Source organism: Acinetobacter lwoffii (genome assembly GCF_019048525.1).
Lineage (GTDB): Bacteria > Pseudomonadota > Gammaproteobacteria > Pseudomonadales > Moraxellaceae > Acinetobacter > Acinetobacter lwoffii_K.
On sequence record NZ_CP077369.1, the window covers coordinates 2,477,855 to 2,535,525 of the forward strand.

48 protein-coding genes, 2 pseudogenes, 1 riboswitch and 1 other annotated feature (1 of these 52 cut by a window edge) are annotated in these 57,671 nt (G+C 43.8%); of the genes and pseudogenes, 23 read left to right on the forward strand and 27 right to left on the reverse strand.

The features are described 5' to 3' along the window. The 8 genes from moaCB to nirB form a co-directional block, all read right to left on the reverse strand. Positions 1-225, reverse strand: partial view of a bifunctional molybdenum cofactor biosynthesis protein MoaC/MoaB gene (gene moaCB, locus I6L24_RS11610; RefSeq protein WP_216986047.1) — the 5' end (the start) only. The gene continues 699 nt to the left of window position 1, outside the view; only the first 225 of its 924 coding nucleotides appear in the window; it begins with the start codon at positions 223-225; its stop codon lies beyond the left edge, outside the window. Between the two features lie 70 nt (positions 226-295). Further along, positions 296-838, reverse strand: a complete 543-nt coding sequence (locus I6L24_RS11615; RefSeq protein ID WP_005266362.1) for a molybdenum cofactor biosynthesis protein MoaE — start codon at positions 836-838, stop codon at positions 296-298. Between the two features lies 1 nt (position 839). Further along, positions 840-1,106: a MoaD/ThiS family protein gene (locus I6L24_RS11620; protein WP_005266361.1), complete on the reverse strand. Its 267-nt coding sequence runs from the start codon at positions 1,104-1,106 to the stop codon at positions 840-842. Positions 1,107-1,108: 2 nt separating this feature from the next. Beyond that, entirely contained in the window at positions 1,109-2,134 is a 1,026-nt protein-coding gene (gene moaA, locus I6L24_RS11625; RefSeq protein ID WP_005266360.1) for a GTP 3',8-cyclase MoaA, read from the reverse strand. Positions 2,135-2,364: 230 nt separating this feature from the next. Beyond that, complete coding sequence (mobA, locus tag I6L24_RS11630) at positions 2,365-2,991, reverse strand: molybdenum cofactor guanylyltransferase (protein WP_005266359.1); 627 nt, start codon at positions 2,989-2,991, stop codon at positions 2,365-2,367. Beyond that, complete coding sequence (locus I6L24_RS11635) at positions 2,988-5,765, reverse strand: nitrate reductase (RefSeq protein WP_168730779.1); 2,778 nt, start codon at positions 5,763-5,765, stop codon at positions 2,988-2,990. Before I6L24_RS11635 ends, mobA begins: the two co-directional genes overlap by 4 nt. A gap of 182 nt (positions 5,766-5,947) precedes the next feature. Continuing rightward, on the reverse strand, positions 5,948-7,558 hold the full coding sequence (gene nirD / locus I6L24_RS11640; RefSeq protein ID WP_004647001.1) for a nitrite reductase small subunit NirD: 1,611 nt from the start codon (positions 7,556-7,558) through the stop codon (positions 5,948-5,950). Positions 7,559-7,582: 24 nt separating this feature from the next. After that, on the reverse strand, positions 7,583-10,129 hold the full coding sequence (gene nirB / locus I6L24_RS11645) for a nitrite reductase large subunit NirB (RefSeq protein ID WP_016806747.1): 2,547 nt from the start codon (positions 10,127-10,129) through the stop codon (positions 7,583-7,585). A 503-nt stretch (positions 10,130-10,632) separates the two neighbouring features. Between nirB and I6L24_RS11650 the strand changes: the two genes are divergently transcribed. Then, the gene (locus I6L24_RS11650; protein ID WP_004280362.1) at positions 10,633-11,211 is read left to right on the forward strand and encodes an ANTAR domain-containing response regulator; all 579 of its coding nucleotides are present in this window, start codon (positions 10,633-10,635) and stop codon (positions 11,209-11,211) included. A 10-nt stretch (positions 11,212-11,221) separates the two neighbouring features. Next, a complete protein-coding gene (locus tag I6L24_RS11655; RefSeq protein WP_004647005.1) occupies positions 11,222-12,226 on the forward strand; it encodes a CmpA/NrtA family ABC transporter substrate-binding protein in 1,005 nt (334 codons plus the stop codon). A 65-nt stretch (positions 12,227-12,291) separates the two neighbouring features. On the opposite strand, the gene mtlD is transcribed toward I6L24_RS11655, so the two are convergent. Then, positions 12,292-14,418 (reverse strand): bifunctional mannitol-1-phosphate dehydrogenase/phosphatase, encoded by a 2,127-nt coding sequence (gene mtlD / locus I6L24_RS11660; RefSeq protein WP_191112895.1) that lies wholly within the window; start codon positions 14,416-14,418, stop codon positions 12,292-12,294. A 318-nt stretch (positions 14,419-14,736) separates the two neighbouring features. Between mtlD and I6L24_RS11665 the strand changes: the two genes are divergently transcribed. The 5 genes from I6L24_RS11665 to I6L24_RS11685 all read left to right on the forward strand — a co-directional run bounded on the left by I6L24_RS11665 (position 14,737) and on the right by I6L24_RS11685 (position 18,863). Continuing rightward, positions 14,737-15,681 (forward strand): ABC transporter permease, encoded by a 945-nt coding sequence (locus I6L24_RS11665; protein ID WP_191112896.1) that lies wholly within the window; start codon positions 14,737-14,739, stop codon positions 15,679-15,681. Beyond that, positions 15,681-16,562, forward strand: coding sequence for an ABC transporter ATP-binding protein (locus tag I6L24_RS11670; protein WP_191112897.1), 882 nt, complete (start codon positions 15,681-15,683; stop codon positions 16,560-16,562). Before I6L24_RS11665 ends, I6L24_RS11670 begins: the two co-directional genes overlap by 1 nt. Before the next feature lie 77 nt (positions 16,563-16,639). Beyond that, the gene (locus I6L24_RS11675) at positions 16,640-17,647 is read left to right on the forward strand and encodes an isopenicillin N synthase family dioxygenase (protein WP_191112898.1); all 1,008 of its coding nucleotides are present in this window, start codon (positions 16,640-16,642) and stop codon (positions 17,645-17,647) included. Further along, a complete protein-coding gene (locus I6L24_RS11680) occupies positions 17,644-18,525 on the forward strand; it encodes a hypothetical protein (RefSeq protein WP_191112899.1) in 882 nt (293 codons plus the stop codon). Before I6L24_RS11675 ends, I6L24_RS11680 begins: the two co-directional genes overlap by 4 nt. A gap of 8 nt (positions 18,526-18,533) precedes the next feature. After that, positions 18,534-18,863, forward strand: coding sequence for a DMT family transporter (locus I6L24_RS11685; RefSeq protein WP_004280373.1), 330 nt, complete (start codon positions 18,534-18,536; stop codon positions 18,861-18,863). A 67-nt stretch (positions 18,864-18,930) separates the two neighbouring features. Here the strand turns inward: I6L24_RS11685 and I6L24_RS11690 are convergent, their stop codons facing one another. From I6L24_RS11690 to I6L24_RS16760, 4 genes are read right to left on the reverse strand one after another with little or no spacing between them, the layout of a single operon-like run. Next, complete coding sequence (locus I6L24_RS11690) at positions 18,931-19,953, reverse strand: ABC transporter substrate-binding protein (protein WP_191112900.1); 1,023 nt, start codon at positions 19,951-19,953, stop codon at positions 18,931-18,933. After that, positions 19,950-21,758, reverse strand: coding sequence for an allophanate hydrolase (gene atzF, locus I6L24_RS11695; protein WP_191112901.1), 1,809 nt, complete (start codon positions 21,756-21,758; stop codon positions 19,950-19,952). Before atzF ends, I6L24_RS11690 begins: the two co-directional genes overlap by 4 nt. Positions 21,759-21,769: 11 nt before the next feature. Continuing rightward, complete coding sequence (locus tag I6L24_RS11700) at positions 21,770-22,213, reverse strand: CopG family ribbon-helix-helix protein (RefSeq protein WP_004280384.1); 444 nt, start codon at positions 22,211-22,213, stop codon at positions 21,770-21,772. Continuing rightward, on the reverse strand, positions 22,206-22,337 hold the full coding sequence (locus I6L24_RS16760) for a hypothetical protein (protein ID WP_004647016.1): 132 nt from the start codon (positions 22,335-22,337) through the stop codon (positions 22,206-22,208). Before I6L24_RS16760 ends, I6L24_RS11700 begins: the two co-directional genes overlap by 8 nt. Positions 22,338-22,950: 613 nt before the next feature. On the opposite strand from I6L24_RS16760, the gene I6L24_RS11705 reads away from it, so the two are divergent. Further along, positions 22,951-25,011, forward strand: coding sequence for an AAA family ATPase (locus I6L24_RS11705; RefSeq protein ID WP_216986048.1), 2,061 nt, complete (start codon positions 22,951-22,953; stop codon positions 25,009-25,011). A gap of 23 nt (positions 25,012-25,034) precedes the next feature. On the opposite strand, the gene uca is transcribed toward I6L24_RS11705, so the two are convergent. The 4 genes from uca to I6L24_RS11725 all read right to left on the reverse strand — a co-directional run bounded on the left by uca (position 25,035) and on the right by I6L24_RS11725 (position 31,303). Continuing rightward, positions 25,035-28,655 (reverse strand): urea carboxylase, encoded by a 3,621-nt coding sequence (gene uca, locus I6L24_RS11710; RefSeq protein WP_216986049.1) that lies wholly within the window; start codon positions 28,653-28,655, stop codon positions 25,035-25,037. Between the two features lie 4 nt (positions 28,656-28,659). Next, positions 28,660-29,310, reverse strand: a complete 651-nt coding sequence (locus I6L24_RS11715) for an urea amidolyase associated protein UAAP2 (RefSeq protein WP_004647022.1) — start codon at positions 29,308-29,310, stop codon at positions 28,660-28,662. A gap of 11 nt (positions 29,311-29,321) precedes the next feature. Next, positions 29,322-30,059 carry an urea amidolyase associated protein UAAP1 gene (locus tag I6L24_RS11720; RefSeq protein WP_004647023.1) on the reverse strand — a complete coding sequence of 246 codons (738 nt, stop codon included), beginning with the start codon at positions 30,057-30,059 and terminating at the stop codon, positions 29,322-29,324. A 29-nt stretch (positions 30,060-30,088) separates the two neighbouring features. Further along, a riboswitch (guanidine-I (ykkC/yxkD leader) is annotated at positions 30,089-30,202 on the reverse strand. A 207-nt stretch (positions 30,203-30,409) separates the two neighbouring features. Continuing rightward, complete coding sequence (locus I6L24_RS11725; RefSeq protein WP_004647024.1) at positions 30,410-31,303, reverse strand: LysR family transcriptional regulator; 894 nt, start codon at positions 31,301-31,303, stop codon at positions 30,410-30,412. Between the two features lie 292 nt (positions 31,304-31,595). Here I6L24_RS11725 and I6L24_RS11730 point away from each other — a divergent pair, with 292 nt between their 5' ends. Further along, positions 31,596-32,318, forward strand: coding sequence for an HAD family hydrolase (locus I6L24_RS11730; protein WP_216986050.1), 723 nt, complete (start codon positions 31,596-31,598; stop codon positions 32,316-32,318). Positions 32,319-32,387: 69 nt separating this feature from the next. Here the strand turns inward: I6L24_RS11730 and I6L24_RS11735 are convergent, their stop codons facing one another. The 4 genes from I6L24_RS11735 to I6L24_RS11750 form a co-directional block, all read right to left on the reverse strand. After that, positions 32,388-32,738, reverse strand: coding sequence for a hypothetical protein (locus tag I6L24_RS11735; RefSeq protein WP_004280391.1), 351 nt, complete (start codon positions 32,736-32,738; stop codon positions 32,388-32,390). A 258-nt stretch (positions 32,739-32,996) separates the two neighbouring features. Continuing rightward, on the reverse strand, positions 32,997-34,163 hold the full coding sequence (locus I6L24_RS11740) for a fatty acid desaturase family protein (protein WP_004647028.1): 1,167 nt from the start codon (positions 34,161-34,163) through the stop codon (positions 32,997-32,999). Between the two features lie 42 nt (positions 34,164-34,205). Then, positions 34,206-35,228: a flavin reductase family protein gene (locus I6L24_RS11745; RefSeq protein ID WP_016807072.1), complete on the reverse strand. Its 1,023-nt coding sequence runs from the start codon at positions 35,226-35,228 to the stop codon at positions 34,206-34,208. Positions 35,229-35,526: 298 nt separating this feature from the next. Next, complete coding sequence (locus I6L24_RS11750) at positions 35,527-37,164, reverse strand: long-chain-fatty-acid--CoA ligase (RefSeq protein ID WP_191112270.1); 1,638 nt, start codon at positions 37,162-37,164, stop codon at positions 35,527-35,529. A gap of 378 nt (positions 37,165-37,542) precedes the next feature. Here I6L24_RS11750 and I6L24_RS11755 point away from each other — a divergent pair, with 378 nt between their 5' ends. After that, complete coding sequence (locus I6L24_RS11755) at positions 37,543-38,964, forward strand: aminotransferase-like domain-containing protein (RefSeq protein WP_191112269.1); 1,422 nt, start codon at positions 37,543-37,545, stop codon at positions 38,962-38,964. Between the two features lie 47 nt (positions 38,965-39,011). Here the strand turns inward: I6L24_RS11755 and I6L24_RS11760 are convergent, their stop codons facing one another. The 3 genes from I6L24_RS11760 to I6L24_RS11770 form a co-directional block, all read right to left on the reverse strand. Further along, positions 39,012-40,334 (reverse strand): DcaP family trimeric outer membrane transporter, encoded by a 1,323-nt coding sequence (locus tag I6L24_RS11760; protein ID WP_216986051.1) that lies wholly within the window; start codon positions 40,332-40,334, stop codon positions 39,012-39,014. Positions 40,335-40,442: 108 nt separating this feature from the next. Beyond that, the gene (locus I6L24_RS11765) at positions 40,443-41,816 is read right to left on the reverse strand and encodes an MFS transporter (RefSeq protein ID WP_004731093.1); all 1,374 of its coding nucleotides are present in this window, start codon (positions 41,814-41,816) and stop codon (positions 40,443-40,445) included. 230 nt (positions 41,817-42,046) lie between these two features. Next, the gene (locus tag I6L24_RS11770) at positions 42,047-42,958 is read right to left on the reverse strand and encodes a LysR family transcriptional regulator (RefSeq protein ID WP_216986052.1); all 912 of its coding nucleotides are present in this window, start codon (positions 42,956-42,958) and stop codon (positions 42,047-42,049) included. A 115-nt stretch (positions 42,959-43,073) separates the two neighbouring features. Between I6L24_RS11770 and I6L24_RS11775 the strand changes: the two genes are divergently transcribed. The 12 genes from I6L24_RS11775 (at position 43,074) to pcaD (ending at position 54,308) form a co-directional block, all read left to right on the forward strand. Beyond that, the gene (locus I6L24_RS11775; RefSeq protein ID WP_004647035.1) at positions 43,074-44,183 is read left to right on the forward strand and encodes a muconate/chloromuconate family cycloisomerase; all 1,110 of its coding nucleotides are present in this window, start codon (positions 43,074-43,076) and stop codon (positions 44,181-44,183) included. A 13-nt stretch (positions 44,184-44,196) separates the two neighbouring features. After that, the gene (gene catC, locus I6L24_RS11780; RefSeq protein WP_004647036.1) at positions 44,197-44,487 is read left to right on the forward strand and encodes a muconolactone Delta-isomerase; all 291 of its coding nucleotides are present in this window, start codon (positions 44,197-44,199) and stop codon (positions 44,485-44,487) included. Between the two features lie 154 nt (positions 44,488-44,641). Beyond that, positions 44,642-45,562, forward strand: a complete 921-nt coding sequence (gene catA, locus I6L24_RS11785) for a catechol 1,2-dioxygenase (protein ID WP_153566403.1) — start codon at positions 44,642-44,644, stop codon at positions 45,560-45,562. A 71-nt stretch (positions 45,563-45,633) separates the two neighbouring features. Then, entirely contained in the window at positions 45,634-47,022 is a 1,389-nt protein-coding gene (gene benA / locus I6L24_RS11790; protein ID WP_153566402.1) for a benzoate 1,2-dioxygenase large subunit, read from the forward strand. Next, positions 47,019-47,510 carry a benzoate 1,2-dioxygenase small subunit gene (benB, locus tag I6L24_RS11795; RefSeq protein ID WP_004647040.1) on the forward strand — a complete coding sequence of 164 codons (492 nt, stop codon included), beginning with the start codon at positions 47,019-47,021 and terminating at the stop codon, positions 47,508-47,510. The genes benA and benB overlap by 4 nt, the downstream gene beginning before the upstream one ends. Positions 47,511-47,600: 90 nt before the next feature. Further along, positions 47,601-48,617 (forward strand): benzoate 1,2-dioxygenase electron transfer component BenC, encoded by a 1,017-nt coding sequence (gene benC, locus I6L24_RS11800; protein WP_216986053.1) that lies wholly within the window; start codon positions 47,601-47,603, stop codon positions 48,615-48,617. 17 nt (positions 48,618-48,634) lie between these two features. After that, on the forward strand, positions 48,635-49,420 hold the full coding sequence (gene benD / locus I6L24_RS11805) for a benzoate diol dehydrogenase BenD (protein ID WP_005106868.1): 786 nt from the start codon (positions 48,635-48,637) through the stop codon (positions 49,418-49,420). Positions 49,421-49,478: 58 nt separating this feature from the next. After that, entirely contained in the window at positions 49,479-50,699 is a 1,221-nt protein-coding gene (benE, locus tag I6L24_RS11810) for a benzoate/H(+) symporter BenE (RefSeq protein ID WP_216986054.1), read from the forward strand. Positions 50,700-50,736: 37 nt separating this feature from the next. Further along, the gene (locus tag I6L24_RS11815) at positions 50,737-51,408 is read left to right on the forward strand and encodes a 3-oxoacid CoA-transferase subunit A (RefSeq protein ID WP_216986055.1); all 672 of its coding nucleotides are present in this window, start codon (positions 50,737-50,739) and stop codon (positions 51,406-51,408) included. Between the two features lie 19 nt (positions 51,409-51,427). Beyond that, positions 51,428-52,084 (forward strand): 3-oxoacid CoA-transferase subunit B, encoded by a 657-nt coding sequence (locus tag I6L24_RS11820; RefSeq protein ID WP_216986056.1) that lies wholly within the window; start codon positions 51,428-51,430, stop codon positions 52,082-52,084. 136 nt (positions 52,085-52,220) lie between these two features. After that, a complete protein-coding gene (pcaF, locus tag I6L24_RS11825) occupies positions 52,221-53,426 on the forward strand; it encodes a 3-oxoadipyl-CoA thiolase (protein ID WP_216986057.1) in 1,206 nt (401 codons plus the stop codon). A gap of 102 nt (positions 53,427-53,528) precedes the next feature. Further along, entirely contained in the window at positions 53,529-54,308 is a 780-nt protein-coding gene (gene pcaD / locus I6L24_RS11830) for a 3-oxoadipate enol-lactonase (protein ID WP_216986058.1), read from the forward strand. A gap of 74 nt (positions 54,309-54,382) precedes the next feature. Here pcaD and I6L24_RS11835 read toward each other — a convergent pair. Continuing rightward, positions 54,383-54,745 (reverse strand): annotated as a pseudogene (locus tag I6L24_RS11835) (EamA family transporter); the annotation flags it as partial. Between the two features lie 51 nt (positions 54,746-54,796). Between I6L24_RS11835 and I6L24_RS11840 the strand changes: the two are divergent. Beyond that, positions 54,797-56,016 (forward strand): IS3 family transposase gene (locus I6L24_RS11840; protein ID WP_216986059.1). Its coding sequence is split into 2 segments (ribosomal slippage): positions 54,797-55,073 and positions 55,073-56,016, totalling 1,221 coding nucleotides; the frame shifts between segments, so codons are not numbered across the junction. Beyond that, positions 55,072-55,188: a sequence feature (AL1L pseudoknot), on the forward strand. Its footprint overlaps the gene before it by 117 nt. Before the next feature lie 38 nt (positions 56,017-56,054). Here the strand turns inward: I6L24_RS11840 and I6L24_RS11845 are convergent. Then, positions 56,055-56,582 (reverse strand): annotated as a pseudogene (locus I6L24_RS11845) (EamA family transporter); the annotation flags it as partial. A gap of 100 nt (positions 56,583-56,682) precedes the next feature. After that, positions 56,683-57,600 carry a hypothetical protein gene (locus I6L24_RS16595; RefSeq protein ID WP_228733317.1) on the reverse strand — a complete coding sequence of 306 codons (918 nt, stop codon included), beginning with the start codon at positions 57,598-57,600 and terminating at the stop codon, positions 56,683-56,685. Between the last annotated feature and the right edge of the window lie 71 nt (positions 57,601-57,671).

Below are 57,671 nucleotides of genomic sequence, written 5' to 3' on the forward strand. Positions count from 1 at the left end.
TTCATATTCCACATCGGCACGATAAATCGGTAATGGATGGCACAATGGAATCAGCTCATCGGTCCGTTTGGCACCTAGAATGCCGGCAATGCGTGCTGTTTTCAGGGCATCACCTTTTTCAGTATTGCCATTACGTAGCAGCTCAATGCAATGTGGCGGTGCATGCAGGATTCCAGTGGCAATTGCTGTACGGTAACTTTCTGCTTTCATCCCTACATTTTTCATGATTCATCCCAGGCTAATTTTTAAAATCTGTTTTAAAGTGATTCATCTTATGCATCCTCATTGGACGCATTTAATTAGATGGTGATTGGCAAGCGTGTTCTGCTACATGGTGATGGTGACAATGCGCTTCTTCTGCATGATGAGAGTGATCCGTTTCAGGTCCATGATCTTTTCGGATACAACAGCCTTCGACATATTGACTGCTACCATCCGTATAAAATTCTTCTTTCCAGACCGGAACTTCATGCTTCACCCGTTCCACAGCTTCCTCACAGGCCGCAAAAGCCTCACGACGATGGGCGGCATAAGCCATAGCAATAATGGCTATTTCTCCAACCCCCAGCTCACCTATCCGATGTACCACCCGCACATAAGACACCTGATATTTGGTCTGGATCTGCTGTTCAATTTCACGAATCATTTTTTCAGCCACAGGCGCATAGGCAGTATATTTCAGGGCACGCACAGCTTTTCCCTGATGATGGTTACGTACTGTTCCGACAAAGATGCCGATTCCACCACATTCCGGAAAATGCTGGATACCATCAAAATCCTCCAGACTAAAAGCAGTCTGCTGGATTCGGGCAAATTGTTTTAGTGACTTGAGTTGCATCTCAGCCTCCTGCTACCGGCGATAACAGCACCAGCGTACTGTCACGATTTAAAACATTCTGTCTGGAAATAATGTCTTCACCGATTGCACAGGCACAACGTTCCAGCATGGGCTGTATATCGGGATAGAGGGATAGCAACTGGTTCAGGACTTCAGAAACCTGAATTTCAGACTCGCATTGCAAATTTAAATCTGTGGGAATTTGTCGTTCAATCGCACCGAAGGCTTCTATTTTGATATGAATTAATTTTTGCTGAGTGAGTGACATATTTACCCTCCAATGCTGTGCATGCTGATTTTTCGGATCGGCTTTTGTATTGGTGATTGCTGGATCGCATGGAAGCCGGCCTCTTTATGCCAGATATAAGCGTGGAGCTTGTGCTGAAATGTCTGTGTGGCGAAATGATCCAGCGCCAGTTGTTCGATATCTGCCTTAAGGTTCAGGCCTTGTCTGGCAAATAAACAGTTATAAAATTCACCTTGGGCATTGAGGCGCAGACGGTCACAATCACTGCAAAATGAATGGGTAATGGTGGAAATAATCCCCAAAGGCTGCCCATTGACCAAATAGCCACGGGCTGGATTGGCGCCTTGTCCTTGAGATACCTGGACATCAAATTCAGTTTTCAGTTGATCCAGGATATCCTGCTCACTGATGACATCAGACGGATTCCATTTCTGATCGCCATCGAGGGGCATAAACTCAATAAAACGCAGTTCTATAGCCTGATGCTGTGCCCATTTCACCAAAGGAATAATCTGATTGTCATTGATGCCTTTGATGAGCACACTATTGATCTTGACGGTCAAACCTGCCTGCTGTGCGGCAGAAATACCTTGAAGTACAGGCTGTAACTGTTTTTGGGTCAGTTGCTGAAACTGCTTTGGATCAAGACTGTCTAGACTGATATTCAGATCGTCCAGTCCTGCCTGTTTAAGCGCTTGAGCATAATCTTTTAAATAATGGCCATTACTGGTCATGGAAATACGTTTCAGGCCAAAGGCTTTCAATGTCTGCAAGCGAGCAATAAAATGAACAATACCTTGACGCATCAACGGTTCGCCACCCGTCACCCGGATCTGCTCAATCCCGTGTCGCACCATAAACTCGCAAAAAGCATACAGGGCTTCAAAACTGAGCAAATCTTTTTTATTTATCCATTGCGGATGTTCAGGCATGCAATAGCTGCATTTGAAATTACAACGGTCAGTCACCGAGATCCGCAACTTACGTTTCTGGCGTCCAAACTGATCCTGAAAGATACTGCGAGGTGCTAAAGCTGTCATGCTGTTCATTGCTGCGGTCCATGATGAGATCTGCACGGTTATTTAACAGTCTTGATTTACTACCCTATTTCTTCACAATGAATGAGCAATAAGTGTTCCAACTTTGCACAAATTTATGTTTAATGAATATTAATGGGTAATATTTGTTCTTTTTTAGTCCAAAAGTTCGCTCGAAAAATAAAAAAAGCAATATTTTGGTGAACCAGAATATGATAATTCGACTTTTAGCATTTTAAACGCTAGAGAAAGTTAAGCTGTTGATGCTGCTGTAGCTCGTCAAATGAATTAATACTGTGAAAAAACAGGGCACGATTTTTAAAGCTTGCCCGCTGCATGTGCATGTCAGCAAAACAGAGTTTTAAACTGTGCTGATCATTTTCAAGATGTTGTATAAGAGTGGGTAAGCTGCTGCGTTTCATCAGACAGAATGGAAACAATGCCTTTTCATTGATTTCAACTACCGCCACTTCAGATAAAGGATGTCGTTGCAGGGCCTGATGTAAACGTGAAATGACTTTTTTGGGAATATAGGTCACATCACAGGGTACGAACAGCACATAATCAGATTGTACATGTGACCAAGCACTCTTCATGCCCATCAATGGTCCCTGAAAACCGGGTTCATCGTCCTGATAAAAGTCGATCGAAGGAATCATCCGTTTATAAATGGAGTGATCCCGATGACTATTGACCCAAACTTTGCTTGCCCGGGACTTCAACTGCTGATGGATTTTAATGAGCTGGATTTCATCATCAAATTTGTGCAGCAATTTATTGATGCCATTCATGCGCCGCGCTAAACCTCCGGCCAGGATCACCACATCAGTTTCCGGATAAGACACCGTCTTCATCACTCTTCTTTTCATTCTATGTACTCCGTCTGGCAGGCTTTAATCAGGCCTCTAATTTCTGGCAAACATGAACCACAATTTCCTCCGGCTTTTAGACATGCAGTTACCTGTTTTTCATGCGTGATATTTTTATCTTTAATGGTTTGAATAATTCGGTTCTTACCGACCTTAAAACAGCTACAGACTAATGGCCCTTCACTATTTCCCATCGACATGGCCTGACCTGCCAGCAATGCTTTACGATGTAATGCACTCAGACGTTCACGTCTAAACAGGCCTGCCACCCAGTCACGATCTGGCAATAGTGCCGCCGGTGCGATATAAAAACTGGCAATTAACTGGCCATCCTGAAGCACCACACTATGACTGATATGCGCCGTTTGATCTTCGAGATTCAGCCATTCAAAGCTTTCATCATCAAAGGCTAACAGGCTCTTGATCTGCCCGGTGATATCAGAAAAACGGCGCCGGTCTGCCAGTTCATACCGGATGGCCTGAGTGGTTTGAGTTTTGCTCCACCACACCGTATTTTTAATCATGGTCTGGATTTTCTGCTCAAAGCCTTCCCGTACATACAGCACGCCCTGCCACTGGGTATAAAATGGCTGGATCATCACCGGAGTATGCTTAAATTCTGGCTCGCCGGAAATCGGGTCAACCACCGGATTCACCACTTTGCCAATCCGCGCATCGGATGCAAACTGGTCGTTCCAGTGAATCGGTGCAAAAATCTGGCCACGTCGTATATTTTGTGAAAATTGCACACGGAGTACACAACTTCCCCAAGCGGATTTCACCTCGACCAGCTCGGCATCTTTCAGGCCATACTTCAGTGCATCTTGCGGATGCAGCTCGCAATAAGGCTCGGCACGATGCTGGGACAAACTGGCAGATAATCCGGTACGGCTCATGGTGTGCCATTGATCGCGAATGCGTCCAGTATTCAGGATCAGAGGATATTCAGCAGAAATAGCATGTACCGGATCGGCTGCAACTGTTGGCACCAATCTGGCTTTGCCATCTGCATGGCTAAACTGGCCTTGACTAAATAGTTGATCAACCTGATAAACTTCTTGCTTATCCCAGACTGGCCACCGAATCGGTGTTAGATTCTGATATTCCGCAAAACCGAGATGAGTTAAACCTTGCAGGTTGAAATAGCGAAAATTCGGTGTATCTTCACGTTGCGAAAGCGAACTATTCTGATAGGCAGATAAACGGGCATGTTCCAGAAAAATGTCATGACTGTTGTTAAAGTCAAAACCGCGAAAACCTAAGACCTGAGCCACCCGGGAAATGGCCCACCAGTCTGCTTTAGCTTCACCCGGAGCCGGCAAAAAAGCCTTTTGCCGGGAAATACAGCGCTCCGAATTGGTGACTGTGCCATCTTTTTCGCCCCAACCCAGTGCCGGTAACAGTACATCGGCATATTGCGTGGTATCGGTGTTGAGACAAATATCGGAGACCACCACAAATTCACACTTCTCCAGAGCGCGTTTAACCTGATCTGCATCGGGCAAACTCACGATCGGATTGGTGGCCATAATCCAGATGGCTTTGATTTTCCCGCTTTCCACCGCTTGAAATAAATCGACTGCTTTTAATCCGGGCTGCCGCGCGATGACCGGGCTTTGCCAGAAATCCTGCACCAGTTGCTGATGTTGCGGATTATCCAAATCCAGATGACTGGCCAGCATATTGGCCAGCCCACCGACCTCCCGTCCGCCCATCGCATTCGGCTGTCCGGTCATGGAAAAAGGTGCCGAACCGGGTTTGCCTATTTTTCCTGTCAATAAATGACAGTTGATAATGCTATTGGCTTTGTCTACTCCTTGAGAGGATTGGTTTACGCCCATGGAAAACAGGCTCATGATTTTTTCGTTCTGGGCAAATTTCTGAAAAAATAAGGTTAATTTTTCAATAGCAATACCGGTACGTTTTGCCACGCTTTCAAGTGATGACTCTGTCGAGCTACTGGCAAGCGCCTGCTCCAGACCTTGAGTATGGTGTGTAACAAAATCCAGATCGGCATGACCATTTTGCTGAAGATATTGCAACAAGCCATTAAACAGCGCGACATCCTGACCTGGTAAAATCGGCAAGTGTAAGTCTGCCGCTTCACAGGTTGCGGTAAAGCGTGGATCAATCACTACCACGAATAAATCCCGCTCTTCTTTGGCTTTCATAATGCGCTGATAAAGCACCGGATGGCACCAGGCGGTATTGGATCCGACCAGAACCACCATTTCTGTCTGCTCAAAATCTGTATAGCTGGCCGGTACCAGATCTTCGCCAAAAGCCCGTTTATGCGCTGCCACAGCAGATGACATGCACAGTCTTGAATTGGTATCAATATTGGCAGTACCGAGATAGCCCTTTACAAACTTGTTCACCACATAATAGTCTTCAGTCAAAAGCTGGCCGGAGACGTAAAAGGCGATGCTGTCACGTCCATACTGATCAATATATTGCTGAAATTTATTGGCAATACTTGAAATAGCATGATCCCAAGTGCTTATTTGCCGCTGCTCTTTTCGCCCTGTCATCGGATGCAGAAGCCGGGTTTTTAAGCCAAGTGTATCGGCAAGATGACTGCCTTTAATACACAACTTGCCCAAGTTCGCAGGATGCTGAACATCGCCTTCAACCTGAACCTTTTCACCCATAGGGGTTTGGCTTACATGCGCGATGACACCACAGCCTACTCCACAATAAGGACAGGTCGTCTGAGTGGTTTTTATTTGGGATTCAGTAGAGCTATGTAGTTCCATAACCGGAATACTATTCATTGCTGCTGTGCTCCTTAATCATCCAAATTCACGTGTTTCACCAAATCTCTGATATCTAGTTTTTACAGGTTTGATTTAAATATTTTCTATATCTCAAAAGTTTTAATCCTCCCCAACCCTCCTTTAGCAAAGGAGGGAGGTTCCCCTCTTTTTCAAAGAGGGTTTGGAGGAGGTTTATCCGATTACCCTGCCTTTTTTAATGCAAAATCCCGACCAAAAAGCAGTTTGCTGCGGATATTACTAATTGGTGTCTGGTCTGCAATCAGTTCTGCATACCAAGCCCCATCTTCGGTATCGCCAAATAGCACAGCACCAATGACCTTGTCCTGTTGAATGATGATCCGTTTATAAATCTGACGCTTCTCATCATTCAGCACGATATCTTCAAAATCATCCTGAGGTTCAAAATTTCCGGCCGAAAAGACATCACATCCGCTAACCTTGAGTTGGGTCGGAACAGTCGGTGCCTTAAAGGTCAGTCGGCCATGTTCAGCCAGATGCGTCGCACAGATAAAGGCCTGTCCCCATAATGGCTCAACCAGTCCAAAGGTTTGGCCACGATGCTCAATACATTCACCTACCGCATAAATACTCGGGTCATAGGTCTGCATAGTGTCATTCACCAGTACTCCGCGATTGCAGCGTAAGCCAGCCTGTTCAGCCAGGGTTTTATTGGGTCGAATCCCGACAGCAAAGACCACCAAATCGGCATCCAGCATTGTCCCGTCTTTTAGCCGCAGTTGAGTCACGTGACCATCCATACCGAGCAGCTCTTCGGTGTTGGCTTCGGTGATGATCCGGATACCTTTATCTTCAATTGATTTTTTCAGCATTTGACTGGCTTTCATATCCAGCTGACGATCCATAATACGATCCATCAGGTGCAGCACAGTCACATTCATCCCCTGCTGCTTCAGTCCATAAGCTGCTTCTAGACCCAGCAACCCACCTCCAATCACGACGGCGTTTTGCCTGGTTTTGCAGTAATCCAGCATGCGGTTAACATCCTGAATATCCCGGAAGCTAATCACGCCTTCAAGTTCAGCACCCGGAATAGGTGGCATGAAGGGTTTGGAACCAGTGGCGAGAATCAGACGATCATAAGCAACGACTTCGCCTTTTTGGGTGTGGACCTGTTTACGCGAACGGTCGATAGCGATGGCTGCATCCCCAGCAATGAATCGAATGCCTTTTTCAGCATACCAGTCGGCTGAATGCAGCATAATTTCGGCAAAGCTTTTCTCACCAGACAATACCGGTGACAACATGATCCGGTTGTAATTGCCCCATGGCTCTTCCCCAATCACGGTAATGTCATAACGATCTGGCGCCATATCCAGCAAGTCTTCCAGACAACGCATACCCGCCAGTCCATTCCCGATCAGTACCAGTTTTAAGCGCTCTGTGTTTTGACCATTACTGGAAATATAAGTTTTTTGTGGAGTCGGACTCACCAGAACTTTGCCATTTTCAATTCGGGTTGGAAATACCAGTAATTTCTGCTCTTGTTCTTCCAGACAACGACCGGTCACCAGACTGAAATGCTGCTTGTAAATTGGGGATGCGACTACACGCTCACCTTGCAGATCACCCAGAATGCCACGTGCCATGACATTGGCCAGACTAAACGGATCCTGATTGCTGAGTGCATAAACCCGCTGTTCCTGACCCACGCGAAAAATTGCAATCTGCTGATCTTCAATCAGGGCTGCCACACCGGTATTCGGAGTGATCTCATCCAGATTGCAGACTTCGTACCAGTTCAGTTCGTTCATGTCTTTTAAAATTGTCATTTTCATTCTCCCTGACTGTGGTATTTAGGCTTCAACCACTGGAATACGGTTTAAATCACGTTCAGCTTCTGTCTTTGGACGAATCTGGCCACGTACAGGCGCAAACTGAATATGCGGGTCATTCTGCTCGGCTACTTTGGCATTAATAAAAGTCTTAAAGCGTTTGCGCACTTCAGGATCTTCAATCGCAGTGCGCCATTCATCCTGATAAGTGCCAATCACATGCTGCATACGGCTTTCCAGTTCAGCGGCAATGCCGAGCGAATCATGCACAATGACATCTTTCAGATAGTCCAGCCCACCTTCCATATTGTCACGCCACACACTGGTGCGCTGCAGACGGTCTGCTGTCTGGATATAGAACATAAAGAAGCGGTCGATATATTTGATGAGTGTGGGAGTATCCAGATCCGAGGCGAGCAGTTCAGCATGGCGCGGTTTCATGCCGCCATTTCCGCATACATATAGATTCCAGCCTTTTTCCGTGGCAATGACACCGACATCCTTGCTCTGTGCTTCTGCACATTCACGGGTACAGCCGGATACTGCCATTTTGGTTTTATGGGGTGAACGCAGGCCTTTATAACGATTTTCCAGGAAAATCGCCAAGCCGACAGAATCATCGACTCCAAAACGGCACCAGGTACTACCCACACAAGATTTCACCGTACGTAAGGATTTGCCGTAAGCATGTCCGGACTCGAAACCGGCATTGATCAGTTTTTCCCAGATTTCAGGCAGTTGATGTACCTGCGCACCAAACATGTCAATTCGTTGTCCGCCCGTGATTTTGGTATATAGACCATAATCTTTGGCGATCTGACCGATGGTAATCAGACCATCCGGGGTAATCTCGCCGCCTGCCACACGTGGCACAATCGAATAGGAACCATCTTTCTGGATATTGCCGAGGTAGTAGTCGTTACTATCCTGCAAACCGGCATGACTTGGTTTCAGAACAAAATCATTCCAGCAGGATGCCAGAATATTGGCTACAGTCGGTTTACAGATATCACAGCCCATGCCGTGCCCATGTTGCTGAATCAGGTCAGAGAATGTCTTGATCTCATGCACACGAACCAGGTGATACAGTTCCTGACGTGAATAGGCAAAGTGTTCACACAGGTGATTGTTCACCGTGACACCCTGACGCTGTAATTCAGATTTGAGAACCTGCGTTACCAGTGGCGCACAGCCACCGCACGCTGTTGCAGCCTGCGTGCATTTTTTCAATGCACCCAATGAAGTCGCACCGCCATCAATGGCTGAACAGATATCAGCTTTGGAAACGTTATTACAGGAACAGATGGTCGCACTGTCAGGCAATAAATCGATGCCACTGCCACCTGATTTGGAGGTTGACTGATCAAAGCCCGGCATGATCAGGCTTTCCGGTTGCTCCGGTACAGCCAGACCATTTAGCATCATTTGCAGGAGATCACTATATTCTTTGGCACAGCCCACCAGCACCGCGCCCAGCAGCTTGGTCTTGTCTGCTGACACCACGATTTTTTTATAAACCTGCGCCGCTTCATCAGCATAGAAATAGCTCAAGGCCCCTGGGGACATAGCATGTGCATCACCAATAGAGGCAACATCCACCCCCATCAGTTTGAGTTTGGTGCTCATGTCTGCACCAGCGAATGCATGACTTTCTTGGCCTAGGACATGTTTTGCCGCGATCCGCGCCATGTCATAGCCTGGTGCAACCAGACCATAAATTTTATTGTCCCAAAGTGCACATTCACCAATGGCATAAATGTCCGGATGTGAGGTCTGGCAATAATCATTAATGATGATGCCGCCACGCTCACCAATCAGTAAACCACTTTGGCGCGCCAGTTCATCACGCGGACGAATGCCGGCCGAGAACAGGATGATATCGGTTTCAAGCACCGAACCGTCTCCGAACTTCATTACATGCTGAGTGCTGTCACCATCTTCAATACTTGACGTGGCCTTTTGAGTATGTACCTTGACACCAAGGTCTTCAATTTTAGAGCGCAGTACCCGGCCGCCCAGATCATCAATCTGCACCGCCATCAGACGCGGAGCAAATTCTACGACATGAGTTTCCAGATTCAGATCTCGCAGGGCTTTCGCTGCTTCCAGCCCTAGCAAGCCGCCGCCAATCACTACGCCAGTTTTGGCATTCAGACTGGCTGCACGAATGGCATCCAGATCTTCAATGGTACGATAAACAAAGCAATTCTGACGGTCATTGCCCGGGATTGGTGGCACAAAGGCATAAGAACCGGTAGCGAGAATCAACTTGTCAAAACTCAGCACATCACCCTGGCTGGTGGTGACGGTTTTATGGAGCTGATCAATTTCAACCGCTTTAGTATTAAGTCGCAAATCAATGCCATAAGCATCGGCAAAATCACTACGACACAGACTCAGATCCTTGACCGACTTGCCGCTGAAATATTCGGTCAAATGTACCCGGTCATAAGCTAAATGTGGCTCTTCTGCCAAAATGGTCAGCTCAATGTCATCACCGGCCTGTTCCAGTACAGATTCGATGAATTTATGCCCCACCATGCCATGCCCAATCATGAGAATTTTCATATCTGCACTCCAACTATTGTTTTTTTAAAGATGATAAAAAGCCGCATATCACGTCTAGGCATTGATATGTCTGCTGATTGAATATGTTGTAAATACCGCAACCCAGCGCTTTGTAATGCTGGAGGAAGGGTTGAAACGCTTGTGCGTTTTGTATTGCTGAACAACTGACCATGTCATTTATCCTGTGCTGAACGAAATACCAATCACACTCCTTGAAAGTGCAATTACGATCAGAACGGACATCGTTGGCCGTTGTTAGTATTGAAAGTCATCTTTGACGATTTAATAAATGCAGAAATCGTGCCAACTTTTCCAATAAGAAAACGCCTTATTTCAGGCAGATGATGTACCTAAATGCTTCATTTTGATGAGCTATCAGCTGGAATCCCTAAAGCTGTGCACTAAATTGAACAGAAAAATAGAATTTTATGCACCAATTTAATGGCATGTTTTTTGCTTTATTCCTGCTTGAATATTCCTTAGGCCTTACTTGAAAATATTCCATGTCCAAATTACGAATTGCTCTTATTGATGATGATCTGGAGCGCGCCCAATTCATCCAAGAATCCTTACTTTCACATGATTTTCAGGTGGTGGCCTGTTTAATCCTGAATGACCTGAATATGGTACATGTTAAGGGTATTCATGCAGATGTGATCCTGCTGAATATGGATCATCCGCATCGGGATATTATTGAAAGCTGTGTCAGCCAATATGAACTTCCGACCGTGCTGTTTACCCAGAACTCCAACAAAGACACCATCAAAAGTGCGATTGATGCCGGAATCACGGCCTATATTGTCGATGGTATTGATCCCACCAAATTAGAAAGCATTCTGGAAATTTCAATTGAACAGTTTCGCAAGCATAAAAAGCTGCTGAATGATTTAAAAGAAACCCAGGACAAGCTGATTGACCGTAAAGATATCGATAAAGCCAAAGCCCTGCTCATCCAGCTACATGCCTTAACGGAAGAACAAGCTTTTGCTTTATTGCGTAAAAATGCCATGAGTCACCGGATTACCATTGGTGAAATGGCCAGACGCTTACTGGATGCACAGAAGCTGTTACTGGGCCAATAAGGAAAAGCATATGTCCACATTAGAAAAAACTGAACTCAATATTGGCTATATTCCTTTACTTGATTGTGTTGCCATTCTCTGGGCCGAAAAACAGGGTTATTTTGCCGAGCAAGGATTAACCATCAATTTAATCCGTGAAGCCTCCTGGTCAAGTCTGCGTGACCGTCTGGCCTATGGCTTTCTGGATGCTGCACATTGTCTGTCCGCCATGTTGCCCGCTGCTGCCTTGGGCACAGACCAGTTACAGGTGGCTTTGCAAACCCCTCTAGTACTGAGCGTGAATCAGGCTTTTATTAGCCTACGGCAAGATCTGTGTTATGAACTCGGCATCCAGCCAGGGGATGATGAAGAAAGTACCTCAAAAAAACTTGTACAGGCTTTACAACAGAATCATCCCATCAATCTGGCCTATGTGTATAAATATTCGATTCACCATTACTGTTTAAAAGAATGGCTGGCGCTGACTGATCCACAACTGGCCAAGAATATCCAGCTGATGACGTCTCCACCGCCTTCCATGGTAAAAGGAATCGCAGAACAGGTATTTGATGGTTTTTGCGTGGGAGAACCCTGGAATATTCAGGCCAAACTTGAAGGCTATAGCTTTATCGTCGCCGCCAGCCAGAATGTGATTCCAAAAGTTGCCGATAAAGTCTTGGCCATGACCCAGGAATGGGCAGAACAGCATCCATTTACCGTAGAGGCAGTGGTCAAGGCAGTACAAAAAGCGCAGAATGATTTAAAGCAGCGCAATGATTTATCAGACGTGTGGAACATGCTGGTGGATTATCAGATTATTCAGTTTGAATGTTCCGCCCAGCGGCATGTCTATGACTTTTACAAGATCAAGAATATTATCCGGAATTTTGTTGGGGAAATCGCCCAACCGAAAGTCGATGATTTTATCTGGCTCCTGCAGCAGATGCAGAAATGGGAAAATCTTGATCTGTCAGTGGATGATCAGCTACAGATTGCACAATCCTGTATTTATCAACAAGAATCTAGCACTGTTTAATACTTTGTATATTCCCATAAAAAAGACCCGGGGAAATTCCGGGTCTTTTTTATTTAATGTTTTATTTAGCTTAATGCCCGCTGTAAATCCAGTTGCATGAATTTCTGCAAGGACAATTTTCCAGCAATAATCTGATTGATGAATTGTGACATTTCATCATATAGCGCCTCATAGAGCTGTGGCTCCAATGCCATATGTCTCAACTGAATCTGCAAATGCATCAAAAGTTCCTGCTGCCCGCATTCACCCTGCTCGAGAGCATAGACATAACCGAGCACCGCTCCTTTTAATATAACATCATAAGCTAAGCTATATTTAAGCAAGGTGGCCAATGACCCCATAACACGCTCATTATACTCAAGTTTTCTTAGGGGTTCACGACCTACACGCGCGCATGGATCCTGATAAGCATTGGCACAGGATTCACTAAAGCTTTGAGCCAGACGTTCCAGGTCTGAGGCATGTTTTGGAATCTGGTAGCAGAGACCATGCTTCACCTGAGCTAAGGCTTGGTGCATAAATTTTCTGACTGTATGATCAGACATGGCAACACCAATAGTCTGATGTCCACGCAGACTGGCATACCACGCCATCATCGCATGCACGCCATTCCATAAGCGGTTTTTAATCAGCTGGATATTGGCAATATCATCCACCAGAATCATCTGCCGCATTTTCGCCAGTAACGGACTGTTATTTTCTACATAAATCGGCATATCTGTTTCAGCATTAAACAGAATCAGATCCATAGACTGCAGAATATGACTCGGCTGGAAATTACGGCGCAGGTCTTCAATATATAGCCCAGCCTGATGTTCCTGTTCTGCATTCAGTGCCGTAGCATCATCCAGATCAACTACGGACAGATCCTCATCCAGTTGATATTGCTTGAACATGTTGTATTTGATACGCAGCTGACGGTACAGTTTCTGGTCCGACAGCTTGGACACCATACGGTTGACCACGGTGTCACAGAAATAATGTTGATCCATAATTTTCTGGGCTGTCTGTCCATCAGTAATCATTCGCAGACTATTCAGAATCTGCTGCATTACCCGTTGTTTAGCGCCGATTTTATTCAGGATAATTAAAACTGTCAGTGGCTGATCCTGCTGCTCATAAGCCAGATAACGTGCGTATAAGCCCTGTGCAATGACCTCTGCTTCAGAAACCAGCGCTTCCTCAGGTACGCAGACTGCTACAAGACTGGATTCAATATACATGTTCTGCATTTGTTCCAGATCATGCGCATCAATCACGCTCATATTTTCAATACGCTGGTCAAAAGAATTCTGGCCATAGCGAATACAGTAAGTGCCAAAAGCATTGACGCTAGATTGATACAGCGGATTACGTGTCGAAGCAATAATTTTGCGCGGACGAGTGTATCCATCCCAGTGTGATAATACCTGAGCCAGATAACCGCCCCCAATTGCACCAAAACCGTGAATCCCGACAGTCAGCTGATTGAGTGTTTGCGGAAAAGCAGTATTCAGTTCCGGCATGTCCAGAACCGGAACAAACTGGTTCAGTTCCATTAAAAAATCTTCGACCGTTTCATAATAATACTGGGCTTGTGCCAGCATGGACTCGTTCGGTATTTTGATATCCTTGAAAAGTACCGTCATACCACCTGCATCATAGGCAGAACGCAAACCGTTTTCAGAATCTTCAAACATCAGGCACTGGGCCGGGCTTAAATTGATTTTTTCGGCTGCACTGATAAAAATTTCCGGATGAGGTTTCCCCTGTTTAATCTCATCGCCACACACCAGCACATCAAAAAACTTATAGACATTGGCATTGATCAGATATTCTTCTGCGATTGCACGGCGACTTGAAGTCGCCACCCCCATTTTCAGGCCTGCCTTGCGTAAGCGTTCCAATACCTGCAATAAACCCTTTTTAATGGGAACACCGTGATGACGTACATGTTCCAGTTCCAGCACATCGGCACGCTGGCGAATCTCAGCATAGGGCACATCCTGTCCATAACGCTCTTTGGCTAGCTGCTCTGCACTACGGGCACTGAGGCCCAAACACTGCATTAAATAACTTTCAGAAAATTCGACACCAATCAGCTCACGTGAAGCTTGCTGCAAGGTTTGAAAGCGCAAGCGTTCCGTATCGAACATGGTTCCATCCATATCGAAAATTGCGCCATGTACGATTTGATTTTTAAACTCTAACATTGCTCCCCTTTTTATAATTCAATGAGTTAAGAAGTGAGCAATACCTTAAAGAAAAGCTGGGTCGAATTAAACCGATGTAAAGATATGAAATAGTTTGGATCAAAAAATAACCAATAAAGACTAAAATTCCATGTTTTATGTTTCTACATGTAATCAGAATGTTAACTTAAGTAAGTTGCCATCCTTACCTTTCATTTTAAATTTTCTTTTTAAATATAAGATTATTTTAACATTTTGGCTGTTTCCCCTCATCATGGCATCCATTTTGCTTAGTCAGTATTACGTTTTATAAAATTTGTAATATTGAGGGGCAACACTATGAGTTACGTTGCACGTGAACTCAGTCAAAGAAATAAACTACTGTTTGGCTTGGGGTCTTTTTTAATACCAATTCTAATTTGGTGTGCAGTCAGCTACTTGCCATTTATCTGGCATCCACAAGTCCAGATTACTGATTCAGGTAGTGTTGCCTATTTACAGGTAGAGAGTCGTATTGATAAAGACCAGTTTTTTTCTGCTGCGCAGTCTGCGGTAGATCAGGGTCTTACCCCACCGCAAGGTATTCTGGTCAACCCGATTTATCTGCCTGCACCGCATGAAGTTGCGATTGCACTGATCACAGCTTTTACCACGGAGCCGGCTCAGGCCAATGCGCCCTGGTTTCATGAAAGCCTGTGGCACAGTATCAAGCTGGTCTTTACCGCGTTCTTTATTTCTTCCTTGGTTGGTATTCCACTCGGTATTTTATGTGGGTTTTCAAATAAATTTGCCCAGCTGACCGAACCCTTTGTTGAGTTCTTCCGTTACTTGCCTGCTCCGGCCTTTGGTGCACTGGCAGTGGCAATTCTCGGAATTAATGATGCACCCAAAATTGCCATTATTGTGATAGGAACCCTGTTCCAGCAAATCCTGATCATTGCCAATACTACTCGTCTGGTTGATCGCAGCCTGATTGAAGCCGGTTTTACTTTGGGTACAACGAAACTGAAAAGTCTGTTTCATGTGGTGATTCCAGCAGCCATGCCAGAAATTTATCGTAATCTGCGCGTACTGCTAGGTTGGGCATGGACTTATTTAATCGTAGCAGAATTGATCGGCAGTACCTCCGGGATTACCTGGTTCATTACCCAGCAAGCCCGCTATCAGAACTTCGACAATGTCTTTGCCGCGATCCTGATCATTGGGGTGATTGGTCTGCTGTGTGATGTGATTTTAATGAAACTGGGACAACGCTTATTTAAATGGAAACCGGGAGCCAACTGATGCAAAACACTGAATTTAATACCCGCGAATACTTTGACAAGATTTATAGCCGTCCGGTGATTCTGGAAGCGAAGCAACTGACACAAAAATTCAGTCATGGCAAAACTGAACGTACGGTTTTAAATGCACTCAATTTGAAAATTCATAAGCGTGAATTTATCTGTGTGATCGGGCCTTCCGGTTGCGGCAAGTCTACGTTTAGCCGTGTAGTCGCCGGTCTGGATCCTTATAGCAGTGGTGAGATTCTGGTCGACAGCCAACCCATCACCGGCCCTAGTCCGGAGCGTGGCATGGTGTTTCAGGGCTATACCCTGTTTCCATGGAAAACTGTTAAAGAAAATGTCATGTTTGGTCCACGTATGAAAGGTCAAAGCAGTGCAGCGGCTGAAGCCCAAGCCCGTGAATGGATCAATATTATTGGTCTGGAAAAATATGAAAACCAGTATCCGCATGAACTGTCAGGCGGGATGAAGCAGCGGGTCGCGATTGCCCGCGCATTGGTCAATGAACCGAAAATCCTGTTGATGGATGAACCTTTTGGGGCACTCGATCCGCATACACGGCAAAAAATGCAGCGTCACCTGATGGATCTTTGGCAAAACATCGATATCACCATTATTTTTGTCACCCACGATATGGATGAAGCCATTTTACTGGCCGACCGGATTGTTGCACTGAAAGCCAATCCGGGGGAAATCAAGGAAATTATTGAAGTAGACCTCCCTCGTCCACGCCTTCCTGACGTCATGTTAACCCCGGAATTTAAACAGCTACGCCAGCATGTGAATCAGTTGGTGCATGCTGAAGAAGATGAGCTTGATCCAGCACTGGCAGAACTTCCGGTCATTCCGCGCATGACCAAGGTCAGCAGCAATAAATAATCTTATTCAAAATGCCTTTGGGACGACCCGAAGGTTTTAATCGCTGTGTTGGACGACCAACATTAGAGGTGATTGTCATGCAAGCGCAATATGTACTCCCACTGGTTGATATTTCAAAATTGCAAAGTCCGGATTTAGCCGATCGTATTGAAGTTGCTCATGCTCTGGATCATGCCTGTAAAGAAGTCGGATTTCTTTATCTGCAAGGCGACCAGTTTAATTTTGATTACGCCAAAGCCCTGATTGAAATGGCCCAGTCCTATTTTTCTCAGGATCTGGACACCAAAATGCAGCACTATATTGGCAAATCAAAAAACCATAGTGGCTATGTGCCGATTGGCGAAGAACAGTTTGCAGGCAACAGTTATGACTTAAAAGAAGCCTATGATGTCAATTATGACTATCAGGGACCTGAAACTGATTGTCCTTTGCTAGGCCCAACGTTATGGCCAGAAGATCCAAACTTTCAGGCAGTCGTCAGCCAGTATTATGGCCACTTGCGCGGGATCAGCCAGCAGATTTTTGCTGCCTTTGCACTGGTATTGGGCGTTCGTGAGGATTTTTTTGAAAGCAAAATTAATGATGCACCAAGTCAGCTACGCTTGATTCATTATCCCTATAATCCGGAGGTGAAAGATGCCGAAGGTATTGGCGCACATACCGATTACGAATGCTTTACCCTGCTGTTACCAACCGCGCCTGGCTTACAGGTTTTGAATAAAGCCGGCGAATGGATCGACATTCCCCTGATCGAAAATACTCTGGTGATGAATATTGGCGACATGATGGAAATTCTATCCAATAGTAAATATCTTGCGACCAGGCATCGGGTGAAAAAGGTCTCGGAAGAACGTTATTCATTTCCATTATTTTGTGCTTGTAATTATGACACCGTGATCGAACCAGTCATTCAAACTGAAGATCGCAAATATTCTGCCCTGATAGGCGGAGAGCACCTGTTTAACCAGACCGCACAGACCTTTCAATATTTAAAACAGCGCGTTGCTAGCGGAGAACTGATACTTAAAAATGCTGTACCACTTTCCTCTTTTGGACTTGAGGAACAGGCGGAGACAGCATCATGAATCTGTTTGAAGTGATTAAAAGCTTAAAACCTGTAATTTCTCAGCCAGAGATTATTCCAGACTTTTTATACGGTGCTTTCCGGCGTAAAAGTATCAGTTTTTATAATGGCCTGACTGATGAAAACACCATTGTGTACTGGTTTCAGTCGCGCAGTTTTACCATTGATCTTCGTCTAAAAAGCCAGACGGGAACTGCTGTTCAGGAACGCCAAGGCTGGATTGGCAATACACTTTGGGATAGCGCCTGCCAACTCTTGTCCTGGGAAGTGAAAGACTACGCCAATTACCAGAATCATGTGCAGTGGCCGGAACCTGCTAGGTTGCATGCAATTGGCAACTGCATTCTGGAATTTTCTCCAAGCAATGTCTATGTCGAAGACTGGCGCCAGCAGGTACAACACGGTTTATTTTTAGGGCTGCGACTGCAATCTGCGATTGATGTTCAATCTGGTCAGACACTGGAAATGGATGGTGGTCTGATTATTTGTGCTGATCATATTGCTTATGCCCTAACGCGTTTGCCGAAAGTGCAAAGTGCAGTAGCTCAAATGGATTTGAAAGCTGTCGATCCGACCGTGTTTGCCTTGGTGGAAAGTTTTGAGGTTTCTATCGGGACTGATGGTCAAGCTAAAACTTACAGCACCCGCAGCAGTGAGACAGGCAAAACCTTTAATCTGGAAAATTTTGAAGTTCTCAATGAAAGCAGTCTGGTTCAGCATGTAATTTTAGATGGTCGGGACATAGACCTGATATTTGAGCTGGATATGTACCAACCAGATTATGCATTTCAGTACAAAACACCAACGCCTACTGAAGCTGAAAGCTGGCTGAAGTTAGAACAGGATCACCTGATGCAGCATGCAGAACGGATGTTATAGGGAGAAATATGTCTTTTTTATATCTTTCGATTGCCATCATTGCAGAAGTCATCGCGACTTCTGCACTTAAAGCCTCCAATGGTTTTAGCGTGCTCTGGCCTTCGCTTGCCACCATTGCCGGTTATGCCGTTGCCCTATTTTTCCTGTCATTAACCATGAAAACCATCCCGATGGGCATTGCCTATGCAATCTGGTCAGGGGCCGGTATTATCCTGATTTCAACGGTTGGCCTGCTGGTATTTAAACAGCAACTGGATCTTCCCGCGCTGATCGGTCTGGCGTTTATGATCATTGGCATTATTTTTATCAATGTCTTTTCCAAAAGTACGCAGCTTTAATTTTTAAATATTCATCTGATAGTAAAAAATCCCCAGACCGGGGATTTTTTATGCACGAAATCAGGCTTTATTGCAGCTCTTGCACCAGAGTCGGAACAATCACACCATCCACGTTCATTTCAGTCGTATAAATGCCGTTTGCCACATTGAACTTGTTCACATGATAGCTGGAGCCATAGATCGAGTCGAAACCTTCACTTTTGGTAAAGACTTTTTTGTTTGCGGCCAGATCCAGCAAATGCGTGCCATCAATAAACTGCATGTAGGTTTTCGCATCGACACCGACACGTTTCGACATGATCTGTGCAGCATCTTCACGTGTAGCCGGGTCATTGATGTATTTGACGGTTTTATCCCAGACCTGAATCACCTTTTTCCATTGCTCTTTATTGGCTTCCAGATGGGCTGGATTAACGGTCAAGGTATCGTAGATTAATCCCGGCTTGTCTTTAGAGGTGAAAATAATCTTGGAACCGGCCACCGCGGATAAAGCCTGATTTGCCACTGGCTGCCATACCGCAATCGCATCAATATCGGGAGTGGCAAAAACCTGTGGCAATTCATTGGTCATGGTATTAACCAGTTTAACTTCATTCAGTTTAACCTTGGCATCATCCAGTGCAGTGGACAGCAATAAGTGATCGACCAGGCCTTTTTCAGTCGCAACTGTTTTACCGCGCAGATCCTGAATCGAATTAATGCCATTCTTGGCAATAATTACGTCATTTCCAGCTGAATAATCGGTCGCCATGATCATCACGCCCTTGGTCCCGCCAGAGCCAGTGACCAGATTATCACCATTAGTGACCAGTACGGCGTCCAGCTGATTCGCTGCGAATGCAGAGAGTGAAGCAGAATAGTCAAACCATTTAAAATCGGCATTAACTCCGGCATCTTCCAGCCAGCCTTTTTCAATCGCCACCTGCCAGGCCACAAATCCGGGCCAGTCACTATAACCAATACGGATGGGCTGGGTATTCACACTCCCTACTGCCTTGGCATTTGGCTCAGGTACTTTAGCAGTATTATCACAACCACTTAAAAGGATTGCAGACAGTACGGAAACGGACATCAGTGCTTTTTTGATCATTTTGCGACTTCCCCTATGCATTCACATTTAAATTTGGTATTTGAAAGTTGTTTAGATTTCATAAATTCGCGCCAGCCACCGAAATGACTGATATCTGTTGCATCTTCAAGTGCATAGCCTTCACAGATAAAGCCTTTGACCCAAGTACCACCTATCAGCTGGACATTGCCGATCCCCAAAGGTGCCGGCACTTCTGCAACAATGTCCCCGAACAGTGCACGCGGAATGTCCCAGACTTCGACTTCAATTGAACAACCTTTCGCGTTGTATTGCAGGCCAGGTTTTGGCGGTGTGGTATCTTTTAAAGCATAGAGTTTGTAATGCGAAGCAGTCCGGGTCTGTTTGATCAGGGTGCCACCACGTGTGGTCAGCTGGAAATTCAGTGGCATTCCGGTTAGATGTGCTCCGACGACAGCCAGTTTGACGCTGTGACCTGATGAGATTCCAGTTGTTTTTTCATATAGGCGTTCAGATGTGCCTAACTTTAACTGGCTCGCCTGCTGCCATTTTTGCCCGAATTTGGCCAGTGCTTCATCCATCCAGGCTGACGCAATAAAGGTCACGCCCGTTGGCAAACCATCAGCACGAATGCTATTGGGTAGCGCCAAAGCCGCTAGATCGGCAAAATTGACAAAATTGGTATAAGCGCCCATGTGGCTGTTTTTGACCAGAGGATCCGCTTCTACATCTGCAATGCGATAAATGGTGGGTGCAGTAGGCACCATCAAGGCATCATAATCTGCCAGTGTAGTTTGAATAACACGGCTCAGGCGGGCGCGTTCATATTCATCCTGCATGACATCGACCGCACTGAACCGGTCTGCCTGTGCAATAATCTGGCCAATGACCGGATGGGTCTGCTCGCGTTGCACCATTTTTTTCACGGCACTGGTACGTTCAGCTACCCAAGAGCGGTTATACAAGGCCGCTGCCAGTTGTTGAAATGGAGCAAAATCAATCGGCTCAACCGTATAACCCAAGCTTTGTACACGTGCGATCGCCAGCTGGAATGCTTTTTCAGTTTCAGCATCGCCATAAAATTCCAGTGTATCCGGAATGGCAATTTTCCCTTTTGAAAATTGGCTCGGTACATTCTGAGGATGCATTCTGGAATACTCATCGCTGGCATCATAGCCCTGCATGACTTGCGCCACCTGCCAGGCATTATCCACCGTTAATGCAAAAATCGAAATCACATCGATGGTGCGACAAGCCGGAATCAGGCCAGTAGTCGAGAACCAGCCTTTGGTCGGTTTGAGTCCGACAATATTATTGTGCCCTGCTGGTACACGTCCTGAACCTGCAGTATCTGTACCCAGACTGAATGGCACTTGTCCATTGGCTACAGCAACACTTGAACCGGAACTTGAACCGCCACTGATGTATTCAGGATTAAAGCTGTTCTTAACCGCACCGTATGGAGAACGCACACCGACCAGACCCGTTGCAAACTGGTCCAGATTGGTTTTACCCACGACAATCGCGCCGGCAGCTTTTAATTTGGCTACTGCTGTTGCATCGGCAGTCGCCAGATAAGCTGCTTCTTTACAAGCCGCTGTGGTATAGAACCCCGCAACATCAATATTGTCCTTGACCGCAAATGGCACCCCATAAAGTGGCAAGCTTGCGCTATCTGCACCAGTCAATGCATCAATTTGTGCCTGTAATTGTGCTGCTGTCGCAATTGAAATCCAGGCATGATCGTCATTATTCAACCCGGCAACATACTCAATCAGGTCACTAAGCTGGATATTGTTATTCTGGTAGGCGTGTTGCCAGTCCTGTACAGTCCATAAGTTGTGCACAGCTGTTCTCCTTAAGTGTGTTCGGTATTTTGTGGAATGGGTGGCATGACGGCATCCATCAGTTCGAGATGCCCTTTAATCACGCCTTTCAGTGCAATAAATTGTTCGCTAATTTCTTTCAGATCACTGCTCGCGCCCTGCATCAGCATGACTTGCAGAATTTTTTCATCATCCAGCTGGATATGAAGCGAATTGATCACTTGTGCCAGATACTGCTGCTGCAGATCGACCAGCTGACTGCGCAGCGGTTTCAAGCTGACGTCATAGAGCAAGGTAAGCGTGCCAACCATGACTTCATCGCGAATCACCAGATCATCAATCAGGTGACGATTAATCATATCGACAATGGCCTGCGAGCGGCTTTCATAGTGCTGCTCGACAATTTTTTGATCCATCGCATGTAGCGTTGTTTCTGGCACGGTAATACTGATCCGTGCCAATTTTTGTTTAGGCACGATGTTGATCCTTGGGTTGATATTGGGAAGACTGTTTAATGTGAAAGCCTGCACGTACGCTGAGCAGCTCAACCAGAAAGTGAAGCCATGGATGCATTTTTTTATTTGATGTCGGATTGTTCATGTGCATCTCCTAGGGATATTACAAAACCAGAATTTCGTATTACTTAGGAAAATGCAGAAAGCGTGCCAATTTTTAGTTATTTGGATGAGGTAAATAAACTTGCTTAAAAGGGCGAAAAAAAGCCCCATAACATTGAAATGGGGCTTGTTCTAAAGCAAAAGTAAGTTTTGTATTTCACCGGTTTATTCCATTTTGATTGCTCATGTCCTTGCTATTCTTTTTATACATGAATGGTTAACCGATGTTTGTGATTATGAGTGATCAAGTGTATTGCTCTCCTCTATTTATGTTGTATGTAAATAAAAGCATTAAGCGTGCCACAATATAAAAATAGAATAGATTTAAGCAGAATGCGTGGCAAATCAATTACATACATATTGAAAGCTAGAACAAGAATGATTTATTTTTTTATTATGCCTGAAAAATAGGCCATTTTGCACCATTGGGGTTCGAGTGTGCATCAAAGTGTGGCTGAGTTGTTCAGGCAACTGTATGCCTCTGCTTTCTATATTTGAAACTAAGATTACTAAACTTGAATCAATTACTATTTCATAACTCATTTGAAAAGTAATGAATTGCTGCTAAATTAGCTCCCATATTTGGGGGGCTTTTTATGACAGAAAAATTATATTATTGGGCTGAAAATTTAGATGACTATAGCTCTGACAATGATGTTGAATATGATGAAATTATTGAGATTAAAAGACTAAATTTTTTCATTGGAAAAAATAATGCAGGGAAAAGTAGATTTTTACGTAAATTATTTCAAACAACAATGGATTTTGCAAAATTTCAAAAATATGATTTAACAATAGAAATTAATAATCTCTGTAAATATTTAAATGCAACAAAATTTAGAAGGCCAACTCGACATGGTCAAGACAACTCATGGAGTTCTAATGGTACATCACCTGTAAATGCCAATGAAATATTTCAAATAACCTCAGAAATTCAATTTATTAATAGCTGTAAATTCAATTTTGATTCTGTAAAAGATTTAGTTGCTCAAACTAAATCGAAAATTTCTAATTACAAAGAAGAATCTAGTAATTCTAAAGAAAAATTAGAAGATTTATTTTCGAAAATAGATAATAAAATTGCAAGAATTGAACTACAAGAAAATTTTAAACATGGGAAATTATATATTCCTATATTGAGAGGGATGCGCCCTGTTACCAACCTTGAAAATAAACAACCTTACATTGAGCGTGCCCAAAAAGATTATTTTTCGGATACAACTCAATTTAATTCTGAAAATATTATTACAGGTGAATGTCTATACCATGAACTTAAAATCCATTTGTTAGGCGAGCCTGAACAACGAGATTTAATCAAAAGTTATGAAGAAAAACTAAGCCAATATTTTTTTGATAATGAACTTGTTTCACTCATACCTAAACACGATCAAGATGTTGTGAATATTAAAATTGGAAAAGATAAACAATTTCCTATCTCTCAATTAGGTGACGGCCTGCAACAAGCAATTATTTTGACATATGAAGCCTACATAAAAAGCAAAGATAACGAGGGTTACCCAGAACCGCACGCATTTTTTATAGAAGAACCTGAACTTCACATGCATGCTGGTATGGTTCGTCAATTGATGAATTTCTACTTAAACGAAACACCTCATTATTATTTCTTTACAACGCACTCAAACCACTTACTCGATATGGCTGATGAATCTGATCAAGTCATGATTCAGAAATTTGTAAAGCAACCCAAAGTAGATAATCCAAGTAAATTTGATTTTAAAATTCATCGTTGTGACAGAGATCGTGACTTACTTGCTTCATTAGGTGTACGTCCTTCTTCTATTTATTTGGCTAACTGTACGATTTGGGTGGAAGGCATTACAGATCGACTGTATATCACTAAATATATGCAGAAATATTTAGATGTATTAAAACAAGAAGAAACTTTAGTGGTTGAAGGAAAACCTAATAATTTAGATTTATATAAATTTAGGTCATCAGATATTCAAAGATTAATGCCGAATTACCATTACACATTTGTAGAATATGCTGGTAGCAACTTAACGCATTGGGATTTTAGTGACGAATTTACTGATCATTTAGATGATTGCGGTATGAACGCTCTCTTAACTTCTAGTAGTGTGTTTCTTATAGCTGATGGTGATATTAAAACTAAAAATAAAGGCATGAGAGCTACAAGTTTAGAAGAAAAACTAGGAGAAAAGTTTTTCCTTTTAGAGTGTAAAGAAACTGAAAATACCCTGCCATCAAACATTATTTATCATGCTTGCCGTATTAAATTTTTAGGCTTAAATGGTGCTTTTCAGGATGATGAGACAAAAAGAAATGCTCTTTCCAATCATCTATCCATGGATGGTATGCAAGCAGATACCAAAGAAGGTTTTGATATTGTCACTCTAATAGAAGAACATGATTATTTTCATGCAAAAAATGGTATTGGTAAAATTCTTGATGACCAAATTAGAGTGGGTAATCCTAGAACCACTGATGACAAGCCTAAAAAATGTTTTTCTGATCAATCAGGCACTATTAAAGAAAAACTTAAATTTTGTCGCTTAGTTCTAACGGTTATGGATCATGTTGAATGGGAATTAACCGAATCTGCCAAAGAACTATGTAAAAAAATTTTCGAACACATTATTTCTGAAAACCCTTTACCAAATAAAAAGACCGCTTAAGCGGTCTTTTTATTCCTATCTCATCAAGCCACTGGCGCCAACGTAAACAACACCTGCCCCGTTTTTACCGTCTGCCCTTTTTCAATGGTAATTGCTTCAACCTTCATGCGTTCAGGTGCAATAATCGGAATCTCAATCTTCATTGCTTCAATGACCGCGAGCGTTGCACCTTCTTCCACAATATCGCCCGACTGACATTCAATTTTCCAAATTGAACCCGGCATGTGCGATTCCACTGCACAACCACCTTCAGGCACTTCAACGCCTTCACCATCATCCACCGTATCTAGGCTTTCAGAGACATATTCTGCAAGTCCTGCTTCATGCCAACGACGGCGCTCTGCATCAAAGTTAGCTTGTTGCACCGCTTTAAAGGCACAAATAGATTCTTGGTTTTCAGTTAAGAAGTCATTGTATTCTTTCAGATTCAATACACCTTCTTCAATCCGCAGTTTTAAACGACCTGCTTTAAAGTCTTCACGCATGTGCATCAACTCGGACTCAGACACTTCATAAAACTTAATTTGGTCAAAGAAGCGCAATAACCACGGCATACCTTGTTCAAAGTCGGGGTTTTTACGGTAGCGTGACCACATTTGCGAAGTGCGACCGACAAACTGATAGCCACCCGGACCTTCCATGCCATAAACGCACATATATGCACCGCCGATACCGACAGCATTTTCAGGTGTCCACGTACGTGCAGGGTTATATTTTGTGGTGACCAAACGCTGACGCGGATCAAGTGGCGTTGCTACAGGTGCACCCAAGTACACATCACCCAAGCCCATGACCAAATAACTGGCGTTATAGACCACATCTTTCACAGCTTGTTTGTCTTTTAAGCCATTAATACGACGGATAAATTCGATATTGTCCGGACACCACGGCGCATCAGGGCGCACGGTTTGCATATAACGTTCGGTTGCGAGTTGGGTTTGTGAATCTTCCCACGCCAATGGTAAATACACGGTACGTGATGGCACTTGCATCTCGGTCACATCAGGCAGTTGCTCTTCTGCCACTTGAAGCATACGCAATAAATCCATCTGATCGAGTTGGGTCGAATCAAAATGAATTTGCAGTGAACGAATGCCCGGTGTCAGGTCAATAATGCCTTGAATATTTTGATCTTTCACCCATTGCATCAGCGCATGAATACGGAAACGCAGGTTTAAATCTAAAACTAACTCGCCATATTCCACCAACATATAGTTGTTACCGGCAGGACGATACACCACATCAGGCGTGCCATTTTGACCTTTTAGGGTATCTAAAATGGCAGATTTCAGTGTGCTGATTTCAGAATAGAACGATTCATCAAAGGTGACTGCTTGTGTATCTTGAGCAGTTAATTGCGCATGATATTTTTCGTTCAGCAATTTCGCTTGATGATAGCTCACAGGCACAAATTTAACTTTATCACCGGCTTTGAGCTGACCCAATTTCCATAATTCAGAATTGATCACCACCGCAGGGCACACGAAACCACCTAGGCTTGGACCATCAGGCCCAAGAATAATTGGCATATCACCAGTGAAATCGATCGCCCCAATGGCATAGGCATTGTCATGAATATTGGATGGATGCAGACCCGCTTCGCCACCGTCCTGACGAGCCCATTCTGGTTTTGGACCAATCAAACGAATTCCGGTACGGCTGGAGTTGAAGTGAATTTCAAACTCGTTGGCAAAGAAGGTATCAATGTCGTTTTTGGTAAAGAAATCAGGCGCACCATGTGGACCGTACATCACCGCAATTTCCCAAGAATTGGAAAATGTTGGGATTTGATCTTCTATTAAGGCTTTCACGTCATCAGATGTAAATGCCGTGATTGGAAGCATATCGCCAATCAGTAAATTACGCCCCGCATGACCGCCAAACTGACCCAAGGTAAAAGTCGCTTGTGAGCCTAAATATTCAGGCACATTCAGACCACCTTTAATGCCGATATAAGTACGGCAACCTGTGGCGATCTTGCCACATTTGAGTACCTGACCTTTGCGCACATTCACAGTCTGCCACATCGGGACAGACACACCATCCAACGTCGATGGCATATCACCACCTGCCAATACAATTTGACTATCACAATGGAATTTTAAGCTTGGGCCTTGCAAGGTACATTCGAGCCCTGCGGTATTTGGTGCATTGCCTAACAGTTGGTTCGCAACATTTAAAGACAGCGGATCAATCGCACCTGATGGCGGAACACCAACATCCCAGTAACCTAAACGTCCTGTCACATCTTGCACGGCGGTTTGAATGCCCGCTTGTAGCACTTCAATTTTTTGAGTTTTCCACTCAAAGGTATTTAAAAAACGTGTGGTTTGCGTACCGGCTTTAAAGACATTGCAGTCGATAATGTTTTGTAGATATTCAAGGTTGGTTTCAATGCCCGCCACTTGGGTTTTAGCGAGCGTAACTGTCATGGCTTGAATTGCAGAATCACGATCATCCGCAGTCACAATAATTTTGGCAATCATCGGGTCATAGAAAGATGAGACGTTTGAACCTGTTTCTACCCAAGTTTCATTACGCGCGTTGGCATCGAACTCAACATGCGTCAAAAGTCCTGCACTTGGTTGGAAGTTTTTGATTGGATCTTCGGCATAAAGACGCACTTGAATCGAATGACCTTGCGACTCAAGTTTTGATGTTGGTGCAACCCAATCGCCACTGCCTAAGGTCACCATCCATTCCACAAGATCGACACCAAAGACTTGTTCAGTAACGCCATGTTCCACTTGTAGACGGGTATTCACTTCCAAAAAGTAGAATTCTTGTGTGTCAGTATCCATCACAAATTCAACCGTACCTGCCGAGCGGTAGTTCACCGACTGCATCAATTGAATCGCGACATTTTGGATATAAGCACGTTGTTCATCATTCAGATGTGGTGCAGGCGTTTCCTCAATCACTTTTTGGTTACGACGTTGTACCGAACAATCACGCTCACCGAGTGCTAAGATTAATCCATTGCCATCACCAAAGATTTGTACTTCGATATGACGGGCATTTTGTACAAATTTCTCGAGATATAAACCTGCATCTTTAAAGTTGGCTTGCGCTAAATAAGACACGGTTGCATAAGCTTCTTTCAGCTCCTCCGCATTCCACACCAAACGCATGCCAATACCACCACCACCTGCGGTACTTTTCAGCATCACAGGATAGCCAATACGTTCAGCTTCAAGCAGGGCTTCAGCTTCATCAGCCAATAATTGGCTACCTGGCAATAACGGTACATTGGCTTGAATCGCCAATTCACGTGCAGTGTGTTTCAGACCAAATGCTTTCATTTGCTCGGCATTTGGGCCCAAGAACACAATGCCTTGTGCTTCACAGAGATTACAGAATTCGGCATTTTCAGACAGGAATCCATAGCCCGGATGAATCGCTTGCGCACCGGTATGTTTGGCCACTTCTAAGATTTTATCGACATTCAGATAGCTTTGGCTTGCAGGTGCATCACCAATAAAGACCGCTTCATCAGCTAAAGTCACATGCAAGGAATCACGATCTGCTTCCGAATACACCGCAACCGATTGGATGCCTAATTTTTTAAGGGTACGGATGACACGACAAGCAATTGCACCACGGTTGGCGATGAGAACTTTATTAAACCCATATTTTAAAGTCATAGTCTTATACCTCGCCTTCACGGACAATCAGTTGAATTTTTGTTGGGTTATAGGCATTACATGGGTTATTCAGTTGTGGGCAGTTTGAGATCAACACAATCAAATCCATCTCAGCTTTAATTTCCACATATTTGCCCGGTGCAGAAATCCCATCATCAAATTTCAGGTGACCATCTGAAGTTACAGGTACATTCATAAAAAAATTAATATTTGGACCGATATGGCGCACATTCAGACCATGCTTTTTCGCAATCGGATGTTGTGACAATGCAATCATGAAATTGTTACGGCAACTGTGCATTGGATATTTATCATGCGCATAACGGACTGTGTTACTTTCACATGAACATGCACCGCCTAAAGTATCGTGGCGACCGCAGTTGTCATCATGAATACTCACAATTTTATTGCCAAAGTTGGTATATAAAGTCGTACCTTTTTCTAGATAAATTTGACGGTTCATCGCCAAAGTATCGGTTGCGCTATAACGCTCTTCAGGGTTATGTGCGGAAATAAACAAAGTATCCACCGCTTGATTACCTTCAAGATCAACAATACGGAAATACTGGCCTTTTTTGACTTCACACATCCATGCTTCACCGGCAGGACAAACTTCGCTAAGTACTGATTTTTCTAGATTTACGAGTGCAGTCATGATCATTCCCCTTAAGCAGTTAAAGCGTAGTAGCGGTTATTATTTTGAAACGCACGCTGATTTTGCGGGCATGAGTCACGGCAGACATCGGTGTCGCCTAAAGGCAGTGCTTTAAAGAGTGAGAGCTGAATATCGGCTGGTGCATATTCATTAGAATTGTCGAGTGCATGTGGTGCGCTGGATAAAAACACCAAACAATCCATTTCAAAGCGTAGTTCAATCACTTGATCGGTATTATCAGATACGACATAAGACAAGTTGCCGTTGTCATCCGGTGCAACTTTTGAAAATAGGTTTAAGGTATTACTCAGATCCGTCGCAGATAAACCAAATTTGGTCATCTCTAAAAGTAGGCTGTCTTTAGCATTGCGGTACATGTCGTTGCGGGCATCCTGGAAGGTCTTCGTACCAAACTGTGCTCCAATTTGCGGTGCGGTACTTGGCGCACAAAAGGCATCATTCCAACCGTGGTCATCTTTGACAATCGAGATCATCGCACGTCCTAAATCAGACGCTAAAATATGCCCTGTACTTAAAAATGCCGTGTGTTGTGCTTTTAAGCTGTCTGGCATGTTATAGGCTTCAAGCTTGTCTTCGCTATTTACACAAAACAGTGAAACATTGGCATTCGCGCCTAAAGATTTGAGTTGTAAAACTGCGCCACGCTGAATGCGTGCTGACCAGTGGTGTCCACCCGGTAAACGTTCAGTCCAGAGGACTTGATCTTCGTGATAAGTTATTGTGCTCATTTGCATCCATCCCAATCTTTTTACGGTTTACCTCCCGGGCTTTTATCCCTCCGTGTAGCTTGGGTTTGAACAAACCTAGCCGTGAACTCTCGGTCGCAGACCTACATGAATGTTCATGTATCGGAACCCTAGATCACTTTATGATGATGTAGATAGATGCAAAGGACGTGCCAAACTGGTAATACTATTTTTTATATTCGTAATACTTTTTTTTGAGATGGAACTGATTACTTCAGGTGCAAGGCTCTGAAAAAGGCATCAAGATGTACCAAAATAAAAAAATCCCGGCTTGTACCGGGAATTGTAAAATCTAGAGATGAGAACTCAATCAAACTATTTAAGCGGTAGAGTTATTTACTTAAAATCTCATGCAGCATATTACGTAACCATTGATGACTGGTTTTATGATGACAAGACATATGCCAATACTGCTTTACGGAATAGGTCGGGAAAGCAATCGGTGCCTCAAAAATCTTGAGATTGCCACGTGATAACAGGACTTCACTCAAATAATAAGGCACGGTCGCAATCGCATCGGTTTCCTGTACCACCAGTCCTACCCCGAGATAACTTGGCAGACGCATTAGAATGTCACGCTTGAGTTCCAGATTCAGCAATTCATTTTCAATATGGTAATGCCCCATCCCGGCATCAATATCAATATGGGTTTCACGTAAATACTCTTCTGTCGTGATGCTGTCACCGGTCAGGCGCGGATGGTCTTTCGCCGCGATCACCACATAATATTGCTCAAACAGTTTCTGCTGATAAAAGCCATTCTCCAGATTTGGCAAGAAGCCCAAAGCCAGATCAATCTCACCATTGGCCATTTGATAACTGGTTTCCGAGGTAATCGGACGCACATTCAGACGGATATGGGATGCATGCTGTTTCAAATACTGGGAAATTTTCGGCAATAACACCAGATGCGATACATCGGTCATCGCCAATGTAAAGCGCTGCTGTGAAGTGACCTGATCAAAATTGATCGTAAAATTATTGATTGCTTCAACTTTGCTCAGTGCTTCGCTGACCAAGGGAAAGAGCTGTTTGGACAGGTCTGTCGGCAGCATTTCATTGCCAATACGTAAAAATAAAGGATCACCATAATGCTGGCGAATTTTATTCAGCAGATTGCTCACCGCAGGCTGGCTCATATCTAAATGATCGGCTGCCTGGGATACGTTTTTAAATTTATAGACATAATAAAAAATACTGAGCAATTTACAGTCAAGTTCAAACACAGAAATACATTTCCTTTAACTTTCTCCTCATTCGGACAGGTCTTTCATCCGCATAAGTCTATTGAGGGTCAGATTAAAATATAACACTTCGCAACTATGTTCAGGATTAAACTCGCTGTAATTTTCCGAAAAAAATACTTTTGCCAGATGAATAAATCCATTAAAAAGTACCTCAACAAGTACCTCAACGCAAAATTTCCAGCCCGGTTTGCTCAGGTCAGTTAAACATTTAAATCGTATGCGATATACTCAGCCACACCCAATAAATGGTAAAAATACAGAGAAATCTTATATGTTTCAGGATAAAAAGCTGGTCTGTTTTGATCTGGATGGTACGTTGATTGATTCTGTAGGCATCTGGAATCAGGTCGATGCAGCCCTGATTGATGAGCTCTCCAACAGAAAAGTCGATTTACATGAGATTCAGCAACAGCGCGATCTTCAACTTACCGCCTTGAGACATAGACCAGATCCTTATCTGGAATATTGTGGATTTTTAAAAGAACAATACGATTTTGAACCAGTTAAAGAAGAAGTAAAAAATCGTCGTTATACAATTTCCCGACATTTTCTGGATCATATCGTCGAGTTAAAACCTCAGGCAGACCTCCTGATTCAGGCTTTAAAACAGCAACAGATATCTCTGGCTTTGACCACCACCACCAGTTTATTCAATGTACAGCGCTATCAGGATAACAATCGAAATATTAATTCTAAAATCAGCTTTGAGGATGATTTTGCCTTGATTCTCACACGTGAAAATGTCCAGAACATTAAGCCTCATCCCGAAGTTTATCTGAATGTTTTGCAAGCCTTTAACCTTCGACCTGAGGAATGTCTAATTATTGAAGACTCTCTAGTCGGTGTAGAAGCAGCAAATCATGCGGGCATCGAGGTAGTGGGAATTTATGACCAGCACTCCGCTCATGAAATAGATTTGATCAAAGCCAAAGCAAATTATTATGTCGAAAATTTTGCTGAATTATTAAGTTCATTCAATAACAACATCCACTAAAAAAGATGCCATGAAGCATCCTTGTTCATGACATCTTGAATACTATTTGTGGCTTAAAAATCTTGCTGACTATTTGGCTTTTTTATAGATTGAGCCTGAACCAACCAGATTTCCGGTTTTCTCATCGATTGCAAAATCGACCATACCTGCACCTGCGTTCAACTGAAGCATGCCATTTTCGTTCACTGCAGCGGGCATTGGATTCTTTTTCTCGGTTTTACCGGTTTCCTTATCTTTGATCGTATTGGTAATCAGATAATTTTCACCATTTTTTGAAATAACCAGAATATTTTCAAGTTTTGGATTTTCCACGGTGTTTTTCCAGTTGCCCTGATAATCTGGTGCGGGTGCTTCAGTGGTGTTACAAGCAGTTAAAAGTACTAATAATGGAATTGCTGAAAAATATTTAAGATGTTTCAAAACTGAGACCTTGAGTGTAACGACGCGGCCATTATAGAGAGAAGCCTTTAGAGCTGAAGCAGGTTGTTGTAGGCAAAGCGTTTCAGCAGTACTGGATCTGTTTTGCTTTCGTCATTTTTTGAAATCTGTATCCATATTTTATTCATAACAGGATTATTCTAATGATATTAAATCTGATAAAACTTAAAAAAAATTCCTCAATAGACCATCCAAATCTATTGAGGAGTACCAAAATGGTGAATAAGTAAAGCTTAAAAATTATGACAATAGTTTCGCTTTAAAGTAGTTGAATACAGATTTGGCAGCATGGGTTTTTTCAACCACCTGCTCAGTCCAGTGATTCGGTAGAGAACATTTAGCCAGACCTACCCACACTGTAGAAAACTGTTTCATGAAGCTGGCTTCGTTATAGTGAATACCATATTCTGCACAGAGCGCTTTGATTTTTGGCGCAACCTGCGCATAGCGATTGGCGGGCATGTCCGGGAATAGATGATGCTCAATCTGATGACTCAAATTACCACTCAAGATATGTAGCCAAGTTGTTCCACTAAAATTGCTCGAACCGCGAATCTGGCGTAAATACCACTCGGCACGGGTTTCATTGTCGGTATTGTCCATTTCAAAGGTTTCAGCATCTTCAGTGAAATGACCGTTAAAAATGACGGCAGAAGCCCATAGACTGCGAATCACATTGGCCACCGCATTTCCGGTAAATACCGGAATGGCATTTGGCCCGGCAATGATCGGAAAAAATACATAATCTTTTAACACCTGACGGCGCATTTTTTGGCGCAAAGGTGCTGCCTCTTCCCAGACTTCTTTCCAGGTCTTTGTTTTATAAGCAATCACATCTTCCAGATGCAGGCGTTGCAAGCCAACATACCATTCGAAAAATACCATTAACTGAATGCCCAGTGGAATATTAAACAGAAAGCGTGGTTCCCACTTTTGCGATTCACTGACCCGAATCAGACCATAACCGACATCATGATCCATTCCGACGATATTGGTATAGGTATGATGAATATAGTTGTGCGTATATTTCCAGTCATCGCCGGTTGAAATCGTATCCCAATCATAGGTCGCACCGTTCAGACTCGGATCGTTCATCCAGTCGAACTGGCCATGCATGACATTGTGACCGAGTTCCATATTTTCCACGATTTTGGAAAGACCGAGCAGACCTGTCCCCGCCAGCCATACCGGTGGCAACCAACCGGCAAACATCAGCATGCCGCGTGAGGCAATTTCGCTATAGCGGACAAAGTTGCGGATTTTATAAATATATTCGGCGTCTTTTTCCCCCAGATCATCCATGACCTCGCGGCGGATCGCATCGACTTTGGCACCGAATTCCTCAATCTGTTCAGGACTAAGAAATTGGCTTTTGCTATGTCGTTTAAAATCAATTTGCATATTCATGGGAGCACCTTCTTATAGTTTAATTAATGGCTTATCAATAGTTTATAAATTAATCACCACAGGACTCACTGCCTGAGAAATGCACAGTTTGATCTGGGTATTATTACCATGATCAATTTCACCGGTCAGGACATTTCGTACCGAACCACTGACCTTGGTACAGGAACAGGTATTGCAGATACCCATTCGGCAGCCATGCGCTGGTCTCAAGCCGGATTTTTCGGCACTTTCCAGTAAGTTGGACTGGGCTTGAAATTCCTGCTGCGATCTTAAAAACCGTACCGGCTGTGCTTTAATTTTTTCATCGACCACAATCTGGAAATATTCCGAATGAAAATTGGATTTCAATTCCAGTTTATCAACGATGCGAAGTGCGGCCTTCATCATCCCGGCGGAGCCACAAGCATAAATTTTTCGTTCTGCAAAGTCTGGCACCAGCTCTTGCAATAAGCTCTGCGTCAGATGCTGCTGGTGTTCCACGGTATTGAAATGGTGATATTTCAAGTTTGGATGCATAAGAGCCAATGTTTTCAGTTCAGCATGAAAGGCATCATCTCGAGTGAAATAAATCAGGTCGATCTGTTCCAGAGACTGAATGACTGCTTTTTGCAGCAAGGAGTAAATGGCGGTAATACCACTACCTGAAGCCAGGAATAAAATCGGCTGGGTGGATTTTTGCAATGTGAACTCACCTTGGGGCTGAGATATTTCAACCACCGCACCAATTTGCATCAGACTTAAGGCACGTGACACTTTACCCTGCTGTTTAACCGCAATGATCAGATCACCATTTTTCAATACCGTCACCACAGAATAATGTCGCTGATGTCGTATGCCATCGAGTCTAACAGTCACTGCAATATTCTGGCCGGCCTGAAATGACTTGGCTTTAAAATTATGATTTGGACGTAAGTGAATTTTGAAAAAGTCAGGGCTGATGGCTTGAATGCCCATAACGGCAGCCTTAACTTTTTTGATTGCCCAAGTTGGATGGATTTTTTCACCAATAAAATCAATGAAATCTTCCCGGATCCAATGCGGCTGATAGGTTGGCATGCTTGTCATTTTTATCCCCTTATCCGCAGACAGTTTCATTAATGTACAACTGTCTAATTATTATATTGCTCAGGATAAAGAATTCTCACATTCAGACCATGTCAATACAGGTCAAATTATGTGCCTAAGCCATATAATATGACTTTTTGTCGGACAATATCATCTAAAAGTATCGATCAAGACTATATGGATTGAGAAAAAGCATTTTTAAACAGACAACGCTGCTTAGCCTGTACATAAAAAAACTGACCTCTATTCGAGATCAGTTTTTTGACTTCATGTAGGGATTTTCAGATTAAATGACGCTTTAACCTGCTGCCTGCTCCAAAAGAATAGTCCCATATAATTCACGCAGATCTTTTTTCAGCATTTTACCAGTACCACTGAGTGGAATCGCATCAACAAATACGACTCGGTCTGGAATCTGCCATTTGGCTACCTTGTCCGCATAATAATCCAGCAGATCAGTTTCACTTAGCTGGCTGTCCGGCTTTTTAATGGCAATCAATACCGGGCGCTCATCCCATTTAGGATGCTGGGCGGCAATCACGGCAGCCATCGCAATTTCCGGATGTCCCATGGCAATATTTTCCAGCTCCACCGATGAAATCCATTCTCCGCCAGACTTGATTAGATCTTTAGAACGGTCACTGAGTTTCATAAAGCCATCCTGATCCAGCGTAGCAATATCGCCGGTATCAAACCAGCCGTCAGCAGTCAGTGCAGACTCTTCTTTGCCGAAATAATGGCTGATGACCCAATGCCCTTTCACTTGTAAATTTCCTGTGGTCTGTCCATCACGTTCAATTTCATGCATCCCTTTTTCTGCATCAGTCAAACGTAGGTCAACCCCGAATGGTGGACGACCTTGGGATAGACGAATCTGTAATTTTTCTTCATCAGACAGATGCAAATGTTTGGTCTTGAGCTGATTCGCTGTACCTAATGGACTGATTTCTGTCATGCCCCAGGCATGGATCGTTTCACAATTAAACTGTTCTTTGAAAGCCCTTAGCATGGCCGGTGGGCATGCAGATCCGCCAACCACATTGCGTTTTAAGCTTTCCAATTTAGAACCTGACTGATTTGCGGCCGCAATCAAACCTTGCCAGATGGTCGGTACGCCAAGTGCTACCGAAACCTGATAAGTATCAATCAGGTTGACCAGACTGGTGCCATCCAGACCCGGTCCAGGAAGAACCAAAGTGCATCCGACCATTGCAGCGGCATACGGAGTGCCCCACGCATTTACATGGAACATCGGCACCACAGGCAACATAATGTCGGCAGCCGAGACATTTAAGGAGTCAGGTAAAATGATGGCATAGCTATGTAATACCGTAGAACGATGGCTAAACAGTACACCTTTGGGATTGCCCGTAGTTCCTGAGGTATAACACAGAGAGCTTGCCGAGTTTTCATCAAGTGTTGGCCACTCAAAATCTGCATTTTGGCCGGCAATCAGATCATCATAAAACTGAACTTCCGGAATCGCTTCTCTAACTGCCGGATCAGCCCCATCCAGACAGATAAAATGCTCGACTGAGCTCAACAGCGCTTTCACGGCTTTAATTAAAGGGACAAATGTTTTATCGAACAGCACCACGCGATCCGCAGCATCATTCATAATAAAAATCAGCTGTTCCGGAAATAAGCGCGGGTTAATGGTATGACAGACTAAGCCGCTGCCAGAAATGGCATACCAGGACTCTAAATGGCGATGATTATTCCAGGCAATGGTCGCGACCCGATCTCCCTGCGCCAAGCCGAGTTGTTGTAATGCATTGGCAAAACGTTTCGAGTTTTGATGAATTTCTCCCCAATTGGTCACTGTAATAGTGGTATCGGTATTTTTGGAAATTACCTCGGTATCGGCATGATAGCGTCCTGCATGTTCAATCATGCTGCTGATCAGTAAAGGCTGAAACATCATATTTCCGAGCATTCTCCACTCCTTTGTGCTTGTTATTGGTCCGTATTTGCGTATCGTTGTTATATTGCATGATGGCTCGATCTGAAACCGTAACTTACTTTTTATCATCATGTGGATCGAATTTAGCAAGGAAATCTAACTTTGTAAGTATCGAATTGTGACAAATTAAGCCAAGTGACTGAGGCGTATAAAAATGGGAATACGATTTACGTAGAGATAATATTTACACAGAAAATCTGAGATCTGATTTTCACTTTAATTGTCGTGCATCAAGACTCAAGCTTAAAAAATAGAATGACAACACTCCTCTTCCTCCCTTTTGTTATATTAAGTACCTTAAAATGTGCTATAAATCAAAATAACTAGAACAGTTTTAGTTCAAGAAAGTGTATGTATAAGTCTGAAAAACTGGCACAGAATATCCGTCAGATGATTGAAAACGGTGTATGGAAGGCACATGAAAAATTGCCTTCACTTCGCGAACAGACCCAATTATCTGGTTATAGCCTGATGACGGTACTCAATGCTTACCAGGAACTTGAAGCACAAGGTCTGGTCTATGCCAAAGACAAATCGGGCTATTACGTTGCAGAACACACTCAAGCTCTGCTCAATAGCAAACAGTCCGCCCAGATTGGTTTAAATCCTAAAATTCAAATCAATTCGGTGGTATTTAATTATTTAAAATCGACTCAGTCAGCAGAGATTGTGCCTTTTGGTTCTGCCTTTCCCAATGCAGAGCTGTTATATAACGCCAAATTTATGCAGATTCTGGCGCAGCAGGCCAAAAGAAAAAGCAGTTATAACAACCAGAATCATATGCCGCCCGGCAATCAGAACTTGCGGCAACTGATTGCCAACCGTTATCAATTACAAGGAGTTACCTGCAATCAAGATGACATTGTCATTACATCCGGTGCACTAGAAGCATTGAATCTGTCTTTACAGGCCTTAACCCAACCCGGTGATTTTATTCTGCTACAGCAAACCATATTTTATGGTGCCTGGCAGGCAGCCGAGCGTCTGGGATTACAGGTGATTACGATTCCGGAACATCCACAGTTTGGCTTTGATCTGGAATCATTTGAACAGGCTTTAAAACAGTATCCGATCAAGGTGTGCTGGCTGATGCTGAATGCCCATAATCCGATTGGCTTTACCGTCAGTTCTGAAATCAAACAAAGAATTGCGGAACTCTTGTATGAATATCAGGTGTATTTAATCGAAGATGATGTTTATCAGGAATTAAATTATGGTTCATCCAAACCGCTACCGGTTAAATATTTTGATCGGCATCAGATGGTTTTGCACTGCGCCTCATTTTCGAAAACGCTGGGGATGGGTGCACGCGTCGGTTGGGTGTATGCCGGCCCATTTTCCGATGCCATTCAGCACTTACAGCTCATGAGCACTTTAACAGTCAGTCCCTTACTTCAAAATGCGCTGGTCGAATTTATTTCACATCATCATTATGAAAAACATTTGCGGCATTTAAGGCAGCATCTGGAAAAATATAAAAAGAAATTTTATCAGGAACTCAAAGCACGTTTGGGAAGCATCTGTGAAATTTATTATTATTCCAGTGGTTATTTTCTCTGGATTGAATTACCTAAAGAAGTTGATGCCCAGCAGCTCTATGAACAATTGCTTCAACAACATATTTCAGTTGCCCCTGCACTGCTGTTTAAGCCTGAGCCTACCAGCCAACATTATATTCGGCTGAATTGTTCGTTTGAATGGACAGCCAATATTGAAAATGCAGTCAATCTGCTGACAGAAACCATTCTTCAAAATAGCAAAAGCGCGGATTAATTCATCCACGCTTCTGTTACAGATCAGACTTTCTTATGAAAGGAGTCTTAGAAGTTGTAAATAGCAACCGCATTAATACGGTTATCTTCACCTGTAGTGCTGCCATTTGGTGTAGCAGCAGCCAAAGCTTCACGTTCACCATAGACATATTCGAGACCGAAACTTAAAGGCTTGGTTGGACTATAGAACACGTTAGCCCAAGCTTGCCATAAGTCTTTATTGGCTTTGGTCTTGTCAGTGACTGCATTGATATAAGCCTGATCTTCATCAAAATTCATATAGCCATAACCCAAGGTACCGCGCAATTTGTCATTAAACTGCTGAGTCAGGCCAACTGAAATTGAATCAAATTCGCTTTGTAATAAATCGCCATTTGCAGCGGTAATCACACCCGTATTTGCATAAGAGACAAAACTGCTATCACCTTTGACATGATAATAATCTGCCTTAAGGCTAGTGCCTAAAACAAACTCATATTTCGCGCCTAAACCTACACCCCATGCAGTTTTTTCATCTTCATTCACGCGTTTTTCATTCCCCATCGCACGCGCGCTAACAGAAAGATTATCCGCAAATTTGTGGTTTAAGCGTGCAGTTAAAGCCGGTAAACGCTGTTTGATTCCCGTAATGGTCCCATCTTTCGGATCTTCTACTGCAAACACCAGATTGGTCGCTGGACTCAAAGTACTGGTATGACGAATCTGAGGTGTCCGTTTAATTGAACCACCGGCGTAAACTAATGCATCTACAGTTTCCGGAATATAATCTGGCACCGCAAAGTTAGACCAGGTTTGACCGATCAACCAGTTGGCATAGCTGATATAAGCATGACGGATACGCAAATTATCAAAGCTTGCGCCGCCCAGAAAATCCACTTCAACTTTACCGCTTAAAGCTTTATCTCCAGCACCGACTGGTGCTTTAAAATCCATGCCTAAACGGGTTGCAGCCAGAGTAGATTTAAATTCATCACTACGCTCACCGACACCTTCTAAAGGTACAGCATTAATCTGGTTATACATACGTGCTGCTGAACCACCTTCAGCCTGATAAGAGGCATCGGCACGAATATTTCCATAAAGATTAAATTCGGCACCACTGGCAATTTTCATGACGGGTTTGCTTGCTGGAGCAGGTGTTGCTGCAACATGTGCAGTGACCACAGCCGTTTGTCTTTGCTGTTGCTCAACCAGTGCGCGTAGAGCCTGAACTTCCTGGCGCAGTTGTTCAATTTCCTGCTGATTCGACTGAGCTGAGGTTTGTGCTTGAGTCGACAAGCTGATGCCCCCTAAACTCATTGCCATCATGCTCATCAGAACTGTGCGTTTGAATGTGATTGTTGGTTGATTAAATAATTGTGTCGTGTTCATCCTAAACTCGCTTTTTATTATGCGTTTCGATTCTAGCAACAGATCACCACCCGTTACGATGGCGATCTATATCATTGGAAATATTATCTTTATTGATTGAAATCTAACTTAATGTGTCGCTTCTTTTGCCAATGGATTCGGCTTCACATCAGGTGTTGCAAGGGCTTGGCCATCTACGGAAGTTTTTAAGTTCACCAGGAAAATTGCCAGCGCAGCGATTACGCCAGGAATCGCAATTGCAAAGAAGTTCATTTGATGCGGTAAATTCATGGTTAATAAAGCACCAGTGAGGACCGGCCCAACAATTGCACCAATACGTCCAATACCTGATGCCCAGCCCATACCGGTAGAACGTACCGTCGATGGATAATACTGTGCCACGAAGGTATAGAGCAGAATTTGTGAGCCAATCGTTGCAGCGCCTGCCACAGCAATCAAGGTATACAACACGAATTGTGGACTGTTAAAACCAAGTAGAATCAATGCAATGGCACCGCATAAGAACATAATGGTCAGGACTTTTTTGATATGGAATTTATCTGCGAGATATCCACCACCAATGGCACCTACCATTCCACCAATATTCAGGGCGAACAGGAAGATCATACTTGCACCCAGCGAGTAACCTGCCTGAATCATCAGTTTTGGCAACCAGCTACCCAATGCGTAGACCATCAACAGGCACATAAAGAATGCCAGCCAGAACATAAAGGTACTGAAGCTACGGCCTTGTTGAAAGAGTGCTTTTAATGGCGCCTCATCCCCTTTTTGTACTTCATTCAGTACAAACTGGGTGTCACTGGTGATGACCTGTGTTGGAGAGATCTTTTGAATAATATCGTGTGCTTGAGCCGTCTGTTGTTTGTTGGTCAGGTACATCAGGGATTCTGGCAGATATTTCCATAGAATCGGCAAGATGAGTAATGGAACGCCTGCAAGCAGGAACATGATTTTCCAGCCAAATTGTGGCACCAACCATGCACCCAATAGTGCAGAAGTCATCCCGCCAATGGCATAACCACTAAACATCAGGGCAACCAGCGTACTGCGGATGCGTTTAGGCGCATATTCGGTCATCAATGCCACGACGTTAGGCATGACACCGCCAATTCCAAGGCCAGCCAGGAAACGTAAAATTCCGAATTCGACTGGTGATGTAGCAAAGGCACCGATAAAGGTAAATCCACTAAAAATCGCCACACAGATCATGATGGTTTTTTTACGGCCAAGTTTATCGGATAAAGTACCGAAACTCATGGCACCAAACATCATCCCGAATAAGGCTGTACTGGCCAGCATTCCCGCTTGTACCGCACTTAGCGACCATTCTTGCATCAGCAGCGGCAATGCCACCCCATAGATGACCAGGTCATAACCGTCAAAGATAATAATCAGCAAACACCAGATCAAAACGCCCCAATGAAAGGGTGTGAATTTCGCTTCATCAATCAGCGTATTTATATTCACTTTATTTGTAGACATCTCCACCTCCTAATTGTGAAGTTCAACTTATGCTGCTCACAATGCAGAAAATAGGAAAAAATGTCTAAAACTGAATAGGCATGGCTTTATACCTATAAGGTCTGGGTCAAATTAAACTATTCAATTAATTAATAAATATATTACTCAATCATTATGTTTTCTAAAACAGGTTGTTTTTATCACGTCCTCATCGGTTTTTGGTGCTATATCATTCACACGATTTTTAGCGATTAAAATACCGATCGATCGTATTTTAGCGCTTCAAGATCATAGACTTGATACACAGCATCAAACAGGTAACGGATGTATTCGCTTTCATCCATATTGCGCATGGCCATAAAGACAGGACTCACCGCAAAAGCATCTGCTAGAGGTACAAAGTTAAGATGGGCTAATTTAATGTTTTGTGCGCTTTCCGGTACGATGCAGACGCCTTCTCCGGCAGCGACAAAGCCCAGTGCCAGCTGTAACTCACGGACAATCCGGATATTTTTCGGTTCAAGACCATACTCGGAAAATATACCGCGCACCTGGGTCGAAAAATTTGCCTTACCATTATTCGGGTATAAAAAGAGTGGCTGATCCACCAGTTCAGCTAGGTTCACGCCATCTCGTTGCGAGAGAAAATGGCTGGAATGCGCAGCGACCATGAGTCTTTCTTCACGCAGCAACACCCGTTTCACTGCTGGATCTGAAATTCTCAAGCGTCCAAAACCGACATCAATCCGCCCTTCCTTAAGTGCCTGAATCTGCTCTGAAGTATTCATTTCAACCATCTCAATTTTGAGCTGGGGATGTTGCTGCTTAAATAAAAACACAATACGCGATAGCAAACCAAACAATAAAGAGCCAACAAAACCGATGGTTATGGTGCGATCAGCAATGCCAATCCGTTTGGTCATCGATTTTATTTCTTCAGCATTAGACAAAAGTTTAACAGCGTGCTGATAGAAAAATTGACCGGCTTCGGTGGTTTTTAGCGGGCGGCTACCACGCTCAAATAGCTGAATATCGAGCTCTTGCTCTAGATTTTGGATCTGTCGGCTCAAAGGTGGTTGAGCAATAAACAGTTTTTCTGCCGCTTTGGTAAAACTTTGTTCTTCGACGACGGCAACGAAATAACGCAAATGTCTGAGTTCCATGGCTTTGAATACCTTTAAAGTATAAAAAAATGCTAAATCGATCTTAGACCAATCAACATTATTCTTTTAAGGTATATCAAGTCAAAGCATTAAAGCAAGAATGTGAACCCGTATTATGTATAAGTCAGTTGAAACCTTGCTGGTAGAAATCCCAACCATTCGCCCTCACAAGATGGCAGTGGCGACGATGCAAACCCAGACCCTGGTATTGGTCAAAATCACCACTGAAGATGGTTACATCGGTTGGGGTGAAGCAACAACTATCGGTGGCTTAGGTTATGGTGATGAAAGCCCGGAAAGCGTAAAAGTAAATATTGAAACTTATTTTGCGCCTCTTTTAAAAACATTATCCGGTTTAAATGTTGCACAGACATTACAAGCAATTAAAAAGAATATTAATGGTAACCGTTTTGCCAAATGTGCGATTCAGACTGCACTTTTAGACATTCAGGCACAACGTTTAGGTTTGCCATTAAGTGAAGTCCTCGGTGGCCGCTTACGTGACAGTATTCCAGTTCTTTGGGTATTGGCTTCTGGCAATACCGAAAAAGATATTGCTGAAGCAGAGAAAATGGTTGCGGCAAAACGCCACAACATTTTCAAACTGAAAATCGGTTCTCGTCCGGTAGAAGAAGATGTTGAACATGTGCTGGCAATTAAGAAAGCCTTAGGCAAAGACGTTTCGATCCGTGTCGATGTGAACCGTGCCTGGTCAGAACTGGAAGCGATTAAAGGCATCCAGTTATTGCAAGATGGCGGTGTTGATCTGATCGAACAGCCATGTGCAATTGATAACCTGGACGCTATGCGCCGTCTGACCCGACGTTTTGATGTTGCCATCATGGCAGACGAATCGTTAATGGGCCCGCACTCAGCGTATGAGATTGCCAAACAAAACGGTTCTTCTGTATTTGCAGTCAAAGTTGCCCAGTCGGGTGGCCTGATTGAAGGTTGCGAAGTAGGCAAGATTGCCAAACTTGCAGGTATTGATCTGTATGGCGGCACCATGCTGGAAGGCCCGGTGGGCACGATTGCTTCGGCACATGTGTTCTCTACTTTTGAAAGTCTGGCGTTCGGTACCGAGCTGTTTGGTCCTCTACTGCTGACTGAAGATATTTTGAAAACCCCACTCAACTATCAAAACTTTGAACTTGAGATTCCGAAAGGACCAGGTCTGGGGATTGAGTTGGATGAAAACAAGATTGACAACTTGCGTCGTCAGTAATTAGGAGAAACCCATGCTTTTCCACGTACGTATGGATGTAAACATTCCACGTGATCTGCCAGTTGAACAGGCAAACGAAATTAAGGCTGTTGAAAAAGCCTATTCGCAGGAATTGCAGCGTCAAGGCAAATGGCGTCATATCTGGCGCATCACAGGCCAGTACTCAAACATCAGTATTTTTGATGTTGAAAGCAATGAAGAGTTGCACAACCTGCTACAAGGCTTGCCTCTCTATCCTTATATGAATATTGAAGTAATGGCATTAAACCGTCACCCATCTTCAGTTCGAGATGACGACAGTTGATTAAATGAGCGGATTGGGAGTCACCGGATTCCCCTTCCGAATCGAAAACAGAGGGTACCTCAACAAGGATTGTGGCCAGCCAGATTTAGCCAGCCAATGAAAGCTAAAAAAGTGCGCCACTAAAAGATGAAAGACATACTTTAGGAGCAATAGTATGAATCGCCAAGAAATTGATGCATTAGTTAAGCAAATGAACGTTGATACAGCGACAGGTCCTGTAGATGAACGTGTACAACAAGTTGTTGTGCGTTTATTGGGTGACCTTTTCCAAGCGATCGAAGATCTTGATATTTCTCAGTCAGAACTGTGGAAAGGTCTGGAATACTTTACTGATGCCGGTCAAGCGAACGAATTAGGTTTATTGGCTGCAGGTTTGGGTCTGGAACACTACCTAGACTTACGTGCTGATGAAGCGGATGCTAAAGCAGGTATTACTGGCGGTACGCCACGTACGATTGAAGGCCCACTTTATGTCGCTGGCGCACCTGAAACTGTAAGCTTTGCGCGTATGGATGATGGTTCTGAAGAAGGCAAAATCCCGACTTTAATCATTGAAGGTACAGTGACGGATACTGACGGCAACCGTGTTGAAGGTGCCAAAGTTGAAATCTGGCATGCAAACAGCCTGGGCAACTACTCATTCTTTGACAAGTCACAGTCTGACTTTAACTTGCGTCGCAGCATCATTACCGCTGCCGATGGTCAATATACTGCATTGACTACAATGCCAGTGGGTTATGGCTGCCCTCCAGAAGGTACAACTCAGTTTGTACTGGACAAATTAGGCCGTCACGGTAACCGTCCATCACACGTGCATTACTTTGTATCTGCACCGGGCTACCGCAAGCTGACTACTCAATTCAATATTGAAGGCGACCAATACCTGTGGGATGACTTTGCATTCGCTACTCGTGAAGGCTTGGTTGCAACTGCGGTTGACGTGACTGATGAAGCTGAAATTGCAAAACGTAGTCTAAACGGTCCTTTCAAACACATTCAATTTGATATTGAACTCGTGAAAGAGAAACAAGACGCACCTTCTACTGAAGTTGATCGTCGCCGCGCTAGCGCTTAATACATTAAGAAGCGGGATATGCCTTGAGATATATCCCGCTGACTTCCCCCTTGGAAAGTCGGAGAAAGGACATGCCTCGTATTCCCGTAATTAACACCAGCCATTTAGACCGCATTGACGAATTACTGGTTGATGATTATGAATCTGGTGAATTTAAACTACACCGTTCAGTATTTACAGACCAGGCCCTGTTTGACCTTGAGATGAAATACATCTTTGAAGGCAACTGGGTTTATCTAGCACATGAAAGCCAGATTCCAAACAATAACGACTTCTATACTACCTATATGGGTCGTCAGCCGATCATCATTGCGCGTAACCGTCAAGGTGAACTGAATGCAATGATCAATGCCTGTTCGCATCGCGGTGCACAATTATGCCGTAACAAGAAAGGCAATAAAGCAACTTATACTTGCCCATTCCATGGCTGGACGTTCAATAACTCCGGCAAGTTATTAAAAGTTAAAGATCCGGCTGAAGCGGGTTATTCAGACTGCTTTAACAAAGACGGTTCACATGACCTGAAAAAGGTTGCGCGTTTTGAAAGCTATAAAGGTTTCCTGTTCGGCAGCTTGAATCCGGATGTCCCTGCTCTGGAAGAATACCTGGGTGAAGCGACCAAAATCATTGACATGATCGTGGATCAGTCTGAACAAGGTCTGGAAGTTTTACGTGGTTCTTCGACTTATACCTATGAAGGTAACTGGAAGTTGACTGCTGAAAACGGTGCTGATGGTTATCACGTGTCTGCTGTACATTGGAACTATGCTGCAACCACTCAGCAACGTAAAGAAAAACAGGCGGGTGACAACATCCGTGCCATGAGCGCAGGCGCATGGGGCAAACAAGGCGGTGGTTCTTACGGCTTTGAACACGGTCATATGCTGCTTTGGACTCAATGGGCTAACCCGGAAGACCGTCCTAACTTTGCCAAGAAAGATGAATACACTGCGCAATATGGCGAAGCTATGGCGAAGTGGATGATCGAACGTTCACGTAACCTGTGTATCTATCCAAACGTTTACTTCATGGATCAGTTCGGTTCACAAATCCGTGTCCTGCGCCCGATTTCTGTCGATAAGACTGAAGTGACGATTTACTGTATCGCGCCTGTGGGTGAAGAGCCTGAAGCGCGTACCCGTCGTATCCGTCAGTATGAAGATTTCTTTAACGCTTCAGGTATGGCGACACCAGACGATCTTGAAGAGTTCCGTGCTTGTCAGGCAGGTTATGCCGGTATCGCGCTGGAATGGAACGACATGTGCCGTGGTTCTAAACACTGGATTCAAGGTCCGGATGATGCTGCCAATGAAATCGGTTTAAAACCAAAACTGTCTGGTATTAAAACTGAAGACGAAGGCCTATACCTGTCTCAGCACCAGTACTGGTTAGAATTGATCAAAAAAGGTATTGCGACTGAGAAAGAAATTGCAGCATCAACTGAAGGAGAAAACGCATGAGCGACATCACTTTAGAAAATATTGCTCAGTTCCTGTATCAAGAAGCTCGCTTTTTAGATGATGAACAATGGGATGACTGGTTAACTTGTTATGCCCCTACTGCATCTTTCTGGATGCCAGCTTGGGATGATGATGACAAACTGACCACAGATCCACAGTCTGAAATCTCGTTGATTTATTATCCAGACCGTCAAGGTTTAGAAGACCGCGTGTTCCGTATCAAGACTGAACGTTCATCTGCAACTATGCCGGACACACGTACTTGCCATAACATCAGCAATATTGAAATTGTTGAACGTGATGGCGACAAAGTGACTGTACGTTTTAACTGGAATACTCTGAGCTTCCGTTACAAAACAAGTTACAGCTACTTCGGTATGTCTCGTTATGAAATCGATTTCTCAGGCGATAAACCGCAAATTTTAAGCAAATACGTGGTACTGAAAAACGATTACATCAACCAGGTTATCGACATTTATCACCTCTAAGACTGTTTATACAGCTAGGTTATGCCTTTCGGTCAGATGGAAAATTGGCTGAAAGGCTCAGTTACAAAGATTTATATAGGATATTCAGCCATGTCAAACCACAATGTTGCACTTCAATTTGAAGATGGCGTTACACGTTTTATTTCTGTTTCAGATGGTGAAACACTGTCAGATGCAGCCTACCGTCAAAAGATCAATATTCCTTTGGACTGCCGTGATGGTGCTTGTGGAACGTGTCGTGCGTTTTGTGAATCAGGTTCTTATGACATGCCTGAAGAAACTTATATTGAAGATGCTTTAACACCTGAAGAAGCCGCTGAAGGCTTTATTCTGGCTTGCCAATGTAAACCGACTTCAGATGCAGTGTTCCAGATCCAGGCCTCTTCAGAAGTCTGCAAAACTGAAATTCATGAATTCCAGGGTACGCTGGCGCGTGTAGAAAACCTGTCTGACTCGACCATTACTTTTGACATCCAGTTAGATGAAGGTCAACCAGACATTCACTTCCTTGCTGGTCAATATGTCAATGTAGGAATTCCGGGCACGGCTGAAACCCGTTCATATTCATTCAGCTCAAAACCGAGCGACCGTTTAACTGGTTTCGTAGTACGTAATGTACCGAACGGCAAAATGAGTGAATTCTTAAGTAAAAATGCCAAAGCTGGTGACAAAATGACTTTCACCGGTCCATTTGGTAGCTTCTACCTACGCCCTGTGACCCGTCCAGTATTGATGCTGGCTGGTGGTACAGGTATTGCACCATTCATGTCAATGCTGCAAGTACTGGAAGAAAAAGGTTCAGAACATCCAGTGCGTTTAGTATTTGGTGTGACCAATGACTTCGACTTGGTAGCGATTGAAAAACTGAACGAACTGCAAGACAAATTCCCGTGGTTCGAATACCGTACAGTAGTTGCTAACCCAGAATCTGCACATGAGCGTAAAGGCTATGTCACCGGTCATATCGAAAACGAATGGCTAAATGGCGGCGACGTAGACATCTACCTGTGTGGCCCTGTACCAATGGTTGAAGCGGTTCGCGGCTGGCTGGATGCTGAAGGCGTAAAACCTGCAAGCTTCCTGTTTGAAAAATTCTCTGCCAACTAATAGAGGGAATTTGTTCAATGTCTAATCGTCAAAGATTTGAAAATAAAGTCGTAATCGTGACCGGTGCCGCGCAAGGCATCGGTCGTGGTGTCGCGCTGCAAGTGGCGAGCGAAGGTGCTCAAGTCGTCATGGCTGACCTTTCCCCTTATGTGGAAGAAGTTCTGGCTGAAATTGAAGCCACTGGCGGTGATGCGATTACCGTCAAAGCCAATCTGGAAACGTTTGCTGGTGCTCAATCAGTCGTTGAAAAAGCGCTAGAAACCTATGGTCGTGTTGATGCGCTCATCAACAACGTCGGTGGCGCGATCTGGATGAAACCTTTCGAAGAATTTTCTGAAGAGGAAATTATCAAGGAAGTGAACCGTTCGTTGTTCCCGACGCTGTGGTGCTGCCGTGCAGTACTTCCGGAAATGATTAAAAATCAGAAAGGTACCATTGTAAACGTATCTTCTATTGCAACACGCGGCATTAACCGTGTGCCATATTCAGCATCTAAAGGTGGTGTGAACGGCCTGACCGCTTCCCTTGCCTTTGAACATGCCAAAGATGGAATTCGTGTTAATGCCATTGCTACTGGTGGTACAGAAGCACCGCCACGTAAAGTACCGCGCAATGCCAATCCACTGACTGAATCTGAAAAGGAATGGATGCAGCAAGTGGTTGATCAGACCATTGACCGTACGTTTATGGGTCGCTACGGTACGATTCAGGAGCAAGTGAATGCGATTGTATTCCTGGCTTCCGATGAATCATCTTATATGACAGGTACAGTGGTACCGGTCGGTGGTGGTGATCAGGGCTAATCCTGATCATCACGATTTTTAACAGGCTCATGGTTCGACGCAAGGAGGCACATCACCAATGAACACTCTGTTTCAGACATTAAAAAATGATTGGTCAATTTCAGCCACTGTTGCAGGATTTTTAGCAGTGCTGATCTCCTATTCGGGGCCACTGATCATTTTTTTCCAGGCGGCTCAGCAAGCTCAAGTTTCCCCGGACATGATGATTTCATGGATTTGGGGAATTTCTATTGGTGCTGCGCTCGCAGGTATCTTTTTATCCATTAAATACAAAATACCTGTGGTCACCGCCTGGTCTGCGCCCGGAACAGCTTTATTAGTCACGCTGTTTCCTGATATTTCGCTCAATGAAACGGTTGCTGCCTATATCACCTCTGCTGTGGTGATTTTTTTCATTGGGATCACCGGTTATTTCGACAAATTGCTGTCCTGGATTCCCCAGGAAGTCGCTGCCGGGATGATGGCGGGGATTTTACTGCAGTTTGGTTTAGGGTTGTTTACCGCGACCGATACCATGCCCTATATCGTCTTTGGCATGCTGGCGGTATTTTTGCTGGCCAAGCGTTTCAGTCCACGCTATGCCATGGTTTGGGTGCTGGTTGCAGGTGTGATTTTAAGCATGCTGCTGGGCAAAATTAACCCGGTCACGGCAGATTTCAGTCTGGCGATTCCGCAATTTATTGCACCGGAATGGACCTGGAGTTCAACCCTGAATCTGGCCCTCCCGCTCATCCTGGTCAGCCTGTCTGGCCAGTTTTTACCGGGAATGGCGATTATCAAACTCAGTGGTTATGACATGCCCGCCAAGCCGATTATCAGTGCCACCAGTATTGTCTCGCTTGCAGTGGCCTGTGTCGGTGGTATTACCATCGTACTGGCATCTATCACGGCTGCTTTATGTTTGGGTAAAGACGCGCACGAGCTGAAAGAAAAGCGTTATATCGCCGGTGTGGCGAATGGGCTTTTTTACATTTTAGGCGGCTTATTTGCTGGCAGCATCGTCATGCTGTTTAGCCTGATGCCTAAGGAATTAATTGCGGCTTTGGCAGGACTGGCATTGCTGGGTGCGATTGCCACCAACATTTCCGTGGCCATGGGCAAAGAGTCGCAACGTGATGCAGCGCTCATCACCTTTTTAGCGACTGCTTCCGGCATGCATTTCTTGGGACTGAGTTCAGTCTTTTGGGGAATTTGCATTGGCTTGGTAGCGCATTTTCTGCTGTCACAGAAAAACCGTAACGCAGTTCCGGTCACAGCATCAGATTCAAAACGAGTTTAAAGACATCCATCAGTTTAGGATATGTAAGGACCAGATTATGATAGATAAAAGTTCATTATCATTGAAAGAAGCACTCTCCCAGATCAAGGACGGTTCTACCATTATGATCGGTGGTTTCGGTACAGCGGGTCAGCCTGCTGAACTGATTGATGGTCTGATCGAATTGGGTATTAAAGACCTGATTATTGTCAACAACAATGCTGGTAATGGCGATTATGGTCTGGCGAAACTGCTTAAAGCTGGTGCTGTTCGCAAGATTATTTGTTCTTTCCCACGCCAATCTGATTCCTGGGTATTTGACGAACTCTATCGTGCAGGCAAGATCGAACTGGAACTGGTGCCGCAAGGTAATCTGGCTTGCCGTATTCAGGCGGCTGGTATGGGCTTAGGTCCAATCTATACCCCTACCGGTTTTGGTACTTTGCTGGCTGAAGGCAAACCGACCATGAACTATGAAGGTAAAGACTACGTTTTAGAAAATCCAATTAAAGCTGACTTTGCTTTAATTAAGGCCCATCAGGGCGACCGTTGGGGCAATCTAGTGTACCGTAAATCTGCACGTAACTTCGGCCCAATCATGGCAATGGCAGCAGATGTGACCATTGCTCAAGTTTCTGAAGTGGTTGAACTGGGTGCACTGGATCCAGAGCACATCATCACTCCGGGAATTTTTGTTCAACACGTTGTTCAAGTTAAACCTGCACAATAATTGGCATCGGAGATAAATAATGAGCTATAGCAAACTGACCCGTGACCAGATCGCTGAACGTGTGGCACAAGATATTCCTGATGGTGCTTATGTGAACCTGGGTATCGGCCTGCCAACCAAAATTTCCAGCTACCTGCCAAGCGATAAAGATGTCTTTCTGCATTCTGAAAATGGCCTGCTGGCTTTCGGTCCGCCACCTGCCAAAGGCGAAGAAGACCCTGAGCTGATCAATGCCGGCAAAGAATTCGTAACTTTACTTGAAGGCGGTTCTTTCTTCCATCACGGCGATTCTTTCGCAATGATGCGTGGCGGTCACTTAGACATCGCCGTACTGGGTGCTTTCCAGGTCGCTGAAAATGGTGATCTGGCGAATTGGCATACTGGTGCTCCTGATGCAATTCCTGCAGTCGGCGGTGCAATGGATCTGGCTGTGGGTGCGAAAAAAGTCTTTATCACCACAGATCACGTGACCAAAAAAGGCGAGCCAAAAATTGTGGCTGAGCTTTCCTATCCAGCTACAGGCCTGAAATGTGTCGATCGTATCTATACCGACCTTTGTGTGATTGATGTCACGTCTGAAGGCATGAAAGTTATTGAGAAGGTTGAAGGTCTTTCATTTGAAGAATTGCAGTCTATGACCGGTGCCAAACTGATTGATGCGACTCAATCAACTTAAGGGGAAGTCCCTCCTTTATTAAAGGAGGGATTTAGGGAGGATTTTTTGAAGAATAAAATTACTTCATTAAATCCCTCCCAACCTCCCTTTAAAAAGGGAGGAGTTTTCTTCTTTTAAATATGTGAGCAAATACACAATGAAAAACGCATATATTATCGATGCCATCCGTACTCCATTCGGCCGTTATGCCGGTGGCCTCGCGCCTGTCCGTGCAGATGATTTAGGTGCTGTACCAATCAAAGCCTTGATGGAACGCAATCCATCGGTAAACTGGGAACAGGTCGATGACGTGATCTATGGCTGTGCCAACCAGGCGGGTGAAGATAACCGTAACGTCGGTCGCATGTCATCCCTGCTTGCAGGTGTGCCTTATCAGGTGCCGGCAACGACCGTGAACCGCCTGTGTGGTTCATCGATGGATGCAATCGCAATGGCAGCACGGGCGATTAAAGCCGGTGAAGCTAATCTGATTATTGCCGGTGGTGTAGAAAGCATGTCGCGTGCCCCATTCGTGATGGGCAAGTCAGAAACGGCGTATGGCCGTAGCCAGAAGATTGAAGACACCACCATGGGCTGGCGTTTTATCAATCCGAAACTAAAAGAAATGTATGGCGTAGAAACCATGCCGCAAACGGCTGAAAATCTGGCGGAACAGTTCAATATTAACCGTGAAGATCAGGACAAGTTTGCCCTGACCAGCCAGCAACGTACCGCAGCAGCGCAGGCCAATGGTTTCTTTAAGAATGAAATCGTGCCTGTGGTGATTCCGCAGCGTAAAGGCGATGCGGTGGTTGTCGATACCGATGAACATCCACGTGCTTCGACTACCGCAGAAGCATTGGCGAAACTGAAACCAGTGGTTAAAGCAGACGGTACAGTAACGGCGGGTAATGCATCTGGTATTAACGATGGTGCGGCTGCTCTTTTAATCGCATCTGATGAAGCGGTTGCTCAACACGGCTTAAAACCACGTGCCAAAATTATTGGTTCAACGGTTGTCGGTGTAGAGCCACGCATTATGGGCTTTGGTCCGGCGCCTGCCATTAAAAAACTGCTGGCCCAGACCGGTTTGACACTGGACCAGATGGATGTCATTGAGCTGAATGAAGCCTTTGCAGCACAAGCTTTGGCTTGTACGCGTGACTTGGGTATCGAAGACGGTTCAGAGAAAGTCAATCCAAATGGCGGTGCGATTGCCTTAGGTCATCCACTGGGTGCATCTGGCGCGCGTCTTGTAACTACAGCACTGAACCAACTGGAACAGACTGGTGGTCAATACGCTCTATGTTCAATGTGTATTGGTGTCGGTCAAGGCATCGCTTTGATTATTGAACGCGTTTAATCCTCATTCAAAGTCCCCCTTCTTGCGCTTCAGCTTAAAGCAATGCTTAAGCCTTGCTCAGGGGGATTTAGGGGGATTTATAAGATTAAGGATTCTAAAAAAATGCCAACATTTACATCCAACGATGCCCAGATCAATTACCAGACCTTTGGTGATGCCAGCAAACCTGCCCTGGTTTTTTCTAATTCACTGGGCACCAAATTCAGCATGTGGCAACCACAAATTGAATTTTTCCAACAGGACTATTTTGTGATCTGTTATGACACCCGTGGTCATGGGGCTTCCTCTGCACCGCAAGGTCCGTATAGCTTGGAACAGTTAGGTCAGGATGTTGTAAACTTACTTGATCATTTAAAAATTGAAAAAGCTGCATTCTGTGGTATTTCAATGGGTGGTTTAACCGGTCAATGGTTAGCAATCAACAAGCCCGAACGTTTTAGCCACGTGATTATCTGCAATACTGCTGCCAAGATCGGTCAGGAACAGGCCTGGCTGGAACGTGCCGCACTGGTACGTGAACAAGGTCTGGCGCCGATTGCATCGACGGCAGCAGCACGTTGGTTTACCGATCCCTTTATCCAGAGCAACGCAGCGATAGTTGCAGAACTTTCAAACGACCTTGGAGCTGGCAGCCCGGAAGGTTATGCAAGTTGTTGCGAAGCTTTGGCTAAGGCGGATTTACGTGAACAGATCAAAACGATATCAGTGCCGGTACTGATTGTGGCCGGTCAGCAAGACCCGGTGACGACAGTTGCAGATGGTCAAGCCATGCAAGCTGAAATTTCACAAAGCCAGCTGTTTGAAATCAATGCCTCGCACATTTCCAATGTGGAGCAACCAGAAGCCTTTAATCAGGCAGTTCAGAAATTTATTGCAGCTTAAATACTAGAGGCAAAGAAAAAGCCACTGTTGATCAGTGGCTTTTTTATGCTTAGATTTAAAAAACTGGTTCTACATCAGGCCCAGATCACTAAAATCGCTGCAATCACTACTAAGCCCAGACCCCAATGCTCGGTACGTGCCAGTTTTTCTTTAAAGAAATATGCCGAAATCAGCATACTAAACAGAATCTCAATTTGTCCTAAGGTTTTCACGACCGGCACACTCATCATGCTCATGGCAGTAAACCAGCCTAGTGATGCCATAAAACTGCACACACTCACTTTAAAAGTTAAGCCCAGACGCTGCCACATGGCCACTAAAGTCTGGCGGCTGAATAGGCTTAGATAAAGCAGCATACTCAGGCACTGAAAACTGATCACCATTAACAACACCCAGGCCGCATGATGCAAGGTTGGTAAAGTGGTTAATTCTAAACTGTGAACCGTACCGGGTTTGTCGGAGAGTCAATATTCTGAGAGACTATCCCGATGACAAAATTAAAATATACCCCTGAAATCAGAGAAAGAGCGGTTCAATTATTGATTGAATCTGAAAAAGATTATCCTTCTACTTGGGCTGCAATCACAGCAATTGCGCCTAAGATTGGTTGTACTCCTGAAACACTTCGTGCCTGGCATCAAAAGCATTTAGATCAGCTAAATCCTATTAAAGTACAACAGATATCTGATCAAGAAAAAATGAAGCAAATGGAACGTGAAATTAAAGAATTAAAGCGTGCCAATGAAATTCTACGTAAAGCAGCCGCTTTTTTCGCCCAGGCGGAGCTCGACCGCCCACACAAATAATGGTGGATTTCATCCATAACAATAAAGACTTATATGGTGTTGATGCGATTTGTAGGATTTTACCGATCGCAGCTTCAACCTATTACCGAACTTTAGATCTCGCTGACAATCCAGAACATCGAGCGAAACGAGATCTACATGATGAGCATCATGCTGAACAAATTCAACGAATTTGGAAAGAAAGTTCAGGTCGATATGGTGTGCGTAAGGTCTGGCAACAATTGAAACGTGAAGGTTATGTTATCGCACGTTGTACAGTTGCTCGATTGATGCAGAAGCTAGGTATACAAGGTGTTTGGCGAGGTAAGAACAAACAAACCACCCGTAGCCGAGATGATCAAAAAAGAGCAGATGATTTAGTGAAACGTAATTTTACTGCTGATCATCCTGACCAACTGTGGGTGAGTGACTTTACGTATATTCAAACAAATTCAGGCTGGGTCTATACCGCCTTTATTATTGATGTGTTCTCACGAGCAATTGTTGGATGGAAGGTATCGACACGCATGAATACAGATATGGTGCTCGATGCATTGGAGCAAGCATTGCTTGATCGAGGTATGCCTAAGAATGTGATTCATCATTCTGACAGAGGGGTTCAATATCTTTCCATTCGCTATACCAATCGTTTACAGGCAGCAAATTTACGAGCATCAGTCGGTACGACGGGTGATTCATACGATAATGCTTTGGCTGAAACGGTGAATGGTTTATACAAAACTGAGGTGATTGAATATTTAAAAGCAGATTGGCAAGGCTTAGCTGATGTACAACTTGCCACATTAAATTGGGTGGATTGGTTCAATAAAAAGCGTGTACACAGTGCACTCGGTTATGTATCACCTTTTGAATTTGAAGCAATGTACTATGATAAGATTAACCCGTTAGGTCAGGTGGCCTAACTTAAATAAAAATGTCTCCGACAAACCCGGTACGGTTCACTGGCTTCGCGTACCAGTAGTGAGGTAATGGCAAAACTTAAACCGCTTCCGATGCCAATAGCCAGTGTTCTGGCTGAAAACCCACTGACCTGTTGGTCTTTACTCAATAAAAATACCGCATATCCGCCTAGTGCCACACCAATCCAGGCCAAAAATGACAAATGATCCGCTAAAAAGGTCACGCCGATAATGGCGGCTAAAATGGCTTCGCTTTTCGCCAACCCCACTCCAACGGCATAATTTTTTTGCTTGAACAGTTGCACCATCAGTGCCGTAGCTAAAATCTGACTGCAACCCGCAATTACTACATAGATCCAAAACTTTGGGGTGAAGTGAGCCACACTTTCAACCGGCTTGAAATAATACAGGCTGCTCAGGTACAGCACAGCAAATGGCAAGCCAAAAATAAAGCGTGCCAGGGTGACTCCCCACACATCCACCGTGGTACTAAGCTGTTTTTGAAAGGCGTTACGCCAAGCCTGCATAAATGCAGCCATTAAAGTGAAGAAAATCCAGCTGAATGCCATCTACTGATCGCTATTACCTCAAAAGTAAATTAATTCTATGCCTTAGTAAAAGCGCTGACTAATTAAAAATAGGATACTCGCCGATAGCAGAAAGTTTGGCTTACTTTCTAAATTCACTCACTAATTTGGCAAGTTGCTCCATTCCATCAAAGGTGGTTGGAATCTTGTCATCAGATGAAACTAGCGGTGAAAAGATAATATTTTCAAATTTCTCAAAGCCTGCTGCATTTTTCTTATGCAGTTTTTCTGAATCTTCAGCATAGTTATGGATGAACTGACACAGTGCCATGCGAAGTTCTAGCTGCATCATTTGAGATTGGACTGCTCTTTTGTCTTGTAAAGAAATTTTTAAAAGATATAACGTAATTAAAATTAAAGTAATGAAGGGAATAGAAATAAACCACATACCAGTAGGTAGCTTTCCATCAAAATAGAAAAATGCTCCAATTAATGCACCTAATTCCACAAAAGGTATAGAAAACATTGTTGCTGCAACAAAGCTATAAGTACCTTTTGCATTATCTAACTCTATTTTTTTCTGATCATAAAACTCTTTAAAACCTTTATTGAGCAAAACGAAATCATAAGTTTGTTTATTTTTTTCAAGACGCTTTTCTAATTCTGATACTTCACTTTTTTTAGATTCAAATGTACTAGTCCAAGCATCAATTTTTTCTATATTTCTGTGATTAGACTCTAAATATTCAATATATTTTGAAAAATGATCAGGTGTTAAAGTTTCAATTATTTTTTGAAAATTTGGATTAGAATAAACTTTACTTAACAGTTTAAATGGCAATTTATCTATAAAAAAAATATAATTTACTTCAGGACTGAATTTATTTGCATTATTTTCAATAAAATCAAAAAAGGATTTTTGAAAAGAGTATCTATAATCTTTCCTAAACATTACTTCTTTATAATATGCATAGATTAATAAATTTATATACTCTAGCTTTATTCGATCCGAATATTCAAAATGATGCCCTAATTCCCCATACTCATTATCAAATACCAACTTTAAACTTAAATCATTTCTTTTTTTGATCTCTATACAGTGTTCTTCAAACTCATTTAGCCTTTCATTAT

Coding starts and splice junctions, on each gene's coding strand:
- I6L24_RS11715 (WP_004647022.1), bottom strand. CDS start 29,310: ATGACTGCACTCGTAAATCTAGAAAAATCAGTACTTAGCGAAGTTTGT.
- I6L24_RS11815 (WP_216986055.1), top strand. CDS start 50,737: ATGATAGATAAAAGTTCATTATCATTGAAAGAAGCACTCTCCCAGATC.
- I6L24_RS11770 (WP_216986052.1), bottom strand. CDS start 42,958: ATGGAACTCAGACATTTGCGTTATTTCGTTGCCGTCGTCGAAGAACAA.
- mobA (WP_005266359.1), bottom strand. CDS start 2,991: ATGAAAAGAAGAGTGATGAAGACGGTGTCTTATCCGGAAACTGATGTG.
- pcaF (WP_216986057.1), top strand. CDS start 52,221: ATGAAAAACGCATATATTATCGATGCCATCCGTACTCCATTCGGCCGT.
- I6L24_RS11690 (WP_191112900.1), bottom strand. CDS start 19,953: ATGATCAAAAAAGCACTGATGTCCGTTTCCGTACTGTCTGCAATCCTT.
- mtlD (WP_191112895.1), bottom strand. CDS start 14,418: ATGTTAGAGTTTAAAAATCAAATCGTACATGGCGCAATTTTCGATATG.
- I6L24_RS11670 (WP_191112897.1), top strand. CDS start 15,681: ATGCAAAACACTGAATTTAATACCCGCGAATACTTTGACAAGATTTAT.
- pcaD (WP_216986058.1), top strand. CDS start 53,529: ATGCCAACATTTACATCCAACGATGCCCAGATCAATTACCAGACCTTT.
- I6L24_RS11820 (WP_216986056.1), top strand. CDS start 51,428: ATGAGCTATAGCAAACTGACCCGTGACCAGATCGCTGAACGTGTGGCA.
- benD (WP_005106868.1), top strand. CDS start 48,635: ATGTCTAATCGTCAAAGATTTGAAAATAAAGTCGTAATCGTGACCGGT.
- I6L24_RS11620 (WP_005266361.1), bottom strand. CDS start 1,106: ATGTCACTCACTCAGCAAAAATTAATTCATATCAAAATAGAAGCCTTC.
- I6L24_RS11675 (WP_191112898.1), top strand. CDS start 16,640: ATGCAAGCGCAATATGTACTCCCACTGGTTGATATTTCAAAATTGCAA.
- I6L24_RS11705 (WP_216986048.1), top strand. CDS start 22,951: ATGACAGAAAAATTATATTATTGGGCTGAAAATTTAGATGACTATAGC.
- I6L24_RS11685 (WP_004280373.1), top strand. CDS start 18,534: ATGTCTTTTTTATATCTTTCGATTGCCATCATTGCAGAAGTCATCGCG.
- moaA (WP_005266360.1), bottom strand. CDS start 2,134: ATGAACAGCATGACAGCTTTAGCACCTCGCAGTATCTTTCAGGATCAG.
- I6L24_RS11775 (WP_004647035.1), top strand. CDS start 43,074: ATGTATAAGTCAGTTGAAACCTTGCTGGTAGAAATCCCAACCATTCGC.
- benA (WP_153566402.1), top strand. CDS start 45,634: ATGCCTCGTATTCCCGTAATTAACACCAGCCATTTAGACCGCATTGAC.
- nirB (WP_016806747.1), bottom strand. CDS start 10,129: ATGAAAATTCTCATGATTGGGCATGGCATGGTGGGGCATAAATTCATC.
- I6L24_RS11720 (WP_004647023.1), bottom strand. CDS start 30,059: ATGAGCACAATAACTTATCACGAAGATCAAGTCCTCTGGACTGAACGT.
- I6L24_RS11680 (WP_191112899.1), top strand. CDS start 17,644: ATGAATCTGTTTGAAGTGATTAAAAGCTTAAAACCTGTAATTTCTCAG.
- I6L24_RS11650 (WP_004280362.1), top strand. CDS start 10,633: ATGTCCAAATTACGAATTGCTCTTATTGATGATGATCTGGAGCGCGCC.
- I6L24_RS11740 (WP_004647028.1), bottom strand. CDS start 34,163: ATGAATATGCAAATTGATTTTAAACGACATAGCAAAAGCCAATTTCTT.
- nirD (WP_004647001.1), bottom strand. CDS start 7,558: ATGACAATTTTAAAAGACATGAACGAACTGAACTGGTACGAAGTCTGC.
- I6L24_RS11615 (WP_005266362.1), bottom strand. CDS start 838: ATGCAACTCAAGTCACTAAAACAATTTGCCCGAATCCAGCAGACTGCT.
- I6L24_RS11635 (WP_168730779.1), bottom strand. CDS start 5,765: ATGAATAGTATTCCGGTTATGGAACTACATAGCTCTACTGAATCCCAA.
- I6L24_RS16760 (WP_004647016.1), bottom strand. CDS start 22,337: ATGAACAATCCGACATCAAATAAAAAAATGCATCCATGGCTTCACTTT.
- benE (WP_216986054.1), top strand. CDS start 49,479: ATGAACACTCTGTTTCAGACATTAAAAAATGATTGGTCAATTTCAGCC.
- I6L24_RS11745 (WP_016807072.1), bottom strand. CDS start 35,228: ATGACAAGCATGCCAACCTATCAGCCGCATTGGATCCGGGAAGATTTC.
- I6L24_RS11765 (WP_004731093.1), bottom strand. CDS start 41,816: ATGTCTACAAATAAAGTGAATATAAATACGCTGATTGATGAAGCGAAA.
- I6L24_RS11750 (WP_191112270.1), bottom strand. CDS start 37,164: ATGCTCGGAAATATGATGTTTCAGCCTTTACTGATCAGCAGCATGATT.
- benC (WP_216986053.1), top strand. CDS start 47,601: ATGTCAAACCACAATGTTGCACTTCAATTTGAAGATGGCGTTACACGT.
- catA (WP_153566403.1), top strand. CDS start 44,642: ATGAATCGCCAAGAAATTGATGCATTAGTTAAGCAAATGAACGTTGAT.
- benB (WP_004647040.1), top strand. CDS start 47,019: ATGAGCGACATCACTTTAGAAAATATTGCTCAGTTCCTGTATCAAGAA.
- uca (WP_216986049.1), bottom strand. CDS start 28,655: ATGACTTTAAAATATGGGTTTAATAAAGTTCTCATCGCCAACCGTGGT.
- I6L24_RS11665 (WP_191112896.1), top strand. CDS start 14,737: ATGAGTTACGTTGCACGTGAACTCAGTCAAAGAAATAAACTACTGTTT.
- catC (WP_004647036.1), top strand. CDS start 44,197: ATGCTTTTCCACGTACGTATGGATGTAAACATTCCACGTGATCTGCCA.
- I6L24_RS11655 (WP_004647005.1), top strand. CDS start 11,222: ATGTCCACATTAGAAAAAACTGAACTCAATATTGGCTATATTCCTTTA.
- I6L24_RS11730 (WP_216986050.1), top strand. CDS start 31,596: ATGTTTCAGGATAAAAAGCTGGTCTGTTTTGATCTGGATGGTACGTTG.
- I6L24_RS11760 (WP_216986051.1), bottom strand. CDS start 40,334: ATGAACACGACACAATTATTTAATCAACCAACAATCACATTCAAACGC.
- I6L24_RS11755 (WP_191112269.1), top strand. CDS start 37,543: ATGTATAAGTCTGAAAAACTGGCACAGAATATCCGTCAGATGATTGAA.